The organism is Kribbella sp. NPDC004875, from assembly GCF_042873375.1.
GTDB lineage: Bacteria > Actinomycetota > Actinomycetes > Propionibacteriales > Kribbellaceae > Kribbella.
In genome coordinates this window covers 1-54,371 of the sequence record NZ_JBIALI010000005.1, presented here as the reverse complement: position 1 = coordinate 54,371, position 54,371 = coordinate 1, and the positions used below count along the sequence as shown (strand labels likewise).

55 protein-coding genes and 1 riboswitch (1 of these 56 running past the window's edge) are annotated in these 54,371 nt (G+C 69.7%); of the genes, 20 read left to right on the top strand and 35 right to left on the bottom strand.

What is annotated here, in order from left to right; all coding sequences use genetic code 11:
- A protein-coding gene (locus ACFYRH_RS26695) for a DUF2252 domain-containing protein (protein ID WP_387780846.1) crosses the window boundary here: on the bottom strand, positions 1–728 show its 5' portion. 739 nt of this gene lie to the left of the window's left edge; only the first 728 of its 1,467 coding nucleotides appear in the window; the start codon lies at positions 726–728; the stop codon falls past the left edge of the window.
- Positions 729–953: 225 nt separating this feature from the next.
- Between ACFYRH_RS26695 and ACFYRH_RS26690 the strand changes: the two genes are divergently transcribed.
- From ACFYRH_RS26690 to ACFYRH_RS26675, 4 genes are all read left to right on the top strand, one after another.
- A complete protein-coding gene (locus tag ACFYRH_RS26690) occupies positions 954–1,862 on the top strand; it encodes an NAD-dependent epimerase/dehydratase family protein (protein ID WP_387780843.1) in 909 nt (302 codons plus the stop codon).
- Positions 1,852–2,571 carry a DUF2993 domain-containing protein gene (locus tag ACFYRH_RS26685; protein ID WP_387780840.1) on the top strand — a complete coding sequence of 240 codons (720 nt, stop codon included), beginning with the start codon at positions 1,852–1,854 and terminating at the stop codon, positions 2,569–2,571. The genes ACFYRH_RS26690 and ACFYRH_RS26685 overlap by 11 nt, the downstream gene beginning before the upstream one ends.
- A gap of 76 nt (positions 2,572–2,647) precedes the next feature.
- Entirely contained in the window at positions 2,648–3,340 is a 693-nt protein-coding gene (locus tag ACFYRH_RS26680; RefSeq protein ID WP_387780837.1) for a PadR family transcriptional regulator, read from the top strand.
- On the top strand, positions 3,337–4,122 hold the full coding sequence (locus ACFYRH_RS26675; protein WP_387780835.1) for a DUF1707 domain-containing protein: 786 nt from the start codon (positions 3,337–3,339) through the stop codon (positions 4,120–4,122). Before ACFYRH_RS26680 ends, ACFYRH_RS26675 begins: the two co-directional genes overlap by 4 nt.
- 10 nt (positions 4,123–4,132) lie before the next feature.
- Here the strand turns inward: ACFYRH_RS26675 and ACFYRH_RS26670 are convergent, their stop codons facing one another.
- Complete coding sequence (locus tag ACFYRH_RS26670) at positions 4,133–4,516, bottom strand: VOC family protein (protein ID WP_387780832.1); 384 nt, start codon at positions 4,514–4,516, stop codon at positions 4,133–4,135.
- Between the two features lie 37 nt (positions 4,517–4,553).
- Between ACFYRH_RS26670 and ACFYRH_RS26665 the strand changes: the two genes are divergently transcribed.
- The gene (locus ACFYRH_RS26665; RefSeq protein WP_387780829.1) at positions 4,554–4,913 is read left to right on the top strand and encodes a hypothetical protein; all 360 of its coding nucleotides are present in this window, start codon (positions 4,554–4,556) and stop codon (positions 4,911–4,913) included.
- A 30-nt stretch (positions 4,914–4,943) separates the two neighbouring features.
- Positions 4,944–5,774 (top strand): PhzF family phenazine biosynthesis protein, encoded by an 831-nt coding sequence (locus ACFYRH_RS26660; protein WP_387780826.1) that lies wholly within the window; start codon positions 4,944–4,946, stop codon positions 5,772–5,774.
- A gap of 11 nt (positions 5,775–5,785) precedes the next feature.
- On the opposite strand, the gene ACFYRH_RS26655 is transcribed toward ACFYRH_RS26660, so the two are convergent.
- Positions 5,786–6,835: a biotin/lipoate A/B protein ligase family protein gene (locus tag ACFYRH_RS26655; RefSeq protein WP_387780823.1), complete on the bottom strand. Its 1,050-nt coding sequence runs from the start codon at positions 6,833–6,835 to the stop codon at positions 5,786–5,788.
- 56 nt (positions 6,836–6,891) lie between these two features.
- Between ACFYRH_RS26655 and ACFYRH_RS26650 the strand changes: the two genes are divergently transcribed.
- Positions 6,892–7,524, top strand: coding sequence for a hemerythrin domain-containing protein (locus ACFYRH_RS26650; protein WP_387780820.1), 633 nt, complete (start codon positions 6,892–6,894; stop codon positions 7,522–7,524).
- Between the two features lie 39 nt (positions 7,525–7,563).
- On the opposite strand, the gene ACFYRH_RS26645 is transcribed toward ACFYRH_RS26650, so the two are convergent.
- The 3 genes from ACFYRH_RS26645 to ACFYRH_RS26635 form a co-directional block, all read right to left on the bottom strand.
- Positions 7,564–8,145 (bottom strand): adenylate kinase, encoded by a 582-nt coding sequence (locus ACFYRH_RS26645; RefSeq protein WP_387780817.1) that lies wholly within the window; start codon positions 8,143–8,145, stop codon positions 7,564–7,566.
- 124 nt (positions 8,146–8,269) lie between these two features.
- Positions 8,270–8,650, bottom strand: a complete 381-nt coding sequence (locus ACFYRH_RS26640; protein WP_387780814.1) for a VOC family protein — start codon at positions 8,648–8,650, stop codon at positions 8,270–8,272.
- A 1-nt stretch (position 8,651) separates the two neighbouring features.
- Positions 8,652–9,029, bottom strand: a complete 378-nt coding sequence (locus tag ACFYRH_RS26635) for a YciI family protein (RefSeq protein ID WP_387780811.1) — start codon at positions 9,027–9,029, stop codon at positions 8,652–8,654.
- Positions 9,030–9,227: 198 nt separating this feature from the next.
- On the opposite strand from ACFYRH_RS26635, the gene ACFYRH_RS26630 reads away from it, so the two are divergent.
- The gene (locus tag ACFYRH_RS26630; protein ID WP_387780808.1) at positions 9,228–9,983 is read left to right on the top strand and encodes an SDR family oxidoreductase; all 756 of its coding nucleotides are present in this window, start codon (positions 9,228–9,230) and stop codon (positions 9,981–9,983) included.
- On the opposite strand, the gene ACFYRH_RS26625 is transcribed toward ACFYRH_RS26630, so the two are convergent.
- Together ACFYRH_RS26625 and ACFYRH_RS26620 are read right to left on the bottom strand one after the other, a co-directional pair.
- Complete coding sequence (locus ACFYRH_RS26625) at positions 9,947–10,828, bottom strand: DUF3800 domain-containing protein (RefSeq protein ID WP_387780807.1); 882 nt, start codon at positions 10,826–10,828, stop codon at positions 9,947–9,949. The two genes, ACFYRH_RS26630 and ACFYRH_RS26625, sit on opposite strands and share 37 nt — an antisense overlap.
- A gap of 172 nt (positions 10,829–11,000) precedes the next feature.
- Complete coding sequence (locus ACFYRH_RS26620; protein ID WP_387780805.1) at positions 11,001–11,837, bottom strand: SAM-dependent methyltransferase; 837 nt, start codon at positions 11,835–11,837, stop codon at positions 11,001–11,003.
- Between the two features lie 145 nt (positions 11,838–11,982).
- Between ACFYRH_RS26620 and ACFYRH_RS26615 the strand changes: the two genes are divergently transcribed.
- Positions 11,983–12,528: a dihydrofolate reductase family protein gene (locus ACFYRH_RS26615; RefSeq protein ID WP_387780802.1), complete on the top strand. Its 546-nt coding sequence runs from the start codon at positions 11,983–11,985 to the stop codon at positions 12,526–12,528.
- A gap of 75 nt (positions 12,529–12,603) precedes the next feature.
- On the opposite strand, the gene ACFYRH_RS26610 is transcribed toward ACFYRH_RS26615, so the two are convergent.
- The gene (locus ACFYRH_RS26610; protein WP_387780799.1) at positions 12,604–12,942 is read right to left on the bottom strand and encodes a hypothetical protein; all 339 of its coding nucleotides are present in this window, start codon (positions 12,940–12,942) and stop codon (positions 12,604–12,606) included.
- A gap of 60 nt (positions 12,943–13,002) precedes the next feature.
- On the opposite strand from ACFYRH_RS26610, the gene ACFYRH_RS26605 reads away from it, so the two are divergent.
- Positions 13,003–13,572 (top strand): GNAT family N-acetyltransferase, encoded by a 570-nt coding sequence (locus tag ACFYRH_RS26605; protein ID WP_387780796.1) that lies wholly within the window; start codon positions 13,003–13,005, stop codon positions 13,570–13,572.
- Here ACFYRH_RS26605 and ACFYRH_RS26600 read toward each other — a convergent pair.
- A complete protein-coding gene (locus tag ACFYRH_RS26600; protein ID WP_387780793.1) occupies positions 13,535–14,308 on the bottom strand; it encodes a class I SAM-dependent methyltransferase in 774 nt (257 codons plus the stop codon). The genes ACFYRH_RS26605 and ACFYRH_RS26600 overlap by 38 nt on opposite strands.
- Positions 14,305–15,237, bottom strand: a complete 933-nt coding sequence (locus ACFYRH_RS26595) for an SDR family oxidoreductase (RefSeq protein WP_387780790.1) — start codon at positions 15,235–15,237, stop codon at positions 14,305–14,307. The genes ACFYRH_RS26600 and ACFYRH_RS26595 overlap by 4 nt, the downstream gene beginning before the upstream one ends.
- Before the next feature lie 97 nt (positions 15,238–15,334).
- On the opposite strand from ACFYRH_RS26595, the gene ACFYRH_RS26590 reads away from it, so the two are divergent.
- Positions 15,335–16,006 (top strand): TetR family transcriptional regulator, encoded by a 672-nt coding sequence (locus ACFYRH_RS26590; protein WP_387780787.1) that lies wholly within the window; start codon positions 15,335–15,337, stop codon positions 16,004–16,006.
- Between the two features lie 36 nt (positions 16,007–16,042).
- Here ACFYRH_RS26590 and ACFYRH_RS26585 read toward each other — a convergent pair whose 3' ends face one another.
- The 4 genes from ACFYRH_RS26585 to sigJ form a co-directional block, all read right to left on the bottom strand.
- Positions 16,043–16,894 carry an HAD family acid phosphatase gene (locus ACFYRH_RS26585; RefSeq protein ID WP_387780784.1) on the bottom strand — a complete coding sequence of 284 codons (852 nt, stop codon included), beginning with the start codon at positions 16,892–16,894 and terminating at the stop codon, positions 16,043–16,045.
- Between the two features lie 100 nt (positions 16,895–16,994).
- The gene (locus tag ACFYRH_RS26580) at positions 16,995–17,465 is read right to left on the bottom strand and encodes a GNAT family N-acetyltransferase (RefSeq protein WP_387780781.1); all 471 of its coding nucleotides are present in this window, start codon (positions 17,463–17,465) and stop codon (positions 16,995–16,997) included.
- Positions 17,462–17,821, bottom strand: a complete 360-nt coding sequence (locus ACFYRH_RS26575; protein WP_387780779.1) for a DoxX family protein — start codon at positions 17,819–17,821, stop codon at positions 17,462–17,464. Before ACFYRH_RS26575 ends, ACFYRH_RS26580 begins: the two co-directional genes overlap by 4 nt.
- Before the next feature lies 1 nt (position 17,822).
- Positions 17,823–18,674: an RNA polymerase sigma factor SigJ gene (gene sigJ / locus ACFYRH_RS26570; RefSeq protein WP_387780777.1), complete on the bottom strand. Its 852-nt coding sequence runs from the start codon at positions 18,672–18,674 to the stop codon at positions 17,823–17,825.
- 139 nt (positions 18,675–18,813) lie between these two features.
- On the opposite strand from sigJ, the gene ACFYRH_RS26565 reads away from it, so the two are divergent.
- On the top strand, positions 18,814–19,812 hold the full coding sequence (locus tag ACFYRH_RS26565; protein ID WP_387780775.1) for a hypothetical protein: 999 nt from the start codon (positions 18,814–18,816) through the stop codon (positions 19,810–19,812).
- Positions 19,813–19,858: 46 nt separating this feature from the next.
- On the opposite strand, the gene metH is transcribed toward ACFYRH_RS26565, so the two are convergent.
- The 3 genes from metH to ACFYRH_RS26550 form a co-directional block, all read right to left on the bottom strand.
- A complete protein-coding gene (metH, locus tag ACFYRH_RS26560) occupies positions 19,859–23,473 on the bottom strand; it encodes a methionine synthase (protein WP_387780772.1) in 3,615 nt (1,204 codons plus the stop codon).
- A gap of 21 nt (positions 23,474–23,494) precedes the next feature.
- Positions 23,495–23,572, bottom strand: a riboswitch (S-adenosyl-L-homocysteine riboswitch).
- Positions 23,573–23,637: 65 nt separating this feature from the next.
- Positions 23,638–24,174 (bottom strand): TetR family transcriptional regulator, encoded by a 537-nt coding sequence (locus ACFYRH_RS26555; RefSeq protein WP_387780769.1) that lies wholly within the window; start codon positions 24,172–24,174, stop codon positions 23,638–23,640.
- Positions 24,171–25,592 carry an MFS transporter gene (locus ACFYRH_RS26550; RefSeq protein ID WP_387780766.1) on the bottom strand — a complete coding sequence of 474 codons (1,422 nt, stop codon included), beginning with the start codon at positions 25,590–25,592 and terminating at the stop codon, positions 24,171–24,173. The genes ACFYRH_RS26555 and ACFYRH_RS26550 overlap by 4 nt, the downstream gene beginning before the upstream one ends.
- A gap of 144 nt (positions 25,593–25,736) precedes the next feature.
- On the opposite strand from ACFYRH_RS26550, the gene ACFYRH_RS26545 reads away from it, so the two are divergent.
- Entirely contained in the window at positions 25,737–26,633 is an 897-nt protein-coding gene (locus ACFYRH_RS26545; protein WP_387780763.1) for an NAD-dependent epimerase/dehydratase family protein, read from the top strand.
- A gap of 1,079 nt (positions 26,634–27,712) precedes the next feature.
- On the opposite strand, the gene ACFYRH_RS26540 is transcribed toward ACFYRH_RS26545, so the two are convergent.
- The gene (locus tag ACFYRH_RS26540; protein ID WP_387780760.1) at positions 27,713–29,713 is read right to left on the bottom strand and encodes a S1C family serine protease; all 2,001 of its coding nucleotides are present in this window, start codon (positions 29,711–29,713) and stop codon (positions 27,713–27,715) included.
- Between the two features lie 83 nt (positions 29,714–29,796).
- Entirely contained in the window at positions 29,797–30,354 is a 558-nt protein-coding gene (locus ACFYRH_RS26535) for a TetR family transcriptional regulator (protein ID WP_387780757.1), read from the bottom strand.
- Between the two features lie 95 nt (positions 30,355–30,449).
- Between ACFYRH_RS26535 and ACFYRH_RS26530 the strand changes: the two genes are divergently transcribed.
- Positions 30,450–31,280 (top strand): oxidoreductase, encoded by an 831-nt coding sequence (locus ACFYRH_RS26530; RefSeq protein ID WP_387780754.1) that lies wholly within the window; start codon positions 30,450–30,452, stop codon positions 31,278–31,280.
- A gap of 164 nt (positions 31,281–31,444) precedes the next feature.
- On the opposite strand, the gene ACFYRH_RS26525 is transcribed toward ACFYRH_RS26530, so the two are convergent.
- Positions 31,445–32,584, bottom strand: a complete 1,140-nt coding sequence (locus ACFYRH_RS26525) for an epoxide hydrolase family protein (RefSeq protein ID WP_387780752.1) — start codon at positions 32,582–32,584, stop codon at positions 31,445–31,447.
- Between the two features lie 62 nt (positions 32,585–32,646).
- On the opposite strand from ACFYRH_RS26525, the gene ACFYRH_RS26520 reads away from it, so the two are divergent.
- Positions 32,647–33,591: a helix-turn-helix transcriptional regulator gene (locus tag ACFYRH_RS26520; protein ID WP_387780749.1), complete on the top strand. Its 945-nt coding sequence runs from the start codon at positions 32,647–32,649 to the stop codon at positions 33,589–33,591.
- Positions 33,592–33,607: 16 nt separating this feature from the next.
- The gene (locus tag ACFYRH_RS26515; protein ID WP_387780746.1) at positions 33,608–34,426 is read left to right on the top strand and encodes an alpha/beta fold hydrolase; all 819 of its coding nucleotides are present in this window, start codon (positions 33,608–33,610) and stop codon (positions 34,424–34,426) included.
- Here the strand turns inward: ACFYRH_RS26515 and ACFYRH_RS26510 are convergent.
- From ACFYRH_RS26510 to ACFYRH_RS26480, 7 genes are all read right to left on the bottom strand, one after another.
- The gene (locus tag ACFYRH_RS26510; protein ID WP_387780743.1) at positions 34,423–36,060 is read right to left on the bottom strand and encodes a phospholipase C; all 1,638 of its coding nucleotides are present in this window, start codon (positions 36,058–36,060) and stop codon (positions 34,423–34,425) included. The two genes, ACFYRH_RS26515 and ACFYRH_RS26510, sit on opposite strands and share 4 nt — an antisense overlap.
- A gap of 20 nt (positions 36,061–36,080) precedes the next feature.
- A complete protein-coding gene (efeB, locus tag ACFYRH_RS26505) occupies positions 36,081–37,283 on the bottom strand; it encodes an iron uptake transporter deferrochelatase/peroxidase subunit (RefSeq protein ID WP_387780740.1) in 1,203 nt (400 codons plus the stop codon).
- Positions 37,283–38,404, bottom strand: coding sequence for an EfeM/EfeO family lipoprotein (locus ACFYRH_RS26500; protein WP_387780737.1), 1,122 nt, complete (start codon positions 38,402–38,404; stop codon positions 37,283–37,285). Before ACFYRH_RS26500 ends, efeB begins: the two co-directional genes overlap by 1 nt.
- 113 nt (positions 38,405–38,517) lie before the next feature.
- Entirely contained in the window at positions 38,518–39,426 is a 909-nt protein-coding gene (locus ACFYRH_RS26495) for a ribonuclease Z (protein ID WP_387780735.1), read from the bottom strand.
- A 10-nt stretch (positions 39,427–39,436) separates the two neighbouring features.
- Positions 39,437–40,552 carry a pyridoxal-phosphate dependent enzyme gene (locus ACFYRH_RS26490; RefSeq protein ID WP_387780732.1) on the bottom strand — a complete coding sequence of 372 codons (1,116 nt, stop codon included), beginning with the start codon at positions 40,550–40,552 and terminating at the stop codon, positions 39,437–39,439.
- Entirely contained in the window at positions 40,549–43,536 is a 2,988-nt protein-coding gene (locus tag ACFYRH_RS26485) for a glycine--tRNA ligase (protein WP_387782529.1), read from the bottom strand. The genes ACFYRH_RS26490 and ACFYRH_RS26485 overlap by 4 nt, the downstream gene beginning before the upstream one ends.
- A 53-nt stretch (positions 43,537–43,589) precedes the next feature.
- Positions 43,590–44,123 carry a TetR/AcrR family transcriptional regulator gene (locus ACFYRH_RS26480; protein WP_387780729.1) on the bottom strand — a complete coding sequence of 178 codons (534 nt, stop codon included), beginning with the start codon at positions 44,121–44,123 and terminating at the stop codon, positions 43,590–43,592.
- 88 nt (positions 44,124–44,211) lie between these two features.
- On the opposite strand from ACFYRH_RS26480, the gene ACFYRH_RS26475 reads away from it, so the two are divergent.
- The gene (locus ACFYRH_RS26475; protein ID WP_387780726.1) at positions 44,212–45,111 is read left to right on the top strand and encodes a TIGR03564 family F420-dependent LLM class oxidoreductase; all 900 of its coding nucleotides are present in this window, start codon (positions 44,212–44,214) and stop codon (positions 45,109–45,111) included.
- A 245-nt stretch (positions 45,112–45,356) separates the two neighbouring features.
- Positions 45,357–46,613, top strand: coding sequence for an RNA polymerase sigma factor (locus ACFYRH_RS26470; RefSeq protein WP_387780723.1), 1,257 nt, complete (start codon positions 45,357–45,359; stop codon positions 46,611–46,613).
- A 4-nt stretch (positions 46,614–46,617) separates the two neighbouring features.
- On the opposite strand, the gene ACFYRH_RS26465 is transcribed toward ACFYRH_RS26470, so the two are convergent.
- Both ACFYRH_RS26465 and ACFYRH_RS26460 read right to left on the bottom strand, forming a co-directional pair.
- A complete protein-coding gene (locus ACFYRH_RS26465; RefSeq protein ID WP_387780720.1) occupies positions 46,618–46,968 on the bottom strand; it encodes a DUF3618 domain-containing protein in 351 nt (116 codons plus the stop codon).
- Positions 46,965–47,411: a phage holin family protein gene (locus ACFYRH_RS26460; protein WP_387780717.1), complete on the bottom strand. Its 447-nt coding sequence runs from the start codon at positions 47,409–47,411 to the stop codon at positions 46,965–46,967. Before ACFYRH_RS26460 ends, ACFYRH_RS26465 begins: the two co-directional genes overlap by 4 nt.
- A gap of 144 nt (positions 47,412–47,555) precedes the next feature.
- Between ACFYRH_RS26460 and ACFYRH_RS26455 the strand changes: the two genes are divergently transcribed.
- On the top strand, positions 47,556–48,338 hold the full coding sequence (locus ACFYRH_RS26455; protein WP_387780714.1) for an alpha/beta fold hydrolase: 783 nt from the start codon (positions 47,556–47,558) through the stop codon (positions 48,336–48,338).
- A gap of 94 nt (positions 48,339–48,432) precedes the next feature.
- Here the strand turns inward: ACFYRH_RS26455 and ACFYRH_RS26450 are convergent, their stop codons facing one another.
- The 4 genes from ACFYRH_RS26450 to ACFYRH_RS26435 form a co-directional block, all read right to left on the bottom strand.
- The gene (locus ACFYRH_RS26450) at positions 48,433–49,059 is read right to left on the bottom strand and encodes a superoxide dismutase (RefSeq protein ID WP_387780711.1); all 627 of its coding nucleotides are present in this window, start codon (positions 49,057–49,059) and stop codon (positions 48,433–48,435) included.
- 213 nt (positions 49,060–49,272) lie between these two features.
- Positions 49,273–50,082, bottom strand: coding sequence for an alpha/beta fold hydrolase (locus ACFYRH_RS26445; RefSeq protein ID WP_387780708.1), 810 nt, complete (start codon positions 50,080–50,082; stop codon positions 49,273–49,275).
- Between the two features lie 37 nt (positions 50,083–50,119).
- Positions 50,120–50,497 (bottom strand): YciI family protein, encoded by a 378-nt coding sequence (locus ACFYRH_RS26440; protein WP_387780705.1) that lies wholly within the window; start codon positions 50,495–50,497, stop codon positions 50,120–50,122.
- A 195-nt stretch (positions 50,498–50,692) separates the two neighbouring features.
- A complete protein-coding gene (locus tag ACFYRH_RS26435) occupies positions 50,693–52,222 on the bottom strand; it encodes an LCP family protein (protein WP_387780702.1) in 1,530 nt (509 codons plus the stop codon).
- A 157-nt stretch (positions 52,223–52,379) separates the two neighbouring features.
- Between ACFYRH_RS26435 and ACFYRH_RS26430 the strand changes: the two genes are divergently transcribed.
- On the top strand, positions 52,380–53,333 hold the full coding sequence (locus ACFYRH_RS26430; protein ID WP_387780699.1) for an NAD-dependent epimerase/dehydratase family protein: 954 nt from the start codon (positions 52,380–52,382) through the stop codon (positions 53,331–53,333).
- On the opposite strand, the gene ACFYRH_RS26425 is transcribed toward ACFYRH_RS26430, so the two are convergent.
- On the bottom strand, positions 53,322–54,197 hold the full coding sequence (locus tag ACFYRH_RS26425) for a hypothetical protein (protein ID WP_387780696.1): 876 nt from the start codon (positions 54,195–54,197) through the stop codon (positions 53,322–53,324). The genes ACFYRH_RS26430 and ACFYRH_RS26425 overlap by 12 nt on opposite strands.
- Positions 54,198–54,371: the final 174 nt, after the last annotated feature.

The following is a 54,371-nucleotide window of genomic DNA, read 5'->3' as shown; positions in this document are numbered from 1 at the left end:
AGCACCTGCGCGCTGTCGTGGGTGTGGGCCTTGGCGAGCATCTTCTCGGTCGCGGCGAACTGCCTCGGCTTCATCTCGGACCGCAGGTCGCGCAGGGCCTGCTCGATGTCCAGGTGCGTGTACCAGACGTCCAGGAACTCCTCGTGCGCGAACTCGCGCATCGCCTTCCGGTAGCCCTTGACCGCGGCGAGCACGATCTCGCGGCGGTGCTTGCGCCCGTACCCGTTGGTTCGTCCGGCCACCGCGAGGCTGGCCGCCAGCCGTTTGACGTCCCATTCGAACGGCCCGGGCAACGTCTCGTCGAAGTCGTTGACGTCGAAGACCAGCTGCCGCTCCGGCGAGGCGAACGCGCCGAAGTTGGCCAGGTGCGCGTCACCGCAGAGCTGCACCCGCAGCCGCGACGTCGGCGTCGTGGCGAGGTCGGCCGCCATCGGCAGCGCAGCGCCCCGGTAGAACGAGAACGGCGACGCCAGCATCCGCCCGTGCCGGATCGGCACCAGTTCCGGTACCCGCGTCGTGGCCTGTTCCAGCAGCAGCCCGATCGGATCCCGCGAGGCGGTGGGCCGGAACTCCGCGTGCGACTCCCGTGGAGTGGCTCGTCGGGCGTCCTTCCCCAGTGCGGCTCGATCCGCCCGGCTCAACCGGGTGGTGTCCTTGTCCTGCTCCAGGTCTCTGCGCGCGGACGGCGTGGCGGGGCTCGCCGTCTTACCCCGGGTCGTCACAGTCATAGCTCCCCCTTCCAGCCACACCATCGAGAAGTGCATCGGGCAGTACCGCGACAGGAGGGCTGGGGGCCGGGAGAACGACGCCGTTCCCTCGACCATGCTCCCTACCCTGGTACGGACGTCCCCGGCCCGGCATCACCCCTGCCGGGTGACGAAAGCCAGTACCGATCGCGCTGCGTGGTCGTGGCGATCGGTACTGTGTGAGCCGTCCGAACGGAGAGGGATCGCGTGCGCGTCGTTGTCGGAGCTGGAGCGGTGGGGAGTGCGGTCGCGCAGCTGTTGGCGGCACGCGGCGAACAGGTCCGGGTGATCACCCGGTCCGGGAGTGGGCCGGACGGGGTGGAGCGCGTCGCCGCGGATGCCAAGGCCGGGTTGACGCAGTACGTCGACGGCGCGTCCGCGATCTACTCGTGCGCGGGACCGGCGTACAACAAGTGGACGACCGAGTGGCCGCCGCTGAATGCTGCGTTGGTCGCGGCCGCGGAGGCCAGCGGTGCGGTGCTGGTGACCACCGGGAACCTCTACGGGTACGGCGCGGTCGACGGTGTGATGACCGAGGAGCTGCCGCTGCTGCCCAACACTGTGAAGGGCCAGGTACGGGCGCAGCTCTGGTCCGACGCGCTGGCAGCGCACAAGGCCGGGCGGATCCGGACCGCGGAGGTGCGCGGCTCCGACTACCTCGGTGCGGGCGCGGTGTCACCGTTCAGCGTCAGCGTGTTGCCGAAGGTGATCGCCGGCAAGCGCGGCCTGATGCCGGGCAACCTCGACGTACCCCACAGCTGGACGTACGTCGGTGACGTCGCGCGGACCCTGATCGCGGTCGGCGACGACGAGAGCGCCTGGGGACGCGCCTGGCACGTACCGACTCCGGCGCCGCTGTCGGTGCGCGAACTGGCCCGCCACGCCGCCGACCTGGCGGGTGCGCCGCCCGCGCGGGTCGCGGCGATGCCGTCCGCGATACTCCGGCTAGCCGGGTTGGTGGACCCGGCCGCCCGGGAGATGGTGGAGATGCAGTACCAGTGGCAGCGGCCGTTCGTCGTCGACTCCACCGCCGCGACTGTTGCCTTCGGCCTCAAACCGACGGCCACCGACGACGCGCTCCGGGAAATGATCGGGAAGGGCAGGAATGAGCTCTAAGAGACCAGGCGGGTGGCTCCGCCGCCTCGTCGTCACGCTGGTGGTGCTGGCGATACTGGCGGTCGTCGTGGACCGGATCGCGGTGGTGGTCGCCCAGAACCACCTCGCGGCGATGGCCGACACGCAGGCCCGCAAGTACGACGTCCGCTCGTCCGACACCTCGGTCAAGATCAACGGCTTCGGGTTCCTGCCGCAGCTGTACAACGAGAAGTTCTCCAGCGTCACTCTGACGATGCTGAAGCCGAAGTTCTCCGGGGTTCCGGCCGAGACCCTGAAAGTCGACATGCACGACGTGCACGTGCCGCGGTCGCTGGTGGTCAACCAGAAGGGCACGGTGACCGTCGACACGACGGATCTCCAGCTGAAGCTGTCGCCGCGTGAGCTCAGCCGGCTCGCGGTCAAGAGCACCGGGCTCGAGGGCCTGCAGATGCCGGTCGTCGACGGCAAGCTGCATGCCCAGGCGACGGTCCAGGGCGTCAAGATCGACGTACCGATCCTGCCGCAGATCCAGAACGGCAAGATCGCGATGGACGTCTCCCAGCTGTCGACCACGCTCCCGTCGGTCCTGCGGAACGCCCTGCGGAACCGGCTCGCGCAGGGGATCACGATTCCCCCGCTGCCGTTCGGCGCCCAGCTCACCGGGGTCACCGTGGTGGGTGGCGCGGTGGTGCTGACGGCGACCGCGTCCGGGCTGAACTTCAACGCCTGACGTCCCTTGGGTTGCGATGGTTCGCGATATATCGTCGAACTATCGCAATCACTTTCGTGAGGGACGGGTGGTCGAGATGACCGGATCGGCGTACGCCGCGGGCTGGCCCTGGCAGCAGCTCGCACGGCATTGTTCGAACTTCGACGACATCGTGGACGAGCTGCGCGCGGCGATGACCGGCAGCCGGCGCAGCACGAAGGGACACCACCAGCAGCACTTCGGGCCGCAGTGGGGGATGTTCGGCGGCGGGCAGATGTTCGGTCCGCCGTGGGGACCACCGCAGCGCTGGCGCGGGCCCAAGGCGCGCCGCGGCGACGTGCGCGCGGCGATCCTGGCCGTGCTCGCGGAGCAGCCGATGAACGGCTACCAGATCATTCAGGAGATCGCCGAGCGCAGCGGCGGTGTGTGGAAGCCGAGCCCCGGCTCGATCTACCCGACACTGCAGCAGCTCGAGGACGAGGGTCTGGTGACGGCGGACGCGGAGGTCGGGCGGCGGACGTTCCGGCTGACCGACGAGGGCCGGGCGTACGTCGGCGAGCACCAGGACGAGGTGTCCGCGCCATGGGAGGCGATGAGCGCACCCCAGGGTGACGACGAGAACGGGTTCCGCCCGCTGCTCGGGCAGGTCGCCACCGCGATGTGGCAGATCCTCGCGAGCGGTACGCCGGACCAGCAGGCGCGGGCGCGGGACGCGGTCGCGGACCTGCGGCGCAAGCTGTACGGGATTCTCGCCGAGGACGACGAGAGCACCGAACAGGACCGCTCATGAGCTCGCCCGACCGCGACCGCCCGCGGCGAGGCGGTCCCGGCGCCGGCCGCCGGCGCGACGGGCAGAGCTGGCACGGCCAGGGCTGGAGTGCCCAGGGCTGGAACGGGCCCCGGTGGTACGACGAGTCCGCCGGCGACCGTGACGGGCAGGGTCGCGGCGACTGGCACCAGCACGGCTGGGGCGGTCGCTGGGGCGGCGCCGCCTGGGTCGGCGACTGGCGCGCAACGAGCTGGGCCGAGCCGCGTGACGACGCACCGGCGGCAGCGGCACGGGACGGCCGGCGCAGCGACGTACCGCAGGATGCGGGACAGGACGGCCGGAGCAGCGACGTACCGCAGGATGCGGGACGGGACGGCCGGCGGAGCGACGTGGCGCGGGATTCGGGACGGGACGGTAGGGGTGGCGACGTGCCTGGGAAGCGGGTGCGGATCGGGGACGCCGAGCGAGACCAGGCGGTTTCCCAGCTGAGTGAGCATTTCGTGGCCGGCCGGTTGACGCAGACCGAGTTCGAGGAGCGCAGCGAGCAGGCGACGCGGTCGCGGTACTCCGACGAGCTCGGCCCGCTCTTCGACGACCTGCCGACGACGACGGAGCTCGTACCCCGCACCACGGCCGGACCACGTCGGCGGCCCGCTCCACCGCCCGCGTTCATGATGATCGCGCCGTTCCTGATGGTCGGCCTGGTGATCAGCTCGATCGCCCTCACCGCACCGTGGTTGCTGTGGGGCCTGTTCTGGATCGTGATGATCAGCGGCATCTCCCGGCGCCGCTGGCAGCACTAGAACCGTTGATCTACCGCCGCTGACGGACCCGCGGGATCTCTTCCGCGAACTCGACCACGAACCCGTCCGGGTCGGCGACATGGACCGTCCGATGCCCCCACGGACGGTCCGCCGGCCCGCTCAGCAGCGGCACGCCGGCCGCGCGCAACCGCTCGGCGTACGCATCGACGTCGTCCACCGCCACGACCACTTCGCCACCCGCGCCCGGCGTCACCGCCCCCTCGGTCAGCCACTCGGCCCGCCGCCGCTCGTACAACGCGAACCGCACCCCACCCGCGTCGAACTCCGCATAGCCCGCATCGGTGAACTTGTACGCCAGCCCCACCACGTCCCGGTAGAACCCCACGGACGCCTGCAGATCCCCGACATACAAGATCACATACCCGATCTCCATCCCGCCATTGTCGGTGGCGCCGCATAGCGTTGCCGGCGTGTATTCCGGAGTGTTGATTGTCGAGAGTCTGGTGGTTGGGGCCGAGCTGGACGGCATCCCGTTGACCGTCCGGAAGGTCAGCCGGATCGCCGTCGGTGGTACGTCGGCGGCCCAGCCTGATGTCTGGTCGCTGCTCGAGTTCGACGTCGAGCGTGGGACGGAGCTGGCCGAGGTGTTGTCGCGATCGCTGGCGAGTCCGGGGTGGTACGCCGACTTTCACGACGAGCACGAGAGCTTCGTGATCTTCCCGGGGCGGGTCTTCCGGTACCGGCGTGGCGACGACGCGGCGCGGGAGGAGGCCAAGGAGTTCGGGCGCGGGCTGGCGATTCCGGAGCAGCAGCTCGACTGGACGCGATAACCGCTGGTGGGCGGTGATTGGATGGCTGGTATGACGACCGTTCTTCGCTACACCGCCTTCACGTCCGACCCGTCCGGTGGTAATCCGGCCGGCGTGGTTCTGGATGCGCGCGGGCTCGACGACGCCACCATGCTGTCGATCGCCGCCGACCTGGGGTACTCCGAGACCGCGTTCCTCACCGAAGGTCCGGACGGATCCGGTGCCGTCCCGGTGCGGTACTTCTCCCCCAAGGCCGAGGTTCCGTTCTGCGGGCACGCGACGGTCGCGACCGCTGTCGCGCTGGCGGAGCGCCGCGGTCCGGGTGAGATCGTCTTCTCCGCACAACCCGGCCTCGTCCCGGTGACCGTCGACGACGACCTGCGGGCGACTCTGACCAGCGTCGAGCCGTCCGTCGAACCGGCCGGCGACATCACCGAGGTCCTCGACATCCTGCGCTGGTCCGCCGACGACCTCGACCCGGCCCTGCCCCCGCGGATCGGGTACGCCGGGGCGCGCCACCTGATCCTGGGTACGGCGACCCGGCAACGACTCGCCACGCTGGACTACGACTTCGACCGCCTGCTCGCGTACATGCTCGCCCTCGACCTCACCACCCTGCAGCTCGTCTGGCGCGAGTCGCCGACCGTCTTCCACGTCCGCGACCCGTTCCCGGTCGGCGGCGTGGTCGAGGACCCGGCGACCGGTGCCGCGGCGGCCGCGTTCGGCGCGTACCTCCGCGAGCTCGGGCTCGGGCAGCCGACGATCACGCTCCACCAGGGCGACGACCTCGGCCGGCCGAGCCTGATCACGGTCGAGCTCCGCCCGGACGACAACCGCGTCCGCGTGAGCGGCAACGCCGTACCCCTCACGCACCCCGCCTGAGCCACTCGAACTTACGGAACCCGCTTGAGCCACTCCTCGGTGCCGAACTTCGCGGCCACCCGTTCCGCGGCCAGCTCAACGGTGGCGGCGTCGATGGCGCCGGCTTCGAGGCCGTAGCGGCCGCGGAACGTGCCGACCATCCGCTCGATCACGTCCGCGCGGTCGAGCCCGGTCTGGCTGCGCAACGGATCGACACGCTTGTTGGCGCTCGTGGTGCCCTTGTCGGACAGCTTCTCGCGACCGATCCGCAGTACCTCGAGCATCTTGCCGGCGTCCATGTCGTAGGCCATCGTCACGTGGTGCAGCACGGCGCCGCCCGCGAACCGTTTCTGGGCGGCGCCCGCGATCTTGCCGGCCGGCGAGGTGATGTCGTTGATCGGCTGGTACGTCGCCGCGATACCGAGATCGTTGAGTGCACCAATGACCCAGTCGTCCAGGAACGCGTACGACTCGACGAACGAGAGCCCGGACACCAGCGATTCCGGCACGTACAGCGAGTACGTGATCGTGTTCCCCGGTTCGACGAACATCGCGCCGCCGCCGCTGATCCGCCGTACGACGGTCACGTCGTTGCGGGACGCGCCGTCGAGGTCGACCTCGTTGCGCACGGACTGGAAGCTGCCGATGATGACCGCGTTCGACGCCCACTCCCAGACGCGGAGTGTCGGCGGCCGCTCACCCGCGCCGACCTGCTCGGTCAGCACCTCGTCGAGCGCCATCTGCAGCGCCGGTTCCCGCGGTACGTCGTGCACGAACTGCCACTCGTGATCCCGCCATCCGGTCGCGCCGGTCACCGCCCGGCGTACCGCGACCGCGACCGCCTCGGGCGAGAACCCGAGCATCTCGACCCCGTCGCCCAGCGCGCCCCGCACCCGGGCCGCGATCTGCGCGGCCGCGGTGTCCACCGGCAACCCCGCCAGGGCACCGTTGATCCGCTCCAGTGCGTCGTCGGGCTCGAGGAAGAAGTCCCCGGAGATCTGCGCGCTCCGCACGTGTTCGTCGACGACATCCAGATCGGCGACCACGAGCTTGCCGCCCGGCACCTTGTACTCACCATGCATATTCAGCACCAACTTGCTCTGGTCAACGGTTGTTCCCGGGCGGAATACTCCGGTTCATGGGGGAAATGAGCATGAACCGCGCGATCCACGCCGCCGTACGCCGGGACCTGGATCGCTTCATCGACGCACTCGGAGAGTTCCCGGCCGGGGACCGGCAACGAGCCGAGCAGTTGGCGACGGCGTGGAGGAACTTCGACGCACAGCTCACCCGGCACCACCAGGGTGAGCACGACATCGCCTGGCCCGCTTTGCAGAAGGTCGGCGTGAGCCCGGAGGTGCTGACGGAGCTGGACGCCGAGCACGACACCATGGCCGCGGCCCTGGCCACCACGCGGACCGCGATGGCCGCGCTGCAGAGGTCGGCGAGTACGGCGGACGCGGAGGCCGCACTGACCGCGATGCGCGGGCTGCAGCGGGTCACCGTCCAGCACCTCGATCACGAGGAGGCGGAGATCGAGCCCGTCTACCTGGAGAAGGCGGGTACGCCGGAGATGCGCGCGATGGGCCGCGAGTTCGCCAAGGTCGGCCCGGCCGAAGGCGGCACGTTCTTCGCCTGGGCCCTCGACGGCGCGACACCGGCCGAGTCCGACGCCATCACCGGCACCGTCCCGAAGCCCGTGCTCACCGTCATCGTCGGTCTCTTCGGCCGCGGCTACCGCAAGTCGGTCGCGCCCGTCTGGCGCGCCTGACGGTCTGCCCGCCGCGGTTGCCAACAGCAACGGCTGCGGTCAGGCGGCCGGCTTGAGTTCGACGGCTACCTGCCAGACGCTGGCGCGGACGGTGTCGACGTCGGGGGACGCGTCGACCTCGTAGTGGATGCCGCGTTCGGCGTAGAAGTCGACCAGCGGTGCGGTCTGGTCGTGGTAGACCTCGAAGCGGCGGCGGATGACGTCCTCGGTGTCGTCCGAGCGGTGCTCGATCTCGGCGCGCCGGAGCAGCCGGGCCACCAGCGCGTCCACCTCGACCCGCAGGACCAGGGCGGCGTCGAGCGAACGTCCTTGCGCACCGAGGATCTCGTCCAGGACCTTGGCCTGGTGGAGGGTGCGCGGGTACCCGTCGAGGACGAATCCCGGGCGGGCGTCGGGGGCCGCGAGGCGGTCACGGACCATGTCGTTCGTGACCTCGTCGGGCACGTACTCCCCCGCGTCGAGGTAGGCCTGCGCCGTCCGGCCGAGCTCGGTCTGCTCCGCGATGTTGCGGCGGAACAGGTCACCGGTGGAGATGACGGGCACCCCGAGATGTCCGGCCAGATGACCCGCGTGTGTCCCTTTACCGGCCCCCGGTGGCCCCATCAGCAAGACAGTCGTCACGGCAGCACCCCTCCTGACGCTCGATAAGTCATTCAGGGTAGGGGAGCTTTCGCCGCCGCGGTACGGCGTACGTCACTCCGGATCACGGACTATGTCACACACCGCGCGTTACTGTCCGCAACTGCTACTTCGTGAGCAAGTCCCACGTCGAGAGGCAGAACGGGTGCCCGGCCGGGTCGGCGAACACCAGACAGTGATCGGCGTTCGGCTGATGGTCGTACCGTGCCGCTCCAGCGGCGACCACGTGCTCGGCGGCCGCCGCGAGATCCTCGACGAAGAAATCGATGTGGAACTGGATCGGCACGGCGGGATCCGGCCAGGTCGGTGGCGTGTGCGCCGGGTCGGTCTGGAAGTCGATCCGGCCGCCCGGGCCGTCGACCGTCGCCCAGACCGGGTCGGTGTACACGATCTCACCGCCGGTGATCGCCGCGTAGAACCGCGCCAGCGCGACCGCGTCGGGGCAGTTGATCGTCGGCGAGCTCAGCCGGATCCCGGTGCCGGTCACGTCAGAACTCCCACTCCGGGCGGAGCTCGATGGTGTCGCCGGGGCCGGCGAACTTGGTCGCCAGTTCCTCGGCCCGTTCCCGGGTCGCGCAGTCGAGCACGAAGAAGCCGGCCAGCTGTTCCTTCGTCTCGGCGTAGGGGCCGTCGGTGCTGACCGGCTTCTTGCCGTCGTGCCGGTAGACCCGGCTGGTCGACGGGGCGTCCAGCGCCAGCCCGGTGACCAGCTCACCGGAAGCGGACAGCTCGGTGAGCATCGCGTCGAACTCCTTACCCATCGCCTCCCGCTCGTCGGCCGGGACCGACCGGCCCACCTCGGTGAAGTCGATCGTCGGGTGTCCCCACGGCTGCATGTTCGAGTGGATCAGTACCACGTACTTCATCTCCGGACCTCCTGGTCGCTCACTGCCGGTACGCCGTACTGCGCCCGGCACCCCCTACGTCGGAGGCATCGGCAGACCCTCGACATTTTGCCTGGATGTATTCCAGCTCACATCCGGTCACACTCCCACCACCCCGCTCCGTCAGCGCTGCAGAACCCCGAGGAACCCTCGAGAACCCCCGAGAACGGAGCGCTCACCATGACCACGATCCTCGTCACCGGCGGTACCGGAACAATCGGCCGGCAGGTGGTCCCACTGCTGCAAGCGGCCGGCGGCAAGGTCCGCGTCCTGAGTCGGCACGCGCACGACCGCGGCGACGGCGTCGAGTACCTGGCCGTCGACCTGCTGGATGGCGACGGTCTCGCGGCGGCCGTGGACGGCGTGGACGTCGTCCTGCACCTCGCCGGCGGTCCGAAGGGCGACGACATCGGCACCCGCAACCTGGTGCAGGCGGCCGAGCAGGCCGGCGTCGGCCACCTGGTGCACATCTCGGTCACCGCGGTCGACCAGCTGCCGCTGACCTACTTCAAGTCCAAGCTCGGCGCCGAACAGGCGGTCCGCGGCTCCACCGTGCCGTCGACGGTACTGCGGGTCGCCCAGCTACACGATTTCGCCTGGAACACCGCACGCGCAATGGCGAAACTGCCGGTCCTGCCCACACCTGGTGGCGTCCGCTTCCAGCCGGTCGACAGCCGGGACGTGGCCCAGCGGCTGGCCGAACTGACGCTCGGCGAACCGCAGGGTCTCGTCCCCGACCTGGTCGGCCCGAAGGTCTACAGCCTGTCGGAGCTTGCTCGCGACTACCTGAAGGCCACTGGCAAGCGCCGGCTCTCGCTGCCGATCCGCGTCCCCGGCAAGGCGGGCAAGGTGTACCGCGCGGGCGGCAACCTCAGCCTGACCGGCGCGACGGTCGGCACTCACACCTGGGAGGACTTCGTCGCGGCGCAGGTGTAGGGCGCCAGCAGTTCCACCAGGTCCGGCCTGCGGCGCCGGGCGATCCCGGCCAGGAAGTCGGCCACCTGCACCCGCGGATCGTGTTTCGAGTCCACCTGCTCGAACGACCGCAGCGGCGCCGGTTCGAACCGCTGAGCGAGGTACTCGCCCAACCTGGCCACGCGTCCCGGGGTCAGCGCACTCTGCTCGTCGTGCACGACGGCAACCGAACGGCCGCCGGCGCTCCAGTACAGCACCGTCTCGGCGAGCGCCGGCACCAGTGGCTCCAGCGGCGGTGGAAGCGCCGGATCCTCGTCGATCAGCCGCTGCATCACCACCTCGACCCGGGCCCGGGTCACCGCCCGCAACGCGGGTACGTCGGCCGGCATCGTCGCGAAGAACCGGTCCAGCGCAGCGTGATCCAGTAACCGCACCCGCTTCGTCCGGGTCAGGTCCACGAAGGCCGCGAGGAACCCGGTCCGGTGGCGCAGCGCCGCGACCACCTCCGAGTGATCGACGCCGAGGCTGGTGCCCGCGCCGTACGACGGCTCCTCGGTGAACAGTTCGAGCACCCGCGCGGCGACGTACGCGCTCTTGTCGATGCTGTGGACGTGCGCATGACCGCGCAGGCTGCTGAGCAACCACTCCAGCGCGGGTCGTTGCTCCGGGCGCAGCAGTTGGTTGGACTTGTACTCCGTGCGGCGGCGCAGGCGGGTCCGCAGTACGTCGATCAGTTCGGCGGCCGCGGTCTCGGGAAGGTCGACGCTGGCGTGGGTGATGACGGGTGAGGCGGGGTCGAGCAGGTTGGTTCCGGAGAACCCCGACTCGTCGCACGCGACCTCGACCCAGGGCGACTGGGTGGTCATGGGATGACTGGCTCCAAGGCTGAAGGACTGCACGCTACGGGGCCCGTCGGCGGGACGGGCTTGATCGGACGCGCCGGCATTCATCGGGGCGCGCCGGCGATCAGTGAGCGGCAGCAGCCTTGGCAGACATGCGACCCATCATGGTCCGGGCTGGTCGCCGGACACCAGCGAATTACGCCACTTTGCGGCCGAGCGCGACCAGCAGGAGCCGTGCCGCGCCGGCGGAGCTGAGCTTCCGCTCGTCGTCCGGCCACCAGGAGGCCAGATCGACCAGCCCGGGCTCGACCAGCTCCAGCCCGTCGAGGAGCGCCGCGACCTCGTCCCGGGTGCGGAACCGGATGTGCGGGAACGTGTCCCGCAGCTTGCCCTCGATCGCGGTCGAGAACTGGGCCAGCCGACCGCCGTCGCGCGGGTTGATCGGGTGCGTGAGCGCCAGATACGAGCCGACCGGCACGGCGGCCAGATAGTCCGCGACAACCGCGGCGGGATCGGCGGTCGAGTGCAGGACCAGGCCGAGCAGGATCCCGACCGGGCGGGTCAGGTCGAGCGCGCCGGTCACGGCCGGGTGCGTGAGGACGGCGCCCGCGTCGGTCAGGTCCACGCCCGCGAAGAAGCTGCTGTGCTCGTCGGCGAGCAAAGCCTGGCCGTGCGCGATCGCGGTCAGGTCGTGGTCGACGTACACGACCTTCGCGGCGGCGTCGGTCCGGAGCGCGACGTCATGCGTGTTGTCCGCGGTCGGGAGTCCGGCGCCGAGATCGAGGAACTGGTCGATCCGGCCGCCGGTCGCCATCCGGGTGACCGCTTCAGCCATCCAGCGGCGGTTCTGCCTGGTCAGCTCGGGCAGCTCCGGGGCGATCTTGAGCAGTTCCTGGACGAACTGCCGGTCGACCTCGAACGCGTTCTTGCCGCCGAGCAGTACGTCGTACACCCGTGCCTGCGACGCCCGTTCGAGATCGATCGGAGCGGGCTGGGTGGCGGCCGGCGGGCGTACCTCGTACGTTCCGGGCATGGTTCGCTGCACCTCGCTCCGCTGTCTGGAAACCAAGTTGCGGGAAGGCTATCGAGACCTGGGCCGACCGGCTGCATCGGGGCGCGATGAGTTTTCCGGCGTTCACTCGTCCCAACGAGAACCAACCCATGATCAGGAGGAACGTATGGCGAAGGTCTTGTACTCGGTGACGATGTCGGTGGACGGCTTCATCACCGGATCGGGCGGGGACATGCAGTGGATGCGCCCGTACCTCGGGCCCAACCCGGAGGTCGACGAACTGGTGCCGCGGATCGGCTCGTTGCTGGTCGGCCGGCGATCGCACGACGGCGACGATCCACACAAGGGCGAGCCCGGCGAGGGCGAGGCGTTCGGCGGCGGCTGGAGCGGACCGGCGTACGTCGTCACACACCGACCACCGTCCGCGCCGGAGTCCGATGTCACGTACGTCGACGATTTCGCCAAGGCGCTCGCGCAGGCAAAGGCGGCTGCCGGTGAGCGGTACGTCAACGTCATCGGGGCCAACATCGCCAAGCAGTGCCTCGAGGCCGGCGAACTCGACGAGGTCCTGCTGCTGTTCGCCCCGGTGATGCTCGGCGACGGCACCCGTCTCTTCGACCACCCGGGCGGCCGAACCGTCCGGCTGGAACGGAAGAGCGTCACCGAGACCCCGCTCGCGACCAGCCTCTGGTTCGAGGTCGTGAAGGACTAGCGAACCCCTCGGCTCGCGGCGATCATCCGGCTGCGGAGGCCGCCGCGAGCCCTCCGTAGGTTTCGGTGGTGTCGCCTAGAGGTCGGTGACGGTGGTCTGCATCAGGGCACGGATCTCGACCGAGCGGCCGGTGGCCCGGGTGTCGGGAAGGAGGCGGGCGAGTTCGATCGCGCGATCGCGGGTGTCGACGTCGATGACGTAGTACCCGTCGATCTGGCTGGGTTCGCAGTCGGGCCGGCCGGGCGGTTTTCCGGGCAGTTTTCCGGGCAGTTTTCCGGGCAGTTGGATGGCGAGTTGGGGGTCGGCGAGCAGCGCGCCGCCGACCAGTTCACCGGCGTCGTGGGCGACTTCCTCGAACTCGTCACGCCGCAGCCGTGCCTGGGCGGCACCCTGCAGGATCAGTAGGAATTTCATCGGCGCTCTCCTCTCACAGGAAGGACGGAGTCGAGCACGCGGTTTTGACATGATGGGCCGATGTTCGTGCGGACCGAGCGGCTGACCTTGCGCCGCTTCACATCGGCCGATGCGGAACCGTTCGCGGCGTACCGCTCGGATCCGGCGGTGGCGCGGTTCCAGTCCTGGGATCCGCCGCTGCCGTTGGACGCGGCGCGGGAGACCGTCGAGCGGTTCGCGGAAGGTGACCCCGAGGCGCCGGGCTGGTTCCAGTACGCCGTCGACCTGGACGGCGTACTGATCGGCGATCTGGGGCTGAAGTTGCACGAGAACCTGATGCAGGCCGATCTCGGGTACACGCTCGCGGCGCGGTACCAAGGCCGGGGGTACGCGTCCGAGGCCGTGCGGGGGTTGCTCGAGCACCTGTTCGTCGAGCGGGAGCTGCACCGGGTCTCGGCCGAGGCCGACGCCCGCAACCTCGCGTCGGCCCGGCTGCTGGAGCGCATCGGCTTCACGCATGAGGGTCTGCGGCTGTCGAACACGTGGTTCAAGGGCGAGTGGACCGACGACCTGCTGTTCGGCCTGCTGCGTGACGACTACCTCGCCCGGCGGCTCAGCCGGCCGCCGCCCACGCCCGCGCCGTCAGCTTGATCGACCCGTCCGCCTCGATCGGCAGCCGCGCCCGCACCGCGTCGCGCAACGCGACCTGATCCGGCTCGGCGAGACTCCGCAGGTACGCCGGCGCGACCCCCTGCCCACCGAGGAACGGCTGCCAGTAGTCGTCGAACGACGCGAACACCGTGGGTACGACGATCTCGCGCGTCCGCACCGCATCGAACCCGGCGGCGGTGAACAGTTCCTCGAGGCCCTCCGGGGTGCAGAACGTGAACCGGCGGCCCTCGTCCTGCTCACGATCCTGCGGACGCACTTCGGCCATCGCATCGAAGAAGTACCGCATCAGCTGCATGCCACCGGCGTAGTCCCAGACGTAGACGGCGACCGCTGCGCCGATCTCGCGCATCCGGCGCAGCGCCTCGACCCGCTCCGGGACGAAGTTGAGCACCAGGCCCGCGACCACCACGTCGAACGGACCGTCAGGCAGCTCGGCCGCCGACCGGACGTCGAAGCTCGCCCGTTCGTCGTGGACCTGCTGCCTGGCGTACTCGACGAAGCCGGCCGACGGGTCGACCCCGAGCACCGACGCGGGGTCCGCTGTCCGGAGGATCGTGCTGGTCAGCGCACCGGTCCCACAGCCGACGTCGAGCCAGCGCTGGGCGGCTGGTCGATCGAGCCAGTCGATGAACTCGGTCGCGACGAGCCGGCTCCAGCGACCGACGTACGACTCGTAGATTCCGCCGCTCGACCACTCGCCCGGCTGTGCACTCATCTGCGCAGGATAGAGGGCAGGGCGACGCCCGTCAGTCCTTCCGAGACCTCCCACAGCTTCGCGTTGAGCTCGGCGTTGGTGGCGCGCTTCGGGTTCCGGACGAGGGTCGTCTTGCCGACCAGGCCGAACAGACCATCGGGTCCGTAATACTCCCCCGACCTGGCGGCCGGGTCCGCCGCGGCGAACAGCAGCGGCTCGGTCCCGATCTCCACGTCCTGCTTGGGAAGCGGGTTATGGCCCATCAAGAGCCGGCTCATGAACGACGGCCGCTCGCGGCCCAGGCTGGCGCCGGCGGACTGCAGGTTGGTGCGCGTGTAGCCGGGGTGCGCGGCGACGCTGACCAGACCCCAGTCGCGCTCGACCGACAGCCTGGCGAGGTGGTTGCTCAGGATCAGGTCAGCCAGTTTCGACTGCGCGTACGCCGCCGCCCGCCGGTAGCGCCGCTCCCACTGCAGGTCGTCGAAGTCGATCTTGCCCTGGTACGCCGCTCCGCTCGACATCGTCACGACCCGCGGCGCCGGCGCGGCGAGGATCAACGGGAGCAGCCGGACCGTGAGCGCGAACGGACCGAGGTAGTTCGAGCCGAACTGCAGCTCGAAGCCGTCCTTGGTGGTCATCCGGGCCGGCGGGACCATGACGCCGGCGTTGTTCACCAGCACATCCAGATGTGATTCGCCGGCGGCGAACTGGTCGGCGAACTCCTGGACCGAGGCGAGGTCGGCGAGATCGATCCGCCGTACTTCCAGCTGGGCGTCGGGGTGCGCGGCCAGGATTTCGGCCTTCGCGGCCTCGCCCTTGGCCAGGGTCCGGACCGCCATCACCACGCGGGCGCCGGCGGCCGCGAGGCGCTTGGTGGCCTCCTTGCCGGTGCCGCTGTTGGCGCCGGTGACGACAACGAGCTTGCCGGTCTGATCGGGGACGTCGTACATGATCCACTCTCCATAAAAGACTGGTGGTCTGTTATGGATCGACGCTATCAGACCATTGGTACGATAACAACAGACCAACGGTCTGTAGAATGGCGGGATGAGTTTTCAGCGCGCGCGCAGCGCAGAGCAGCGGGCCGAGCGGCGGCGGGCGATCCTCGCGACGGCGGCCACGATGCTGACCGAGATGCCGGTCGCGGATCTCAGCCTGAACGAGCTGAGTCGCCGCGTCGGGCTCGCGAAGTCGAACGTGCTGAACTACTTCGACTCCCGCGAGGCGGTCCTGCTCGAGCTGTCGAGCAGCGAGCTCACGGCGTGGGTGCGGGATCTGGAGTCGACGGTCGGTGACGCGCTCCCCGAGCTGTCGGTCACCGATCGCGGGGAGCAGTTGATCGGCGCCGTGGTCGGCACTCTGGCGGAGCGGCCGGTGCTCTGCGACCTGATCAGTGCGCAGGCGGCGGTGCTCGAGCGGAACATCACGACCGAGACCGCGCTGACCTTCAAGCGCGCGGCGGCGGTCGCCTACCAGCAGATGATCTCGGTGGTCGTCGACGTCCTCCCCGAGCTCGGCCGCGACGGCGCGGGCCAGTTCATCGCCACCGCGAGCCTGCTGGCCGGCGCGATCTGGTCCCACTCCCACCCGGTCCCCGCCATCCTCGCCGCCTACGAGGCCGACCCCACACTCGAAGCCATCCGCATGCAGTTCGAGCCCGCCCTCAGCGAGGCCCTCCGCACCCTCCTCTACGGCGCCCTCCCCCGCCCCACCCCCTGAACCGGAAGAGGTGGGGCGGGGGGCTGAGGTGTGGGGTCAGGGGAGGTAGTAGTTGGGGTTGGGGAGTTTGAAGGTTCGGTCGGCGTAGCCGCCCTTGAGGTCGGAGTACTGGTCGCCGAAGTTCGCGACGATCTCGTAGCCGAGGGACTCGATGTGGGCGCGGGTGGCGGACTTGTAGTGGATCGTCGTACACGAGCCGTTCGGGTCGCCTGCGCAGGCCTGCTTCAGGTAGTCCGGGTAGGCAGCGACGGCGGGCTTGGTGAACAGGCCGTCCTCGCCGTTGCTGAGCGCGGTCGGCTTCGGGTAGCCGGCGTCGACGCCGACACCGTCCGCGGTCAGGTTGCCCAGCGTCGCCTGCTCCTGCGCGGCACCACGGCCGGTCAGGAAGAAGATCGCGTACCCCTCACGCTCGGCCGTCTTCACCAGGTCCACCATGCCCGGAACGGCCGGGAACTTCTGGTTCAGCACGTAGTCGGCGTTCGTGGTCGGGTTGTACGCCCAGTTGCTGAAGATCTCGTAGTTCCACGTCGCCAGCGCGGTGTCGTCGACGTCCAGCAGGATCGCCTTGGTCTTGCGGGTGTGGTGCGGCACCGAGATCCAGCGGGTACCGGCGGAAGCCACCGAGCGGGCTTCCTTGGCGTAGTAGCTGTCGTCCGCGAACGTGCCGGTGCCGAGCGGGTCGCCGTAGTAGTTGCGCAACTGCTGACGCAGTACGTCGATGTTGGTGACCTGCTTCTCGCTGTGCGGCGTCGACGTCTGGATCGCCGGCTGCTGCGTCGCGGCGCCGGCGGAGTACGCGACCCCGCCGACCACCGATGCCATCGCGACTGCGGCGACGCCGGTCAGAACCACCCGACGGGACGGCCGGCGCCAGGAACGAAATGCCATGGTGACCTCTTCAGAACGGGAATGCTTGCCGCAGCAAACTAACCCCGCTCCGGGCCCGCCGGCGGCGCGACAACCGGAAGACCAGGGGAAACCTGCGCGGTCAGACCGCCTTCACGTACCGATGGCACGGCACCGGCAGCGTCCCGTCACCGACCGTGGCGGGGTAGTCGAAGGCACCCGCGTCCGTCCATCCGCTGCGCTCGTAGAAGCGTCGCGCCCGCGCGTTCCCGGTCGCCACGGCCAGCCAGGCCTGCTTGTGCCCGTTGGCCTTCACCTGCCGCTCGGCCTCGGCCAGGAGCACACCCGCCACTCCCGAGCCGCGGTGGTCCTGCGCGACGTACACCTGCTCCACCTCGTCGCCCACCACCATCACGAACCCCGCGATCTCGCCGCCGACGACCGCGACGGTGGTGTCCGCGACCCGTTCGGCCGCACGCGCCCAGAACGATTCCTCGGTCCGGGCCGCGACGAGCTCCTCCGGCACATGTCCGAGATGCCCGTCCCGCCAGCCGGCGTACCAGATCCCGGCCACGACATCGGCATCCCCAGCAACAGCAGGCCGCACAGTCATGCCGCCAGGGTAAGCACCAACGAGGCACAAGCCATCCCGAGGAAGAACACCGCGAGCGCGAACTGGGCGGTGTAATCCGCGGCGCGCACGTGGGTGTACAACGCACACACGAAGAACAGCACCAGCCCGATCGCGGCCGCGGCCACCAGTACCGGGAGCTGCCCCAACAGCCCGGCGAGCAGCCCGATCGCACCAGCGGTCTTCAATGTCCCGATCGGGAACGACAACCAGGACTCCGGTACGCCGGCCTTCGCCATCCCCGGCAGAATCGGCTGCCAGTGCAGCAGCGCGGCGACCCCGGAGAAGGCGTTGATCGCAACCGTCGCGGCGACCACGACGACAGCGAGCGTGGTCATCTCAGTCCACCACCAGATGCGCGAGCTTGTCCGGGTTCGTGATCGCGTAGATCCCGGTCACCTGCTCGCCCTCGACCTCCAGCACGATCACGGCGTACGGCGTGTCTCCGGTGAGGAGCAACGCCGACGGATCACCGTTCACGGTCCGGTACTCGACGCCGAGCGACGGCACCGGCCGGCGCACCCGATCGCCGATGATCAGGGGCGCTATCCGGTCCCGGCCCAGGATCGGATGCAGGCCGGCCGCGCGTGCCTTGCCGCCACCATCGGCCCACAACGTCACGTCGGGCGCCAGTACCTCCATCAGCGCGTTGAGATCCCCACCGACGATCGCGTCGATGAACCGCTGCGTCACGTCCAGCCGAACCCGTGGATCGGCGGTGAACCGCGGCCGCCGCGCCTGGACATGCTCCCGCGCCCGATGCGCCAGCTGCCGAACCGCAGCCGGCGTACGCCCGAGAATCTCCGCGATCTCGGCCAGCCGGTACCCGAATACCTCGTGCAGCACGAACACCGCCCGCTCCAACGGTGTCAGGGTCTCCAGTACGACGAGCATCGCGAGCGAGACCGCCTCGGTCCGCTCCACCGGGTCGATCGGGGTGAGCACGGGCTCCGGCAGCCACGGACCGACGTACTCCTCCTTGCGCCGGTTGATCGAGGCGCGCCGGGCCAGCGCGGCGTTCACCGCCACCCGGACGAGATAGGCCCGCGGGTTCTCCACGTCGGTCCGCCCGGACCACGCCAGCCAGGTCTCCTGCAGGACGTCCTCGGTGTCCGCGACGCTGCCGAGCACGTTGTAGACGATCGAGAACAGCAGCTCGCGATGCCCGAGGAAGATGTCGGTCGAACTCATGGTGTTCATGCCCTCTGGGAGTCGTTCGCGATCGAAAGTGTGACATCGGCGTGGTGAACCCGCCGCGCCCCTACGCTGGATCGGGCGCGCTCGTCGGCGCCGGCAGACCGAAAGGCCCGGACGGCACGACAGGAGAACGATGCCCAGACAACTGCGCCTCGGCCCGGAGTACTTCTGGGCGGCCTCGGTCGCCGAAAGCATCGGCCCGATCGGTGGACGGTACGCCGCCGAGCGCTGGGACGGACAGGTTCTGATCGCCGACCAAGAGCCCAGTCTCGACTATTTCGAAGCCGCGATGAGCTCGCCCGACCGTCCGTTGATCATTCCGCGGCGGCACCTCGAAACGGTCCGCGCGGCGATCGGCCGCAAGGACGGGGACACCGGCAAGAAGGCACCGACCGCGAAACAACTGCAGGATCGCTGGACGGCACTCGTCGAGGCCACCGCCTACACGACGACGCAGGTCGTGGAGATCATGAGCCCGCTGCCGGACCTCCAGGGGAACCCGGAATCGCACCCGGAGGCCCGGCTGAACGCCGCGTTGGCCGACCTCGTGACCCAGGATCAGCTGGCCGCCGTGTGGCAGGAGAGCGAGTCCGCTGAGCTGATCCGGTCCGAGGATGTCCCGTCGCCGCACTTCTCCTGGTCCGACCGAGGTCCGGCCACCCCGGCGGCGCGCGAGATGCTCGCCGAAGTCATCCGGCACCAAGGCCGGGAGCCGGGTCCCCAGGAGATCGCCGCGGTCGCCGGCGCGCTCATCGGCGTACCGCCGGATCGGCGCTGGGCGGCGATGGCCGGCATGATTCGCGGCGCCGACGAGTCCGGACTGATCGATCTGCGAGAACTCGCCGGCGGTGGGCTGCGCCGCGGCTTCGAGGCCGCGGTCGAGCACCCCGAGACCGGCGCTGCCGACCCGGCCGTAGCGGCCGAGGCGGTGCGCACCGTGGGGGCCGACCCGAAGAGCGCCGCGCGAAAGACGGCTCTCGAGGTGCTCGACTCCGGTCAACCGCTGTTCGGTCTCGACCCCGCCCAGCGTTCGCCGCGGGACGCGGTCAGGACCGGCGGCGCGACCACCGGACCCCGCGGCTGGCTCGGTCGGTGGGGCTCGAAACACGCCGAAGGCCGCGGCGGGCGCTGACCCGAAGCACTCACTCCGGGTCGCAGGAGAACGCGGGCCGCCGCGCTCACTCCGGGTCGTAGGCGAGGTTCGGGCGCAGCCAGCGCTCGACCTCGTCGACGGCGAGCCCACGCCGTACGGCGTAGTCCTCGATCTGATCGCGACCCACCCGGCCCACGCTGAAGTAGCGCGCCGCGGGGTGGGCGAAGATCAGACCGGAGACGGCCGCGGCCGGGGTCATCGCGAACGATTCGGTCAGCCCGAGACCGAGCTTGTCCGCCTCGAGCAGCTCGAACAGGTCCCGCTTCTCGGTGTGGTCCGGGCTCGCCGGGTAACCCAGCGCCGGGCGGATGCCGCGGAACCGCTCGGCGTGCAGGTCCTCCAGCACCGGCTGCGCGTCCGGCTCGAACCACGCCCGCCGGGCCTCCAGGTGGATCCACTCCGCGAACGCCTCGGCCAACCGGTCGGCCAGCGCCTTCACCATGATCGCCCGGTAGTCGTCGTTGCGGTCCTCGTACGACTTCGCCAGCGTCTCCGCGCCGTGGATCGCGACCCCGAAGCCACCGAGGTGGTCACCGGCCGGCGCGATGTAGTCGGCCAGGCAGCGGTTGTGCCGCCCCGCGGGCTTCTCGGTCTGTTGCCGCAGCATCGGGAACGACGCGTCGAGACCGTCGAGGACGATGTCGTCACCCTCGCTGTGCGCCGGCCAGAACCCGTACACGCCCTCGGCGGTGAAGGACCCGTTGGCGATGATCTCGTCCAGCAACGTGTTCGCGTCGTCGAACAGCTCCCGCGCCACCGGCTGATCGAGAATCGCCGGGTATTTCCCCTTCAGCTCCCAGGCCAGGAACAGGAACTGCCAGTCGATCATCGCGCGCAGCGTCTCGATGCTCGGTGAGACGCGCCTGAGCCCGGTGAACGCCGGCACGGGCAGCTCGCCGTACTCGACCGGCTCCTTGTTCGCCCGGGCCTGGTCGAGTGTCAGCAGCGGACTGCGCTGCTTGTTCGCGTGCTGCTCCCGCAGCCGCTCCTGCTCCAGACTGTTGCTCTTGGCAAGCGCCTCGGCACGGTCGGGGTCGAGCAGATCGGAGACCACACCGACCACCCGCGACGCGTCCAGCACGTGCACGGTCGTCTTCTCGTACGCCGGTGCGATGCGGACCGCGGTGTGCTGCTTCGACGTGGTCGCACCACCGATCAGCAGCGGGAGCTTCAGCCCACGCCGCTGCATCTCGGTCGCCACCGAGACCATCTCGTCCAGCGACGGCGTGATCAGCCCGGACAGCCCGACCGCGTCCGCGCCCTCGGCCACCGCGGTGTCGAGAATCCTTGCCGCCGGCACCATCACGCCGAGGTCGATCACCTCGTAGTTGTTACAGCCGAGCACCACGCCGACGATGTTCTTGCCGATGTCGTGGACGTCGCCCTTCACGGTCGCGAGTACGACCTTGCCCTGACCGCGGACCATCTCCGCGCGACCCTCGCGCCGGGCCTGCTCCTTCTCCTCCTCCATGAACGGCTCGAGGTACGCGACCGACCGCTTCATCACGCGCGCGCTCTTCACCACCTGCGGAAGGAACATCTTGCCCGCGCCGAACAGGTCACCGACGATCTTCATCCCGGCCATCAACGGGCCCTCGATCACCTCGAGCGGACGGGGCAGCTGCTGCCGCGCCTCCTCGGTGTCGGCCTCGATGTAGTCGACGATGCCGTGCACCAGCGCGTGCGACAGCCGCTCCTCGACCGGGCCCTCGCGCCAGCTCAGGTCGACCTCGCGCTGCTTGCCCTTGCCCTTCACGTTCTCCGCGAACGCGACCAGCCGGTCGGTGGCGTCCTCGCGGCGGTCGAAGAGCACGTCCTCGACCAGCTCCAGCAGGTCCTTCGGGATGTCCTCGTAGACCGCGAGCTGGCCGGCGTTCACGATGCCCATGTCCAGCCCGGCCTTGCCGGCGTGGAACAGGAACGCCGAGTGCATCGCCTCGCGGACGATGTCGTTACCGCGGAACGAGAACGACAGATTCGAGATACCGCCACTGATGTGGACCCCGGGGCAGCGCTCCTTGATCAAGGGCAGCGCCTCGAGGAAGTTCTTCGCGTAGCTGTTGTGTTCCGCGATCCCGGTCGCGACGGCCAGCACGTTCGGATCGAAGATGATGTCCTCGGCCGGGAAGCCGATCCCGGTGAGCAGTTCGTACGCGCGCTCGCAGATCGCCACCTTGCGCTCGGTGGTGTCCGCCTGGCCCTGCTCGTCGAACGCCATCACGACGGCACCCGCGCCGTAGTCGCGGATCTTCCGGGCGTGCTCGAGGAACTGCTCCTCGCCCTCCTTCAGGCTGATCGAGTTGACCACGCCCTTGCCCTGCACGTGTTTCAGCCCGGTCTCCAGCACCGACCACTTCGAGCTGTCGACCATGATCGGGATCCGGGCCACCTCGGGCTCGGTCGCGATCAGGTTCAGGAACGTGGTCATCGCCTGCTCGCTGTCCAGCAGGTCGGCGTCCATGTTCACGTCCAGCAGGTTCGCGCCACCGCGCACCTGCTCCAGTGCCACGTCGACCGCGGCCTGGTGGTCGTCACCTTCGATCAGCCGGCGGAACCGCGCCGACCCGGTCACGTTGGTCCGCTCGCCGATCATCACGAACCCGGTGTCCGCGCCGATCTTGAACGGCTCGAGCCCGGAGAACCGCGTCGTGTGATCCGGCTGTACGACGGTGCGCGGCTCGAGATCCCGGACGACGTGGGCGATCTGCTCGATGTGGGCGGGAGTCGTCCCGCAACAGCCGCCGACGATGTTGACGAGACCGGACTGCGCGAACTCCTCCAGCATCGCGGCGGTCTGCTCGGGCGTCTCGTCGTACCCACCGAAGGCGTTCGGGAGACCGGCGTTCGGGTGCGAGGCGACGTACGTGTCGGCGAAGCGCGCGAGGTCGGCCACGTGCGGGCGCATCTCGGCGGCACCGAGCGAACAGTTGACGCCGACGACGAGCGGCCTGGCGTGCTCGACCGAGCTCCAGAACGCCTCGACCGTCTGGCCCGACAGCGTCCGGCCGCTCAGGTCGACGATCGTCACCGAGATCCACAACGGCAGCTGCGGCGCGACCTCGCGGGCGGCCGCGACGGCGGCCTTGGCGTTCAGCGTGTCGAAGATCGTCTCGATCAGGAGCAGGTCGACGCCACCCTCGGCGAGCGCGGCGATCTGCTCGGCGTACGCGTCCCTCACCTGCTCGAAGGACACCGCGCGGTACGACGGGTCCTCGACGCGCGGGGACAGCGACAGCGTCACGTTCAGCGGGCCGATCGAACCGGCGACGAACCTGGGATTGCCTGGTACGGCGAACTCGTCCGCCGCCTGGCGGGCCAGGCGCGCGCCGGCGACGTTCATCTCGCGCACGTACTCCTGCAGACCGTAGTCGGCCTGGCCGATGCTGGTCGCGGTGAACGTGTTCGTCGTGGTGATGTCCGCACCGGCCGCCAGGTACTGGCGATGGACGTCGAGGATCACGTCCGGACGCGTCAGGTTCAGGAGGTCCGGGTCGCCGGTGACGTCGTGCGTGTGGTCGCCGAACCGGTCGCCCTGGTAGTCGGCGGGCTGCAACCTCGCCCCCTGCAGCATCGTGCCCCACGCACCGTCGAGGACCGCGACCCGCTGATCCAGCAGGTCCCGCAGCGCGGCTTCACTCATCTGCTTACCCCTCCAGAAATGATTCCGGAGGCGCCCTTGCAGTCAATGACCCAGGTCGAGCGTGGCGGACCTGGGTCCGTTGCAGCGCCTCTCGGCCTGGATCGCCATGCTAGCGGCGTCACACCCTGCAATCAGCACCCCGGATCACATTCTAAGACGATGTATCAAGGGGTGATCAGGGCCTGGATTCCCGGTGCGTAGAGCTCGACGACGGCATCCGGGTCGGCGGTGGCGATCGGGCCGGTCTTGTCGATCGCCATCGCGGCACCGAGCCCGAGCAGCTGCCCGGTGACGAGCGCGGCCCGCAGTTCGGCGTCCGGGCCGGTCAGCCGGGCCACGAAGGCGCGGACGACCTGGTCTCGAAAGTGCTCGCGGATCTGCGCCCGCTCGTCACCCTTGCCCGCCGCGAACACCACTCTGACCAGGAGATCCGCGCCGTTGTCCCGGCGGTACTGGACCATGGTTCGCACCGCGTGTTCACCGAGCCGCTCGTTCGGCGCGGCCAGCAACAGCTGGGCCGCCTCGCTGAAGTCGGCGACCTTCTCGAAGAGCGCTTCCTTGCTGCCGTAGTGCTTGACGATCAGGGCTGCGCTGACTCCCGCGTCAGCAGCGACCCCGCGGAGCGTCACCGCGTCGTACGACTCCCGCGCGAACGCCTTCCGCGCCGCACGCAGGATCGCGGTCCGCCCCGGATCGGTCACGTCCGCGCCGCCCGCACCGGCGCCACCTCGTCGGCGGGCGCGGAACGCCGTACCGGGATCAGCAGCACGAGCCCGGCGGCCACCGCGGCCGCGATCCCCGCGATCACGAACACGATCAGGTACGCCGACAGCGCCGGCGCGACCTTGCCGGCCTGGGAGATCGTGACGTTGGCCAGCACCGTGGCGACGATCGTGCTGCAGATCGCCTGCCCGATCGTGCGCATCAACGTGTTCAGCCCGTTGGCCGCGGCGGTTTCCGTCACGGGCACAGCATGCATGATCAGCGCGGGCAGCGCCGAGTACGCCACGGCGGTTCCGGCCGAGACGACGGTCGCGCCGACCACGATCCCGGCGACGTTCGCGCTGGTGAAGAGGCGGACGACGTACCCGGCCGCCATGATCACGGACGCGATCATCAACGTGAACCGTGGGCCGCGGGCGCTCGAGATCCGCGCGGACACCGGCGAGAGCAGCACCATCGCGACCCCACCGGGCAGCAGACAGAGTCCACTGACGACGATCGACTCGCCCAGTCCGTAGCCGGTCCACTTCGGCTCCTGCACGAGCTGCGCGGTCGACAGCGAGTTGGCGTAGAACGCGAACCCGATCAGCAGTGCGCTGAGGTTGGTGAAGAGTACGGCGGGTCGCGCCGAGACGCGGAGGTCGACGAGCGGGCTCTTGGTGCGCAGCTCGTACCAGCCCCAGAGCGGGACGAGCAGGACGGCAACGGCGTACAGGACTGTCAGCCGCCCGGCGCTCCACGCGTTGCTCTTCGACACGGCGAGCAGCAGACAGACCAGGAAGGCGCTCAGGCCGAGCGCGCCGAGGACATCGAAGCGGCCGCTGGTCCGGACCGCCGACTCGGGGACGATCAGCAGGACCAGGACGACGTCCAGCAGTCCGAGACCGAGGTTGATCCAGAACATCGTGTGCCAGTTGGCGTATTCGACGACCAGCGTCGCGGCCGGGATCCCGAACGCGGCGCCGATCCCGAGCGTCGAGCTCATGATCGCGATCGACGGGATCACGCGAGCCGGCGGCAACTCGTCGCGCAGGATGCTGATGCCGAGCGGTACGACGGCGACCGCGGCACCCTGGAACGCGCGACCGGTGATCAGGACGGACAGGTTCGAGCTCGTGGCGCAGAGCAGCGAACCGATCACCATCGACGAGAGCGCGATCAGCAGCACGCGGCGTTTGCCGTACATGTCGCCGGCGCGACCGAGCAGCGGGGTGAACACCGCACCGGTCAGCAGCGTGACGGTGATCAGCCAGCTGACGTCCGACACCGGACTGTGGGTGATGGCCGGCAGCGACGGCAGCAGCGGCACGACGATGGTCTGGCTGATCGAGACCAGGACGCCGCAGAACGCGAGCGCGGCCAGGATCAGACGTGGGTGAGCGGCAGGGCGGACCATCAAGCGGAGTGTCCTCACGAAGCGGGGTGAACAGCTGTTTACTCAGCAATCGTAAACGGTTGTTCACCCCGGCCGGAAGTGGACCCGGAAACCGCTCACCGATTGGACCAGGAACGCCTGCACCGGTTTGCCTTCGGTGGGTTCATGAGGATCTTCGTCGCCGGCGCCACCGGCGTGATCGGCCGCCGACTCGTCCCCCTGCTGCTCGCCGACGGTCACGAGGTCAGCGCTCTCAGTCGGCGCCCGAACGCGAGCGTTCCGGCCGGTGTGCGGGTGGTCGTTGGCGATGTGTACGACGCTGATCATCTGCGCGACGTGGTTGCCGCGGCGCGACCTGATGTGGTCATGCACCAACTGACGGATCTCACTGCTCGCGACTTCGCCGCCAACACCCGGATCCGCCGCGAAGGCACTCGCAATCTCGTCGACGCCGCCCTCGCAGCCGGCGTACCGCGGGTCATCTCGCAGAGCATCGCCTGGGCCTACGAGCCCGGGTCCACTCCCGCGACCGAGTCCACGCCGCTGGACCTCCAGGCCGCGGACGAAGCCCGCCGTACGACGGTGGAGGCAGTCGCCACGCTCGAGGAGATCACCGCGGAAGCACCCGAGTGGGTCGTCCTCCGCTACGGCATGCTCTACGGTCCCGGCACCTGGTACACGAAAGGCGGCCTGATGGCCGACCTGGCTCTGGCAGGCCAACTCTCCCTCAGCCCCGACATCACCAGCTTCCTCCACATCGACGACGCCGCCACCGCCGCCGCCGGAGCCCTCACCTGGCCCAACGGCCCCGTCAACATCGTCGACAACACCCCCGCCCCCGCGACCGAGTGGCTCCCCACCTTCACCCAGTCCGTTGGCGCCCCCACCTTGACCCAGTCCGTGGGCGCCCCCACCTTGACCCAGTCCGTGGGCGCCCCCACACCACCCCCGCCGACGAGCCCCTCCCGCACTCCGTGGGCCCGCGGCGCCGCCAACGCCCACGCCCATTCCCTCGGCTGGACCCCTACCCACCCCACCTGGCACACCGGCTTCTTCGCCTGACCACCACCGCCCCGCGGCCTCATCCCCGCGTCGTGACTCCCGGCACACGCCACCTCCTCCGAGTCATGGCATCCGGCGGCCCCCAAATTCGCCGAGTCGTGGCAATTGGCGGAAGCCCGACTCGCCGAGTCGTGGACCGGGGCAGCCAATCCCCAACCATCTCGCACGACTCGACGAAGGACACCAGCCGGCAGCACCGGAGTACGACGAGCCGTGGCAACTGGCGCAAGCCCCATTCGCCGAGTCGTGGACCGGGGCAGCCAATCCCCAACCATCTCGCACGACTCGACGAAGCTCACCAACCACGAGCACCGAGATACGACGAGCCGTGGCAACTGGCGCAAGCCCGACTCGCCGAGTCGTGGACCGAGGCAGCCAATCCCCAACCATCTCGCACGACTCGACGAAGCTCACCAGCCAGGAGCACCGAGGTACGACGAGCCGTGGCAACTGGCGCAAGCCCCATTCGCCGAGTCGTGGACCCGGGCAGCCAATCCCCAACCATCTCGCACGACTCGACCAAGGACACCAGCCGGCAGCACCGGAGTACGACGAGCCGTGGCAACTGGCGGAAGCCCCATTCGCCGAGTCGTGGACCCGGGCAGCCAATCCCCAACCATCTCGCACGACTCGACGAAGCTCACCAGCCAGGAGCACCGAGATACGACGAGCCGTGGCAACTGGCGCAAGCCCGACTCGCCGAGTCGTGGACCGGGGCAGCCAATCCCCAACCATCTCGCACGACTCGACGAAGCTCACCAGCCAGGAGCACCGAGGTACGACGAGTCGTGGCAACTGGCGCATGCCCGACTCGCCGAGTCGTGGACCGGGGCAGCCAATCGCTGACGATCTCGCACGACTCGACGAAGGACACCCGCTGGGAGCGCCGGGGTCCGGCGAGTCGTGGTAACTGGCGGGTGCCCCGATTCGCCGAGTCGTGGACTGGGGCTGCGGATCTCGAAGCGTTTTTCACGACTCGGCGGGCGCGGGGGGTGGGGAAAGGAGTGGGCCCGGTGCTCCGAGGGGGGAGGAGCACCGGGCCCGATTTCGGTCCGCTGTAGCGAGGGGAGGCGCTACGGTCAGCGGACCGGGCCAGTGATGAGTTCGATGGTGGCCTTGTGGGTCTGGCCGGACTGGTCGGTCCAGCCGACCTCGACCTTGTCGCCGGGGTGCTGCTTGTTGAGCAGCGCGGACAGGCTGTCCGGAGACTCGACGCTGTGCCCGGCGAACGAGGTGATCACGTCACCGGCCTCGATGCCGGCCTCGTCCGCGTGACCGTTGGCGACCACGTCGCCGACGACCGCGCCGGTGGTACCGTCGCTGCTCACGACCGAGATGCCGAGCATCGCGGAGTCACCGATGTGCACGGCGTCCGACGACTTCCCGTTCTCGATCTGCTGGGCGATGTCGAGCGCCTGGTTGATCGGGATCGCGTACCCCGAGGTCGCCGTACCGGACCCGTTCCCGGAGCCGCCCTGACCGTCGCCGAACCCGTTGCCCTGGCCCTGGCCCTGGCCGCTGCCGTCACCGAAGCCGCTGCCGTCGCCGTTGCCGTTACCCAGCCCGCTGCCGTTGCCGTCGCCCCAGCTGCCCGGGCCGTTGTCGCCGAACGGGAAGCCGGTGCCGTCACCGGAACCGTCGCCGTTGCCCGTGCCGTCGCCGTACCCGTTGCCGGATCCGCTGGCGGCCAGCGTCGCGGTGACGGTGTTGCCGGTGGTCGCGGCGGTCTGGCCCGGGCCACCCTGGCCGCCGTGGTTGCCGCCGTTGCCGGCGACGTCCACGCCGATCACCTTGCCGCCGGCGTTCACCAGCGGGCCGCCGGAGTCACCGGCCTGGATGTCGGCGTCGGTGCCGATCAGGTTCGTCAGGTTCTCCGGGTCCTGCCCGTTCTCGTCCGTCGCGGTGATCGCCTGGTTCAGCGCAGTCACCTTGCCGGCCGCGTAGCTCGGCGTACCGCCGACTCCGCCCGCGTTCCCGACGCCGACGACCTGGTCGCCGACCTTCACCTGGTCGGAGTTCCCGGTGTCCGCGGTCTGCAGGCCGGACGCGTCCTTCAGCTTCAGTACGGCGATGTCGTGCTGGTCGTCGTACCCGACCACACTCGCCTTGTACGTCTTGCCGTTGCCGATGTCCGTCACGGTGATCGACGTCGCGCCCTGGATCACGTGGTGGTTGGTGAGGACCTCGCCGTCGGAGGTCAGCACGATCCCGGTACCCGCCGCTCGTGCTCCCTGGTACCCGAGCACGGTGTTGACGTCGACCAGGCCCGGCGAGACCTTCGAGGCCACCGAGGCGGCGTCGAACGCCTTCTGGGAGAGCTCCGAGGTGTTACCCGCACTGTGCTGGTTGATGCCCCAGGCAACCGAACCGGCAACCAGCGCCGCAGCGAGCCCGAGCACGCCGGCGCCCAGCAGCCGGCGGCCACGCTTCTTCGGCGGCCGCTGCGGCGGGTACGGAAACGGCATCTGCCCGAACGGCGGATACGGCGCGTGCTGCCCCTGCTGGTACTGCGCGTGCTGGTACGGCGCCTGCTGATACGCACCCGCCTGCTGATACTGATACCCAGCCTGCCCCGGCATCCCCTGCGCCTGCGGCGACTGCCCCTGCCACTGCGCCGCCTGCTGCGGTTGCGGCTGCGGCTGCGCCGGCTGCTGCGCCGCCTGCTCCGGCTGCGGCTGTGCCGACTGTTGCGCCGCCTGCTGCGGTTGCGACTGCGGCTGTGCCGGCTGGCGCTGCCACTGAGCGGACTGCGGCGCCTGCGGCATCTGTTGCCCGCGCGGCGTTTGCGCCTGCGGCTGCTGCGGCTGTGCCGGCTGGCCCTGCCACTGAGCGGACTGCGGTGCCTGCGGCATCTGTTGCCCGCGCGGCGTTTGCGCCTGCGGCTGCTGAGCCTGCGGCTGCTGCGGCTGCTGAGCCGGCTGCTGCTGAGCCTGCGGCTGCTGCGGCTGCTGTGCTTGCGGCTGCTGTGCTTGCGGCTGGTGTGGTTGTGTGGGGTTGTGTTGCGGGGTGCCGTTGGTTGGCTGTCCGCCGTCCGGCGACTGATTGCCGTTCTGCGGTCCCGGTCCAGCGGTCTCGTTCATTGGTGTTGCCCTCCTCGGCCCAGTTCCCTCTGCTTTCGAGTAGAGCTCGCGAGACTGAGAACTCCATCGGGCCAGCCAATGAATCAGCTGAGAATCTGCTGCACCGCCATCACCACCGCGCGTCGCCGGACGATCGCGTCCGGCAACTCGGTGCCGAGCTCGGGGTTCATCGAGGACCAACTCGTCGCGATCGCCTGGATCAACGACAACAGGCTGACCGCCGTGAACCGCCGCGGCACCACGCGCCGCCGCATCCCCCGCTGCAGCTCCTCCAGCCGGCTCTGATTGACCGCGACGATCGCCTCCAGCGGCTTCCCGTCGGGCCGCTCCAGCCGGTACCAGACCGACAGCCGAAGCCGGTCCGGATGTGCTTCGAAGTAGTCGAACACCCGCCCCGCATACGCCGGCAGGTCGTCGGCATCGAACCCGACCTCGTCGAGGTACTTCTCCAGCGACGCACTGAAGACCGCGTCGAACAGGTCGTCCTTGTTCCCGAAGTACGCGTAGAGCATCGCCTTGTTACACCCGGCGACCTCGGCGATCCGGCTCACCCGCGCGCCGCCGATCCCACGGGCGGCGAACTCCTCGGTGGCCGCCTCCAGGATGCGCGCCCGGGTCCGGTCTGCGTTCCGTTGCTGCATACCGCGAGCTTACCAACCAACCGGTTAGTTGATTTACAACCAACCGGTTGGTTAGATTGAGTCGTATCCAACCGTTTGGTTAGTTAGGAACGACAATGAGCAAGATCTGGTTGATCACCGGCAGCTCGCGCGGCCTGGGCCGCGCCTTGACCGAGGCCGTGCTCGCGGCCGGCGACCGCGTCGTCGCGACCGCCCGCAAGCCCGAGCAGCTCGGCGACCTGGTAACGCAGTACGGCGACCAGCTGCGTGCCGTCGCGCTGGACGTGACGGACGCCGACGCCGCACGTGCCGCGGTGCGGACGGCGGTCGAGGAGTTCGGCGGGCTGGATGTGGTGGCGAACAACGCCGGGTACGCGAACAGCGCGCCGATCGAGCAGATGGCCGACGACGACTTCCGCGCGCAGGTGGAGACGAACCTGTTCGGCGTGGTGAACGTGACGAAGGCGGCACTGCCGGTGTTCCGCGAGCAGCGCAGCGGGCACTTCCTGCAGTTCTCGTCGATCGGCGGACGGGCCGGCGGAACACCTGGGATGGGCGCCTACCAGACCGCGAAGTTCGCCGTCGAGGGGTTCTCCGAGGTGCTGAACAACGAGGTGCGGCCCTTCGGCGTCAAGGTGACGATCGTCGAGCCCGGTGGTTTCCGCACCGACTGGGGCGGCTCCTCGATGCAGCTGCACGACGTGCACCCGGACTACGAGGCCACCGTCGGCGAGATGCACCAGCGTCGCGTGGACACCGACGGCAAGCAGCCCGGCGATCCGGCCAAGGCCGCGACCGCGATTCTCCAGATCGTCGACCTCGAGAACCCGCCGCTCCGCCTCCTGCTCGGCTCGGACGCCCTCAAGCTCGCCGAGACCTCGTCAGCCTCCCGCGCCGAGGAAGCCGCTACCTGGGCCCACCTGACCACCTCGACCGACTTCGACTGACCCGATCCCGACCATCGGCGCCGGGGATGTCGCGGTGGAAACGACCAGCCGCAGTCGCAAGCCCGCGCCTACCGATCCCAGCTATAACCTGCTCGCCGAAGCGGCCGCCGGCGCTACCACCTGCGACCACTTCGGACCAGGTCCGCACGCCATGATCGACGGATTCACCGCAGCGAGCTGAAGAACTCCCGAACGTCCTCGACCAGCAGCTCGGGCTCTTCCAGCGCCGCGAAGTGCCCGCCGTGATCGACGTCCGTCCACCGCGTGATCGTGTTCGACGTCTCGCAGTACCGCCGGATCGCCACGTCGTGCGCGAGCGCCAGCACCGCCGTCGGTACGCCGGAGTTCGGTCGCGGAGCCCACGAGCGCGGCTGCGCATACCCGATGTACGCCGCCGACCCACCCGTCCCGGTGAGCCAGTACATCATCACGTTCGTCAGCAACCGGTCCTTGCTGATAATTGCCTCAGGCAAAGTATCCGCCGGCCAGGTCCACGACCGGAACTTGTCCATGATCCACGCCAGCTGCGCAACCGGTGAATCGACCAGTCCGTACGCGAGCGTCTGCGGCCGTGTCGACTGGATCGAGATGTACCCGAACTCGTCCTTCATGAACTGCCCGATCCGCGCCATCTTGTCCTGCTCCAACGGCGTCAGGGTCTTCAGCTCGTCGTCGGACATCTGCAGCGGCGGCAGGTTCGTCCCACCGTTCGTGTGGACGCCGACCACCTGCTCCGGCGCCGCCCGCCCGACCTCGGGTGACACCGACCCGCCGAGGTCGCCACCCTGTACGCCGTACCGCTCGTACCCGAGCCGGCTCATCAGCTCCGCCCATACGCGCCCAATCCGCGGGAACGTCCAGTCGCCGTCCGCCGTCGGCCCCGAGAACCCGAAGCCGGGCAGGGCCGGGATCACCACGTCGAACGCATCCGACGCCTGCCCACCCCAAGCGACCGGGTCCGTCAGCGGCCCGATCAGGTCGAGGAACTCGACGATCGACCCCGGCCACCCGTGCGTCAGCAGCAACGGCAACGCGTCCGGCTCGGCCGACCGCACGTGGATGAAGTGGATCCGCTGTCCCTCGATCTCGGTCGTGAACTGCGGGTACGAGTTCAGCTCCTTCTCGGCCGCACGCCAGTCGTAGGAAGTCCGCCAGTACTCCACCAGCGAGGACAGCCAGGACACGGGTACGCCGGTGCTCCAGTCGTCACCGGGCAACGGGGCAGGGAACCGGGCACTCGCCAGCTTGGCGGCGAGGTCGTCGAGCGTGCTCTGCGGGATGTCGATCGTGAAGGACTTGATCATGGCTCCAGCCTGACACCCAGTTAGGACAGCTTCAGTCCTAACCAAGTGGCACACTGAACAGCATGCTGGAAACCTCCGCACGCCTGCTCAAACTGCTCTCGCTCCTGCAGCAACCCAAGGAGTGGAGCGGCGCTGCCCTGGCCGGCGAGCTCGGCGTCGGCGTCCGCACGGTACGGCGGGACGTCGACAAGCTCCGCAACCTCGGCTACCCGGTCGACGCCGCACCCGGGATCTCCGGCTACCGCCTCGGCTCCGGGGCCGCCCTCCCACCGCTGCTGCTCGACGACGAGGAAGCCGTCGCCGTCGCGGTCGGCCTGCGCGCCGCCGCCACCGGCACCGTGGCCGGGACCGAGGAGTCGTCGGTCCGCGCACTCACCAAACTCGAGCAGGTCCTGCCCTCCCGCCTGCGGCACCGGATCGAACTGCTCCAGCAGATCGCGGTCACACCGGCGGGCGGGCCGTCGGTCCAACCCGACGTACTGCTCGCTGTTGCGGCTGCCTGTCGCGACCGGCACCGGCTGCGCTTCGACTACCGCAACCACGACGGTACGGCGACCACTCGGACGACAGAGCCGCATCGACTCGTGCACACCGGCCGCCGCTGGTACCTGGTCGCGTGGGACCTCGACCGCGCCGACTGGCGCACGTTCCGCCTCGACCGCGTCGAGCCGCGCATCCCGACCGGCCCGCGCTTCACCCCACGCGAGGTCCCCGATCTGCAGACCACGACCCGCGGCGTCGCGTCCGGGGCGTACCGCTATCAGGCCCGCGTCCTCGTCCACGCGCCGGCCGAACAGGTCGCCGATCGCTACGGCCCGCATGTCGCGTCCGTGACGCCGGTCGACGAGACGACGACCCTCGTCGAGACCGGCGCGAACTCGCTCGAGCAGATCGCCCTGTACCTCGGGATCCTCGGCCTCCCGTTCGAGGTCCAGTCACCGCCGGAGCTGATCGACTGCATCCGCGAACTCACGACGCGCCTGGCAGCCGCGATCCCGGCACACTGACCGGTACCGTTCGGACATGCAGGATCGGTACGTCGAGACCGTGCTGGGCCGGATCCGGTTGCGCATCAGCGGGTCAGGGCCCGCGATGCTGTTCTGGCCGAGCCTGTTGATGGACGGCACCCTCTGGTCGGCCCAGGCCGCGCACTTCGCGGACCGCTTCCAGGTGCTCCTCGTCGATCCACCCGGACACGGCGGCAGCGAACCCTTGACCGAGCCGTTCACGTTCGAGCAGTGCGCGCAGGTGATCGTCGAGATCCTCGACGATCTCGGCATCGACCGGGTCCACCTGATCGGCAACAGCTGGGGCGGCATGATCGGCGGCACCTTCGCGGCGCTGCATCCCGGGCGGATCGGCATCGCGGTCCTGATGAACGCCACAGCCTCCCCCGCGGGCCGGCGGCAACGCTTCGAGTACGGCGTACTCACCCGCTCGGCGCAGCTACTCAAAGGAATCCGCGGGCCGCTGGCCGGACCGGTGCGCGACGCCTTCCTCGGTCCGACCGCGAAACGTGAGAAGCCCGAAGTCGTTGCCACGGTCAACGAGCTGGCGCGGAAGGTCGACGTTCGTTCGGGGATGCACGCCGTGACCAGCGTGGTCCCGAACCGGCCAGACCAACGCGAGCTCCTAGGCCGGATCAGCACGCCCGTGCTAGTGGTCGCGGGCGCCGAGGACACGACCTTCCCGGTCGCGGAGACCGAGGAGATGGCCGACTGCATCCCGGGCGCGCGGTTCGTCGTACTCGAGCAGTCGGCGCATCTCGCGGCGTTGGAGTCCCCGCAAGAGGTGAACGCCCTGATCGACGATTTTCTCGCCGATCAGGGCGTCCGCGGTTAGCGAGTGACGGCGCCCGTCTTCGGGTCCAGGATGAGCGGCCGGGTGTTCGGGTGCGCGCGGAAGCTGAACATGCTGTTCAGGCTGCCGGCCCGCTCGTCGAACGAGTGGTCACCGATCTGGCCGGTCCGCCAGTTGTCCTCGATGAACTTCAGGACCGAGGTCTGGTCGGTCACCGCGTGGTCGACGTGATTCGTCTTCGCGTACGGCGAGACCACGAGCAGCGGCAGCCGCGGACCGTAGCCGCAGCGGTCGGCGTACCCACCGGCGACCGGCTTCTTGCCGCACAGCGCGGCCTGGTCGAGCGCGGCGTCCTTGGAGCCGTTCACGCTCGGCGGCGTGACGTGGTCGTACCAGCCGTCGGAGTCGTCGTACGCGAGCACGACCGCGGTCGACGCCCATTCCTTGGACTTCTGCAGCTGGTTGATCTCCTTGACGATGAACGCCTGCTCGTCCAGCGGGTCGGAGTACCCGGCGTGGCCGTCCTGGTACTGACCGGCCTTCAGGAAGCTGACCGCCGGCAGGTTGTTCGCGGCCAGGGCCGCGTCGAAGTCCGACGTGTCGTACTGGTGGTTGGCCTGGTCGGTGCGACCGATCGCGGCCACCGACGACGGCGGCAGGTGCTTCGGGTTCGCGGTCGACTTGTAGTACATGAACGGCTCGTGGTGCGGGCTGTAGTCGGTCGCCGTGTTGCCGCCGACGTTGGTGTGCGTCGAGCCGCAGACCGCCTTGCCGTTCGCCGACGAGGTCGGCTTGAAGCCGCCCTGGAACCAGCCCCAGGTGACGTGCTGTGCGTTGAGCAGGTCGCCGATGTTCTGGCCGTGCATCACGGCCAGGTTGTTCGAGGACTTGCCGTTGTTGTTCGAGCAGTCGTCGTAGTACGGGTCGGGGTCGTTGGTCATGGTGCCGATCCCGTTCGCGTCCGGCGACTGGACGGCGTACGCGTCCGTGGTCGGTTGGCCGGTCTTCGGGTCGATCGCCTGGACGCCGTGGGTCTGCCCGGAGATCAGGTTCACCGCGCCCGGCGAGGACGGCCCGTACACGGTGTCGAACGAGTTGTCGCTCAGCGCGTAGTGCTGGGCGTAGTTCCACATCGCGGTGACGGTGTTGCCGTCGAAGTAGTCCATCACCAGGCCCGGCTCACCGAACAGAACCGGCTGGCCGGTGCACTTGTCGGTCTCGGTGTTCTCGACGAACTTGTCGTCCTTGCCACCGTTGACGGCCTTCTGCTCCGCGCTGTAGCCGTGGTTCTGGTCGCAGGTCAGCGCCTGCGACGGCGCCAGCCGCTTCGGGTTGTAGGCGTTGGGGTTGTTGGTCAGCAGTTGCTGCGAGAGGCCGTTGACCTTCGGCGTGTGCGGCGCCGCCGTGAACGGGGTGCCGTTCTCGTTGGTCGCGTTGGGGTACGTGCCGAAGTAGTGGTCGAACGAGATGTTCTCGCCGAAGATCACCACCACGTGCTTGATCGGTGTCGCGGTCTGCACCGGCCGGCTCCAGTTCGCTGCCTCGGCGTTGGCCGGGGGCTGGAAGGTCGCGGCGGTATTGGTCAGCTGGTGAGTGTCGCCGGCACAGCCGGCGGCAAGCAACAAGCCTGTCGTGGCCGCGGCGGCGGTGGCCGCGACCCGGAGTCTTGCGCGCATGCCTTCTCCTCCTGAGTAACTCATCCGAGCAACGACCTCCCGAAATGGTCGTTGCCGTCCCGAACACCGGGAAGCACGAAGAAATAACCGCCGCCGACGGGCCGGATGTAGTCGACGAGCGGCTCGTCGGCCAGCCGGGTCTGGACGGCTTCGAACTGCCGGGCGATGTCCTGCTGGTAGCAGCAGAACAGCAGCCCCATGTCCAGGTCACCGACCGCGTCGGTGCCCTTGTCGTAGTTGTAGCCGCGGCGCAGGAACTGGCTGGCCGCGGTCTCCGCGGTCCGCGGGTTCGCCCGGCGGATGTGGCTGGTCAGCGGGATCGCCGTACCGGTGGGGTCGGCCGCGTAGTCCGGCGTGTCGGTCTCGCGGTTGCCGTCCAGCGGAGCGCCCGAGTCGCGGCGGCGGCCGAACATGTTCTCCTGCTCGCCGACCGGCACCCGGTCCCAGAACTCGACCAGCATCCGGATCTGCCGCAGCACCTGGTAGCTGCCACCCGCCGTCCAGGCCGGCTCACCGTTGCCGTTGCGCACCCACACGAGCTTGTCGTGGTCGGACTGCGCCGGCTGCACGATGCCGTCCTTGAAGCCCATCAGGTTGCGCTGCGTACCGGACGGCCGCGGCGGGCTCTGGAAGCCGTCGACCCGCCAGCGCAGTTGCATCGCGCCCCGCGTGTGCCGAGCGATGTCCCGCAGCGCGTGCAGTACGACGTCGGTCTCCGACGCGCACAACTGCAGGCTCAGGTCCCCGTGACACAGGCTCTCGTCCAGGCTGTCGTTCGGGAACTCCTTCATCGCGGTCAACCTCGCCGGCTTGCGGTCCGTCAGCCCGTACCGCGTGTCGAACAGCGAGGCCCCGACGCCAATGGTGACCGTCAGGTCGTCCCCCGGCATGTCCGGACCGAGTACGCCGGAATCCGCCGGCGGTGCCGTGATCCCCAGCGGCGGCAGCGCACCGCCCGCGGTCAGTAGCCGGGCCCGCTCGGTCAGCGTCTTGAACAGCTCGGCGAGCTCGCCCTTGTTCGCGGCGATCACGTCGAACGACGCGAAGATCGCCTGCTTCTGCTGGGCGGTCGTGATGCCGGCCTGGTGATCGCCGTGGAACGGCACCGGCCCCGAGGTGGTCGCCGAAGCAGGCGTCTCGGTGACCGCCACGGCCGTGACCGCGGCCGCACCAGCCCCGGCCAGCGCGCCACGCAGGAAGGATCGACGACCGACGTCGCTCATCAGCCCCTCCGCACTTCGCAGATCGCAGCGACCGGGGCGAGCTTCTCCAGGAGCTCACCCACCGCGCCGTTGAGTTGCTCCCGCGTGCCCCGGTCCAGTTGGGCGACCGGCGTGCTCTGGTGCGCGGTCAGCAGCGCTCGTGTCCGGTCCTCCCACTTCTGCACCTCAGGCAGTGCGGGGTACCGCGGCTCGAGCACCGGTTTCAGGATGGCCAGCACGTTCGCCGTGCCGTTCAAGTTCGCCAGCGCGGTGTTCAGCGACGTACCGCTGCCTTGGTCGTTCTCGCCGGTGAGTTCGAACTGCAGGGCGTTCTCCATGATCTCGTGAGCGCGCAGGCCGAGGTCGTTCGGATCGACCTGCTGGTTGGGCAGGTCGGCCTGCAGACCGTGGACGTCGGCGGCGAGCTTGGTGGCGATCGGCTTCAGCGCAGCGGCTGTCGCGTTGTGCCAGAGGCCCTTCTCCAGCGGGTGGAAGCCGGCGTCGGCGCCGTCGATCTTGTCGGCGAAGTCGCCGAACGCGCCGTACGCAGCGCCGAGCGAGTTGTACGCCAGGTGGGCGGACAGCCAGTCGGACCGGGCGGCAACCAGGTTGCCCGCGTCGACATCGCCACGGAGCTTGTCCGTCTTGGCTGCCAGCTGGGCCACACCGGTCGCGACCGCTGCCTCGTACTGCTTGACCAGCGGCAGCATGTCGTTCTTGGTGACCGCCACCGCGGCCGGGCCGCCCTTCGCGTCACCCGTCAGCGTGACACTCGGACCGGTGATCGGGTCGGTGTCCTCGATCAGGCAGCGGATCGCGTACTGACCGGCGCCGAGTTGCACGTCCATCGGCGCTGCCGTGTTCGGTCCGAGGCCTTCGACCTCGCCGAACACCTTGTTGCTGGTGACCTCGACCAGGTCCACCTCGGCCGAGGCATCGCCGGTGTTGTGCAGCATCAGCGTCTGCCGACCGGTCCTGGCGTCGGTCCAGCCCTGGCCGCACTGGCTGCGGGACACGCTGATCTCGGGCGGACCGCCGACTGCCTCGGCCGAGTCCTCCCAGGGCCGCCACAACGCCACCGCCACCAAGGCGCCGACGGCGACAACTGCGATCGCGGCCGGCAGCGGGCGGGGAGGGCGCACGGAACGTTGCTCCTGGGGTCGGGCGGATTTACATTTGCGGGCAATGCTAATCCCGGTCCACCCTGCCGTGACCCGGGTTCCGGCGTGTTCGCGCGCTCGTCACGAACTGTTCGCTAGCGACGGGTTGGAACTGAGATTCTGCTGAGATCCGAGGCCACCACGACCTCGCCGGAGAACTCCGCCGCAGCCTCTTCAAAGAAACGCTCAGGTTCCAGATACCGCTGCGAGAAGTGCGTCAGGACCAGTTTCCGTACGCCGCACTCGGCCGCGACCCGCGCCGCCTGGCGGGCGGTGAGATGACCGAAACGCCGCGCCAGCTCGGTCTCGGACGAGAGGTACGTCGACTCGATCACGAGCAGATCGGCGTCTTCGGCCAACCGCAGGACGTTCGGGCACAACCGCGTGTCCATGACGAACGCGAACCGTTGCCCCGGGCGCGGTTCACTGACGTCCTCGAGATGGATGGTGCGACCATCGATCTCGAGCGAACCCGCCCGCTGCAACCGGCCGATGGCCGGCCCGGTGACGCCCGCCGCGGCGAGCTTGTCCGGCAGCATCCGGCGACCGTCCGGCTCGATCAGCTGGTAGCCGAAAGAGTCGATCGAATGCTCCAGCCGGCGCGCCCACAGCTGCCCGAACGAGCCGACCGACAGCAGCCCGTCCTCCTCCACCGGCTCCTCGAGCAACTCGGCCCGCTCGAAGAACGAAGCGGCGTACCGCAGCCGCGTGAAGTACGTCTGCCCCGACGCCGGGTAGTGCGCGCGGACCGCGTGCGGTACGTCGTCCAGCGACAATCGCTGCACGATTCCAGGCAACCCGAGACAGTGGTCGCCGTGGAAGTGGGTCACGCACAGCCGCGTGATCGCGCCGGCCGCGACCCCGGCGTACAGCATCTGCCGCTGCGTACCCTCGCCCGGATCGAACAGGAACCCCTCGTCGTCCCAGCGCAGGAAGTACCCGTTCTGCGTGCGTTCCCGGGACGGCACCTGACTGCCGGTCCCGAGCACCACGAGCTCACGCAAGCGCCGCCACCTAGAGGTCGCGCTCGGAGGTGGAGCCGTCGCGAGCGTCGTCCCGCGGTGTGCTGGGCAAGGCGGAGGAGGGAGGCAGGACGGAGTCCTGATGACCGACGACAACGCCGCCCAGCGCGCCGTGGGGCGGCGCGTAGCAGGCTCCACCTCCGAGCGCGACCTCTAACGTGGACGACGACATGTTGCCGCCGCAGGACACCACCGCGACCCGCTTCCCGGCCAACTCGGTACGCCGTTCGCGCGCCGCCGCGAACGCCAGCGCCGCGCTCCCCTCGATCAACTGGTGCTCGGTGTCGATCACCATCCGCAGCGCGTCCCGGATCGCGTCCTCCTCGACGAGCACCCAGTCGTCGACCAGTGCACGGCACAGGTCGAAAGTGATGCTGCCCGGCTCGACGCTGCCCGCCGTACCGTCGGACAACGTCTGCGCGGCGTCGACCTGGACGATCGCGCCGGCCCGTACCGACGCCGCCATCGCGTCGTCGACCGCCGGCTGCGCACCATAGACCGTGATGCCTGGCAGGTGCTTCTTCAGCACCGCCGCGACCCCGCTGATCAGCCCGCCGCCACCGACCGACACCACCACGGCGTCCAGCGAGGCGTCGCCCAGTTGCTCGATGATCTCCACCGCGAGCGTCCCCTGCCCGGCGACGATGTCAGGATCGTTGTACGGCGGAACGTACGTGAGCCCGTGCTCCGCGGCGTACGCCCGGGCCTTGAGCTCGAGAGCACCGGTGTCGTTGCCCTCGGCCCGTAGTTCGAGACCGAGCCGACGGAGCGCGGCGACCTTGCCCGGCGCGGCATTCTCGGGCAGGTACACGATGCCGTGACCGCCGAGCGTGGCCAGCGCGTTGCCGACCCCCAGCCCGTGGTTGCCGGTGGACGCCGTGATCACGCCCGCCGCCCGCTCAGCCTCGGTCAGCGTGCGGATCTTCGCCAGCGCACCACGAGCCTTGAACGAGCCCGTGCGCTGCTGGTGCTCGCATTTCACGAGCACCTCGGCGCCGAGCTCCGCACTGAACGCGTCGTACCGGACGAACGGCGTCAGACGCAGGTGGTCCCGCAGGGCCGGCGCGATCCGCTCGGCCCTGTCGGCAACCTCTGCGGCGGTGATCATTCCGACGGGTTGAGGCTGGTGCCCAGCGCCTGCCAGTCGAGCACCGGCGCGGCCAGCTTGCTGATCGTTGCCAGCAGCCCCAACCGGGCGGCGCGGATCTCCGGCTCTTTCGCCATCACCAGGATCTCGTCGAAGAACGCGTTCACCGGCTCGACCAGCACCGACGCGGTGGAGACGAAGTCGCCGAGCCCGGTCGGCGCGGGACCGATCTTCTGCACCGCCTCGTGCAGCACGATCTCGGCCGGCTCGGTGAGCTTGCCGGCGTCGTACTCCGCCTCGGTGCCCTCGGGAACGATCCGGCGTACCCGCTGGAGAACCGCGACCAGGTCGGCGAAGTCGCTGTTGCCGACCAGGCCCTGCAGCGTCTCCAGCGTCTCGTCCGCGACCACCGGAGCGGTTGCCAGCGGCAACACCGCGGCCACCTGGAGGTGGTCGTCGCCCCGGTCGAGGAGCTGCTGCTCGTACCGCCGGACGGTGAACTCGGCGACCTCGTCGAGCGACTCCGCCGGAACGTCGATGCCCTGGGCACCGATCTCCGCGGCGGCGGCCCGGAGACCGACCGGCAGCGTGATCGCCCGCAGCTCCGGGTGCTCGCGGAGGATCGCGACCACACCGGCGGCCGCGCGGCGCAGCGCGAACGGGTCCGAGCTACCGGTCGGCTTCGCGCCAATACCGAACAGGCCGGCCAGCAGGTCGAAGCGATCCGCCAGCGCCAGCAGCGCACCCGGAGTCGTCGACGGGACCGGGTCACCGGCCGAACGCGGCAGCTCCATGTCGAACAGCGCCTGCGCGACCGCCTCGGTCTCCCCCGCGCGCTTCGCGTACTCGCGGGCCATCGTGCCGGCCAGGCTGGTCAGCTCGACCACCATCTGCGAGCCGAGGTCGAACTTCGCCAGCTCGGCCGCGCGCTGCAGCGTGGTCAGGTCGTCGCCGTCGAGGTCCACCGCGCCGGCCAGGGCCAGCGCGATCCGGCCGATCCGCCGGGCGCGGTCGGCCATCGAGCCGAGCCGCTCCTCGAACGCCAGCTTCTCGAGCTCGCTCTTCATCGACTCCAGCGGCGTCTCGAGGTCGGCGCGCCAGAAGAACGCGGCGTCCTCGTAACGGGCCCGCAGGACCGCCTCGTTCCCGGCCCGGACCCGGTCCTCGTCGACCGAACCGTTGGCCACGGCAACGAAGTGCGGCAGCAGCTTGCCGTCGCCGTCGCGCACCGGCAGGTACCGCTGGTGCTTGCGCATCACGGTGGTCAGGATCTCGCTCGGCAGCTCCAGGTAGTCGGCGGAGAAGCCACCGAGGACCGGCGTCGGTTCCTCGACCAGGTTGACGATCTGGTCGACCAGCGCGGCCTCGCCCTCGACGTCGACGGTGCCCTGTACCTTGGCCGACAACGTCTCGGCCGCCTCGACGATCGTGGCCCGCCGACGCGCCGGGTCGGCCTCGATGCCGTGGATCCGGAGCAGGTCCAGGTAGCCCTCCGCGGAAGCGATCTCGACCTTCGGCGGCGCGGCCGTCCGGTGCACCCGCGTCGTCCGGCCGGCGGCCAGCGACGAGACCGACACCGGCACGATCTCGTCACCGAGCAGCGCGACCAGCCAGCGGATCGGGCGGGTGAAGGACAGCTTGGCGTCGTTCCACCGCATGTTCTTGTCCGAGCGCAGTCCGGCGACGATCTCGCTCAGGACGCCGCTCAGCACCTCGGCCGCACCGCGACCCGGGTCCGGCTTGGTGACCGCGACGTACTCGACGCCGTCCACGTCCAGGTCATGCAGCTCGTCGGTGCCGACGCCCTGACCGCGGGCGAACCCGGCCGCGGCCTTGGTGACGTTGCCGTCGGCGTCGTACGCGGCCTGCTTCTTCGGACCGCGCACCACCCGCTCGGCATCCGGCTCACCGGCCTGGACCGAGGCGACGAAGGCGACCACCCGGCGAGGCGTCGCGTACGTCGTGATCGCGCCGTGCCCGAGCCGGGTCGCGGCCAGCTTCTCCTCCAGCGCCACCCGCACCGCCTCGGCGGTCTTGGTGACCTCCGACGGCGGCATCTCCTCGGTGCCGATCTCGAAGGTCAACTGCCGGGTCCCGGTACTCGCCGGGAACTCGGTCGGCACAGCCGCGGCCGGTGGGAGCTCCGCGATCCCCAGCGGGTGCTCCAGCTCCTCGCGGCGTTCCGCCCACAGCCGCGAGACCTCGCGCGCCAGCGTCCGCATCCGGCCGAAGGCCTTCGCGCGTTCCGTCGTACTGACGGCGCCACGCGCGTCCAGCACGTTGAACGTGTGCGAGCAGCGCAGTACCTGGATGTGCGCCGGCACCGGGAGGCGGTCGTCGATCATCCGGCGGGCCTCGTTCGCGTACTCCTCGAACAGCCGCTTCTGCGACTCCACGTCCGCGTCGTCGAGGTAGTACCGGCTCATCTCGTACTCCGCCTGGCCGAACGCCTCGCCGTACGAGATGCCCGGCGCGTAGGCGATGTCCTTGAAGTGCGAGACACCCTGCAACGCCATCATGATCCGCTCGATGCCGTAGGTGATCTCCACCGACACCGGGTCCAGCGTCATGCCGCCGGCCTGCTGGAAGTAGGTGAACTGGGTGATCTCCAGGCCGTCCAGCCAGACCTCCCAGCCCAGGCCCCAGGACCCGGTCGCCGGGTTCGCCCAGTTGTCCTCGACGAACCGTACGTCGTGCGCGTCGATGTCGATCCCGAGCGCGCTCAGGCTGTCCAGGAACAGCTCCTGCGGGTTGCCCGGGTCCGGCTTGAGCACCACTTGGAACTGGGTGTGGGTCTGCAGGCGGTTCGGGTTCTCGCCGTAGCGGCTGTCGTCGGGCCGGACACTCGGCTCGACGTACGCGACCCGCCACGGCTCGGGACCGAGCACCCGCAGGATGGTCGCGGGGTTCAGCGTCCCGGCGCCGACCTCGGTGTTGAACGGCTGCACGATCATGCAGCCCCGGTCGGTCCAGTACTTCGTCAGCGCCAGCAGCGCGTCCTGCATGGTCAGCACAGCAAACCTCGAGCCATCTTCGGGGGTGTTCGGAGCGAAGTCTATTAGGCGAGCGCCGGAGCGATGCCACGGAGCGCGAGGGTGAGCAGACGGTCGGCCTGCGCGGCATCCTCGCCGCTGGCCAGCGAGATGCCGTTGACGAGCTTCAACAGGTCCTCGATCCGGACATCCGCCGGTACGGCGCCGTCGCGCTGAGCACGCTCGACCAGCCGTCCGCCGGCCGCCAGGATGCGCCGGTGACAGTCCGACCCACGCTCCGCGCTCAGTTTCAGGGCCGGGCCGAGACCACGGCTCGCGGTGCTGTGCGCGACCATGCCGCGCAGCCAGATCGTCAACGCACGCAGGGGTTCCGGATGATCCGCGAGCTGCTCCGCCTGGTCGCACACCGCGTCGATCCCGCTCTGGAAAACGGCCTCCAGGAGCGCGACCCGGCCGCCGAAGTGCCGGTGCAGGGTCGCGGACCCGACGCCGGCCCGGCGCGCGATCTCCTCGAGCGACGCGTCGGCACCCTGCTCCGCGACCACCTCGGCCGCGACCGCGACCAGCCGGTCACGGTTCCGCTGGGCATCAGCTCGCATCGCAGTCCCTTGCTCAAGTGGGGTGGTCCCCCATATCGTACCGGGAGATAAACGGGGGGTCACCCCACTTAACTCGAGGAGACAGTAGATGCGTATCGGTATGGCCTTCGGGGACGTTCGCGGGCAGCTCCCGCTGCCGGAGATCGCGAGCCAGGTACGGGCGGCGGCCGGGGCGGGTATCGGGACCGCGTGGATCTCCGACGGCATCGGGTGGGACGCGCTCACCACGCTCGCGGCCGTCGGACCCGGGGCGCCCGGGATCGAGCTCGGGACCGCCGTGGTGCCGTTCCCGCAGCGGCACCCGTTGATCCTCGCGAGGCAGGCCCTGACGGTGCAGAGCGCGGTCGGGAACCGCCTGACGCTCGGCATCGGCGCCGGGATCTCCCGCATGGTCGGCGCGATGTACGGACTGCCGACCGAGCGGCCGGCGCGGCGAGTTCGCGAGTACCTCGAGATCCTGCGGCCGCTGCTCCGGGGCGAGTCGGTCGATCATCACGGTGAGACGTTCACGGCGGTCGGCTCGGCCGTGCTGCCTGGGGTCGAGGCGCCGTCGGTGCTCGTGGCGGCGCTCGGGCCGGCGATGCTCAAGGTCGCGGGCGAGCTCGCTGACGGCACAGTCACCTGGATGACCGGACCCCGGACACTCGGCGAGCACATCGTCCCGTCGATCACCCGAGCCTCCGGGAGCCGCCGTCCGCGGATCGTGGCGGGCCTTGCCGTGTGTCTCACGTCCGACGAGGACGCGGTGCGGGCGCGCTTCGCGGAAGAGTTCGCGCCGGCGGGTCACGTTCCGGAGTACCGCGCGATGTTCGACCGCGAAGGAGCCGCCGGGCCGGCCGACGTACTGCTCGTGGGAGACGAGACCGCGATCACGAAGCAACTCGACCGGATCCGCGACACTGGCGTCACCGATGCCATGCTCGCCCCGGTCGGCACCCCCACCGAACAAACCCGCACAACCGAGTTCCTGTCTACCGTGACCGCCTGACGGCGAGCGGCTGATCCCGCTTCGCGAGTTGCTGGGTGCCATCGGCGCGCATCTGCTCCGGCTCCGGGGCGTGTACATACCCGCCCCGGCGAGTGACCCGGACCTGCAGCACTCACCAACGTGCCTCGCTCAGCTCTGTCCGCGCCCGGCTGAGCGGGGCCGGCCGGGGTTCGCCGGGGTTGATGAGTGCTGCAGGTCCGCCGCGACAGTTGCCGCCGGACGGGGCTGTGTTGTTCTATCGGCGGGTGACGATAACGGATGCGCACGGGGCGGTCGACGCGGTCTGGAGGATCGAGTCGGCGCGGATCATCGCGGGCGTCGCGCGGATCGTGCGGGACGTCGGGCTGGCGGAGGAGCTGGCGCAGGACGCGCTGGTGGCCGCGCTGGAGCAGTGGCCGGAGTCCGGCGTACCGAACAATCCTGGCGCCTGGCTGATGGCGATCGCCAAGCGCCGCGCGATCGACCTGATCCGGCGCAAGGAGACATACCAGCGCAAGCTCGCCGAGATGGGCCACGAGCTCGAGATCGACGGCGACAGCGTCGAGGATGACGTCGAGGCGATCCTCGAGGACCACATCGAGGACGACCTGCTCCGGCTGGTGTTCACCGCCTGCCACCCGGTACTCACCATGGACGCCCGGGTGACGCTGACGCTGAAGCTGCTCGGTGGCCTGAAGACCGACGAGATCGCCCGCGCGTTCCTCGCCCCGGAGACGACGATCGCCCAGCGGGTCGTGCGCGCCAAGAAGAACCTCGCCAAGGCGGGCGTCGAGTTCGAGGTCCCCGCCGGGCCGGACCTGCTCGACCGGTTGTCGTCGGTCCTCGAGGTCGTCTACCTGATCTACAACGAGGGGTATTCCGCGACCGCGGGCGACGACTGGATGCGGCCGGCACTGTGCAACGAGGCGATGCGGCTCGGCCGGCTCCTCACGGAACTGATGCCGACCGAACCCGAAGTACTCGGCCTGCTGGCGCTGATGGAGCTGCAGTCGTCCCGGGCGAACGCGCGCACCGGCCCGGACGGCGAACCGGTGCTGCTGCTCGAACAGGACCGTCGCCGCTGGGACCGGCTGCTGATCCGCCGCGGCCTCGAAGGCATCGACCGCGCCTGGGCGCTGGAGAAGCCGCCCGGCCCGTACCTCCTGCAGGCCGCGATCGCCGCCTGCCACGCCCGCGCCGCCGACCCCGAGGACACTGACTGGGCCCGGATCGCCGGCCTGTACGCCGTTCTCGCGCAGGTCACGCCGTCACCGGTCGTGGAGCTGAACCAGGCGGTCGCGATCTCGATGGCGTTCGGGCCCGAGCGCGGGCTCCAGGCGGTGGACCTGCTCGCGGACGACCCGTCGCTGAAGGACTATCACCTGCTGCCGAGCGTGCGCGGGGACCTGCTGTTCAAGCTCGGCCGGCTCGACGAGGCGCGCGCCGAGTTCGAGAAGGCCGCCGCGCTGACCCGCAACGAACGCGAGCGGAAACTTCTCCTGGAACGCGCGGCGGCCTGCTGAAGGGCTAGTGGTGCCGGCGGGCCATCCACGCGGCGCCGACCCCGACGGCGACCGCGGCGCCACCGATGGCCGCGGCGGCCTTCGGGTGCCGCCTGCCCATCGCCGGCAGCTCCTTCATCGCGCCGGGGACGTCCTTCATCTTCTGCCCCGCCTGCCCGGCGGCACCCGAGACGCGCTGCCCCGCGCTGCCCGCGGTGTCCTTCACGCGCTGCGGCACGTTCAGCCTGCGGCTGAGTTCCTGGACGGTGTCGGCGAGGTGCTGCCTGGTGTGCTCGAGATCGATCCGGACCGTCTCGGCCTCGGACATCGGCTCGCGGTGCGAGGCGTTCCTGGAGTTGGTCGAAGTCGTGCTCATCGTGTGCTGTTCCCTTCCGGCTGGTGTCCCTTGAGTGCTTCGAGGTCCTCGTGCACGCCGCTGACGGCACGCTGCGGAACGGGCGGATTGGCACGCGACACGTGCCGTTTGCCGAGCAGTGCCGCGACGGCCGCGATGAGGAACAGCACCGCCGCGACGATCAACGCCGACAACCACGCCGGCAGTGCGGTCGCGAGCCCGAGGATCGCGGCCGCGATCAGGACACCGAGCCCGTACAGCGCGACCGCACCGGCCCCGCCGAACAGCCCGGCCCCGACACCGGCTTCCTTTCCTTTCACCTTCAGCTCGGCCTTGGCCAGCTCCACCTCGTCGCGGACCAGCCGGCTGAGGTCGCTGGTCACATCGCTGACCAGCGCACCGACGCCTTCGCGGTGACCATTCGGCCCGGCCTCGTACCGGACCACTTCTGGACGTGTCGTCATGACCGCCTCCCGTGCTCAGCTGCCGGTCCGGTACCCACCTCACCCAGCGTCACACGTCGTTCTGTGATCTGAGTCACAGATGGTCGATCGGGCCTGCGAGTCCTCGACGCACGGGTGAAGACTCACTCACCCAGGAGGAACGACATGCACACGGTGGAATCCAAGGACGGTACGACGATCGCGTACGACCGGCGTGGGACCGGGCCGGCGCTGGTCCTGGTCGACGGCGCACTCTGCAGCCGCGCCCAGGGACCGATGCCCGATCTCGCCGAGACGCTCGCGGACCGGTTCACCGTCCACAACTACGACCGGCGGGGCCGCGGCGACTCCGGCGACACAGCCGAGTACGCGGTCGACCGCGAGATCGAGGACCTGGCCGCGGTGATCGAGGCGGCCGGCGGATCGGCGCACGTCTACGGCTCGTCGTCCGGCGCGGCGCTGGCACTGCGGGCCGCGGCAGCCGGGCTGGCGATCGACAAACTGGTGGCGTTCGAGCCGCCGTACGTCGTCGACGACAGCCGCAAGCAGATCCCGCGCAGCTGGGTCGGCGACCTGCAGCGCCTCGCGGCGGACGACGCGATCAAGTACTTCTTCACGAAGGGCATCGGACTGCCCGGAATCTTCGTGACGATGATGAAGCTGATGCCGGGCTGGAAGCAGATGAGGGCGATCGCGCACACCCTGCCGTACGACGCCCAGGTGCTCGGCGGCAACTGTTTCGGTGAGCCGATGGACGCCGCGCAGTGGGCGGGCATCGACCAGCCGGTGCTGGTGGTGAGCGGCGGGAAGAGCCCGGCGTGGATGAAGACGTCGACTCGGGCGCTCGCCGCGGCGGTCCCCGGGGCCGGGCACACCGAGGTGCCGGGTCAGAACCACATGATCAAGGCGGCCGCGATCGCCCCGGTGATCGCGGAGTTCTGCCGGTGAACCGCCAGGCCGTCACAAGCGCGCCCGCCCGTCCCCGCCGAGGCGGAGGACGGGCGGGCGCGGCGACTTGCGATGGCCTGGAGGTCCAGGACGATCAGGCGCCGGTGATCAGCTTGCCGGCGCCGGAGCGGGCCGCGTCGAAGCGGGCCTGGGCGTCGGCCCAGTTCACGACGTTCCACCACGCCTTGACGTAGTCGGGCTTCACGTTCTTGTACTGCAGGTAGAACGCGTGCTCCCACATGTCCAGCATGGCGATCGGGATCTGCCCGGCCGGCAGGTTGCCCTGCTGGTCGTACAGCTGGTGGATCAGCAGCTTGCCGCCCAGCGCGTCCCAGCCGAGGATCGCCCAGCCGGAGCCCTGGATGGTGGTCGCGCTCGCGGTGAAGTTGGCCTGGAAGGCGTCGAACGAGCCGAAGAACTCGTCGATCGCCGCGCCCAGTTCGCCGTCCGGCTTGTCGCCGCCGTCCGGAGACAGGTTCTTCCAGAAGATCGAGTGGTTGACGTGCCCGCCGAGGTTGAAGGCGAGCGTCTTCTCCAGCCCGACGATCGCGCCGAAGTCACCCTTGTCGCGGGCCTCGGCCAGCTTGTCCAGGGTGTCGTTCAGACCCTTCACGTAGGTCGCGTGGTGCTTGTCGTGGTGCAGCTCCATGATCTCGCCGGCGATGCTCGGCGCCAGTGCACCGTAGTCGTAGGGGAGGTCGGGAAGCGTGTACGTGGTCAACTCTGCTCCTTCGTCGGGGCCCTCGGGGCCGATATCTCCGATGTCCTGTTTCAGCGGCACCAGCTTGAAACTTCAACCACGGTTGAGGTCAAGACGCCACGCGGGCGACGCGGCACCTCCGACCAGTGCCCGGTTCGACCGCGATCACACCCCCGCGCACGGACCGGACACCACCAGCTTCACATACTCCGCCCGAGGACCCACGCAGGAGTCTCACCTGGACTGGTGCAGGACCTTCAGCTCGGCCCGCAGCGCCTCCGCGAACACCTCCGGCGCGTCCGCGAACCCGGTGTGACCGCCCGGGAAACGGGTCGGCTCGACACCGAGCCGGTCGGCGAGCGCGGTCGACGTACGGTCGCAGAGCTGGCCGCTGGACTCCTCGCCGATCCCGACCACGACGTCGGCCTCGCGCAGCCGGTCGAGGTCCGGGAGCCAGGTGATCGTCTCGCGCATCTCGTGCGCGAACCAGAACTGCTCCGCGGCCACCTGCTGCGGGTCGCGCTCGCCGCCGAACATCATCTCGACGACGTCGTCCGGCAGCTGGATGTTCGCGACCGCGAAGAACTGCTTCCAGGCGCCGGTGACGTCACCGGCCAGGTAGTCGGCCATCAGCTTCTCGGATTTCGCCATCAGGTCGTCCGCGTCCGGGACCAGCCGGTTCAGCGGCGGCTCGTGCGCGATCACCGACCGGACCAGCTCCGGGTGGTACTGCGCGAGCGCCAGCGCGCTGACCGCCCCACCACTCGACCCCAGTACGACGGCCGGCCCCGCGTCGAGGTGCCGGATCAAGCGGGCCAGGTCGTCGGCCCGCTGCTCGGGGCGCGACGTACCGCCGGGGTTCAGCGTGCTCCGTTTCACCCCGCGCGGGTCGAGCGTCAGGACGGTGTAGTCCGGCGCCAGTAGATCGGCCAGCGGCGCGAACGCGTCCGCGTCCATGGGTGCGCCGACCAGGAGCACCAACGGTCCGGTACCGCGCACTTCGTAGTACAACTCTGCCTCGGGAACCACCAATGTGCTGTTCATGCCCCTTCCACGAACGGAAGGGGCGCGAATGGACAGCTCAGTTCGGGTAAACGTCGGAGCCCGGCTCGAAGTCGGCCTCCTCGACGACCCGGCGGACCTCGACCTCGGAGCCGAGGGCCTCGGCCAGGCGCGCGGCCCACTCGATCGCCTCGTCACGGTTGCGGACCTCGACGACGAGCATGCCACCGATCAGCTCCTTGGTCTCCGCGAACGGCCCGTCGGTGACGGTACGCCGCCCGTCCTCGACCTTGACCCGCGCGCCGAGCGCGCTGCGGTGCACACCCTCCGCGAACAGCAGTACGCCGGCCTTCGACAGGTCCTCGACGACCTTGCCGACCGCCTCGCCTACCTCCGGCGCCGGGAACCCCCCGGCCTCGCTCTCCGCGTCGGCCTTGTTGATGATCATGTAGCGCATGCGACTGCTCCTCGTGGTTTCGGTCGATCACTTACTCCCACGTCGAGCAGCCCGCCCTCAAATCGACACGCAACCTCAGACCAGTTCGCGACTCAGTTCGTCCAAGCGCTTCGCGTCGAGTGAGCCGCTCGCTGGCGGCTTATGTGCCCGCTGGCGCGTTGTAGCGCGTCAGCGGTGAAACAACTCGCCAGTGGACTAGTTCGGCTGGTCGCCGGAGGGGTTGTAGGCGCAGGCGTCGGCGAGGTTCTGGGTGGGGCCCGGGGGTGGGGTGGTGGTCGTGGTCGTCGGCGTGGCCGGCTTGCGGGTGGTGGCGGGGGTGGTCGGCGTGACCGAGGTGGTCGGTGGCGTGGTGGCCGGGACCGGGTCGGACTCCAGGGCCTTCTCGACGGTGTCGCGCAGCGCCTGGTAGTCGGGGTGCAGGTACTTGAGGCGCAGCTTCTCCGGGTCCAGGGTCACGTTCGAGACCGTCGCCGACTTCACCTTCAGGGCCAGCTCGACCATGGCCGGCAGCAGCTCCTGCGGGATGTCGGTCCGCAGCAGGTGCTGACCGGCCTTCGCGATCGCCTTGTACTTCGTCACCAGCGTCTGCGGATCGGCCGCGTCGACGATGGCCTTGATCACGCACCGCTGCCGGATCTGCCGCTGGTCGTCGTCGGCGCCGTACCGCCCGCGGGCGAACCAGAGCGCGTGCCGGCCGTCCAGGTGCTGGCTCGGTCCGGGCTCGATCCATTCCTTCGGCGGGATGTGCGCGCTGCTGATGCCACCCATCGCGACCCGCTCGTTGACGTTCACCGTGATCCCGCCGAGCGCGTCGACGATCTCCGGGAAGCTCTGCAGGTTGACCTGCAGGTAGTAGTCCAGCTTCAGGCCGGTGGCCTCACCGACCGACTGCTTCAGCACGTCCGCCCCCTCGTTGTCCGACGGCCCGAGGATGCCGGGGTGCGCGTCCGGGATGTTCTGGTACATCGCCGTCAGCATCCACTCCAGCCGCCCGTCGAGGGTGAGCCCTTCCTTGCCGAACCCGTTCGGGTAGAACTTGTACAGCGGCGAGTCCTTCGGGAACGGCATGAACGTCAGGTTCCGCGGCAACGAGATCAGCGCGGTGTTCCCGGTCTTGGTGTCGATGCTCGCCACGATCACGGTGTCGGTCCGCACACCCTCGCGGCTCGGAGCGTCGTCGCCACCGAGCAGTAGCAGGTTCAGCCGCGGTTTGCCCTCCCACGGATCCTTCACGTTGACCGTCGAGGGCCTGGTCGCGCTCTTGCTCTGCTCCTGTGCCTGGAACACGTCCTGCACGAGCGTCCGCTGCGCCAGCACGGTCTGCACGCCGACCGCCGACGGCGCCGCGACCGCGAAGCACAGCACCCCGACGAACACCGCGCCGAGCACCCGTCCGCCGACGCCACCCGTTGCCGGACGCAACGACCTGTGGGAGGCCACGATCACCACGATCCAGAGCACCGCGACGACCCCGATCAGCACCGAGGTGATCAGCAGCCGGCTCGGTACGACGGCCGCCGCGATCACCTCGTCACGACGGGTCAGCCCGACGTACACGACCAGGCCGACCAGTGCGAGGAAGACCAGGAGCACGAACGTACCGATCCGCCGGCGCCCGCCGGCGATCAGTCCGGTGCCAGGGAGCAGTGCGCCGAGCAGCGTCAGCCCCAGCACCTTCGGCACCGAGCGTGGCCGCTCGGCCTCCGCGCGCGCACGACTCGCCATGCGTTCCCCTGTCACCCCGTCTGTCCCCCGGCTTCAAGTGTGCGTCAAACTCCCGCTCCTTACCTCTTCAGACGTGTTACAGGCTCGATCGGTTGTCGAACGGCAGGCCGGTTAATCGGGTCGCGGCGGTCGCGCACGGGGGCTAGGTTGGTCGGTTGTGCGAATTCTGGTGCTGGGTGGAAACGGATTTGTCGGGCGCGCGATCGTGGACGACGCGCTGGCGCACGGGGCCGAGGTCGCCTCGTTCAGTCGCGGGAAGAGCGGTACGCCGCTTCCCGCCGGAGTGACACAGTTGATCGGCGACCGGGAGGCGGGCGACTACTCGGCGCTGCGGACCGGCGAGTGGGACGCGGTCGTCGACCTGAGCGGTTTCCGGACCCGGGACGTCGACCAGGCGATGGATGTGCTCGGTGACCGCGTCGGACGGTACGTGTTCGTCTCGAGCCACGCGGTGTACGTCCGCGATCTGCCGGCCGGGACCGACGAGACCGCGCCGCGACGGGAGCCGCTGCGCGATGCCGACGTACTGACGAACGACACGTACGGCCCCTGCAAGGTCGCCTGCGAGGACGATGTCGTCGAGCGGTACGGCGACCGCGCAACCATCGTCCGCCCCGGCCGGGTGACCGGCCCCGGAGACTCATCGGGTACGGCGCTCTACTGGATCCGCCGTGGCGCGCGCGGTGGCCGCGTCGCACTGCCCACGAGTCCCGAGCAGCCGCTCCAACTCATCGACAGTCGCGACGTGGGGCGTCTGGTCCTGCAGCTCGTCACCGATGCGCGGGCGGGTGCGTTCAACGCGGTCGGTCCGGACTCCACGATCAGCGACCTCATCCAGGTGTCCGCCGAGCTGTCGGGCAGCGCCGTCGAGATCGTCCCGGTCCCGTTCGACGCCGTACCGCCGCGGTTCCCGCTCGTCGACCCGGTGTCCGAGTGGGGTGAGCGGCAGCGCAACCCGGCCAAGGCCCGCGCGGCCGGTATGCCGGTCACGCCGCTGCGGCAGACCGTGGCCGACGTACTCCGGTGGGACCAGGACCGCGGCGCGCCCACGCTCGAGATCGGGCTGACGGCAGAGCAGGAGGCCGGGCTACTGGCCGGGCTACTCCGGTAGCGCGAGGGTCCGGCCGGCGTCACGGGCCGCGTTGATCGACCGCGTGAGGGTGTCCTTGAGCGCGCTCGCCTCGTCACTGAAACCTTGGACGACCGACGTGTCGCCGACCGGTTCGGTACGGGCGAGCAGCTCGATGTAGCGATCGCCGTCCTCGAGGGCGGCCTCGGCCCGGAGCGCGGCGTCGGCGGCACGGACCCGGTCGGCGTACTTGCCGAGCAGGTCGACCTTGCGCTTGATCGCATCGGCCGAGAGCGTCAGGGCGCGACGCTGCGGGCCGAGGACGGCGTCCAGTTCGGCTGTCGACATGCCGCGGGCGATGTCCTTCTGGCGGGCCCGCAGTACGGTCTGTTCGCGCAGTACCTGGGCGATGTCCCAGAGTTGCTCGGGCAGCACGAGTTCGTTCTTCATCTCGTCGAGCAGGCCGCGCCGGGTAACTGTTGCCTCAAGCACCGTTTTGACCGCGCGCTGGGCGCGGCCGAGCAGCCGCGCGGCTTCCTCGTCGAAGTCCTCCGGCAGCAGGTACTTCCCGTGCTGCAGCCGGACCGCCTTGTGCCCGCGGTCCTCGACCATCGACTTGACCAGGACACCGCCGGTCGCGAGTACCGCGACCCCGGCCAGCGCCACCGCGGCCCACGCGGCGACCGCGGTCGGCAGCGTCGCCGCCATCACGATCAGCGCCAGGATCCACCCGCCGACACAGACCGCGAGCCAGACCAGCAACGTCCCGAACGTGTTCCCGGGCGCCACCGACCACGACGTCTCCCGCTTCGGCCGCCGCGCGCCGGCCGCCACGAACAACTCCGGCCGGTGCTCGTACAACCGCCGTACGCCCACAGGCACACCCGGCGCGAACACAGGCTCCATCGCCACCTCCGGAGAAGACGTCAGCACTCAGCGTAAGGGGTGTCTGATGTTCCCGCGCCGTAGCGAGCAGGTGCTCGGCGCGGTGGCTCGGTGCGCGGGAGCGAAGGTCTCGATGCGGAGCATCGTGGCCTTTGCTCACGTGCAGCGAGGTGCCGTGCCGAGTGCCGCGCAGTA

What these genes read in the sequence shown, in the direction of transcription:
- ACFYRH_RS26610 (WP_387780799.1), bottom strand. Translation starts at nt 12,942, where the DNA reads ATGAAATTCCTACTGATCCTGCAGGGTGCCGCCCAGGCACGGCTGCGG.
- efeB (WP_387780740.1), bottom strand. Translation starts at nt 37,283, where the DNA reads ATGAGCGACGTCGGTCGTCGATCCTTCCTGCGTGGCGCGCTGGCCGGG.
- ACFYRH_RS26620 (WP_387780805.1), bottom strand. Translation starts at nt 11,837, where the DNA reads ATGCCCGGAACGTACGAGGTACGCCCGCCGGCCGCCACCCAGCCCGCT.
- ACFYRH_RS26675 (WP_387780835.1), top strand. Translation starts at nt 3,337, where the DNA reads ATGAGCTCGCCCGACCGCGACCGCCCGCGGCGAGGCGGTCCCGGCGCC.
- ACFYRH_RS26460 (WP_387780717.1), bottom strand. Translation starts at nt 47,411, where the DNA reads ATGACGACACGTCCAGAAGTGGTCCGGTACGAGGCCGGGCCGAATGGT.
- ACFYRH_RS26425 (WP_387780696.1), bottom strand. Translation starts at nt 54,197, where the DNA reads ATGGAGCCTGTGTTCGCGCCGGGTGTGCCTGTGGGCGTACGGCGGTTG.
- ACFYRH_RS26550 (WP_387780766.1), bottom strand. Translation starts at nt 25,592, where the DNA reads ATGGTCCGCCCTGCCGCTCACCCACGTCTGATCCTGGCCGCGCTCGCG.
- ACFYRH_RS26475 (WP_387780726.1), top strand. Translation starts at nt 44,212, where the DNA reads ATGCGTATCGGTATGGCCTTCGGGGACGTTCGCGGGCAGCTCCCGCTG.
- ACFYRH_RS26530 (WP_387780754.1), top strand. Translation starts at nt 30,450, where the DNA reads ATGAGCAAGATCTGGTTGATCACCGGCAGCTCGCGCGGCCTGGGCCGC.
- ACFYRH_RS26485 (WP_387782529.1), bottom strand. Translation starts at nt 43,536, where the DNA reads ATGCAGGACGCGCTGCTGGCGCTGACGAAGTACTGGACCGACCGGGGC.
- ACFYRH_RS26520 (WP_387780749.1), top strand. Translation starts at nt 32,647, where the DNA reads ATGCTGGAAACCTCCGCACGCCTGCTCAAACTGCTCTCGCTCCTGCAG.
- ACFYRH_RS26650 (WP_387780820.1), top strand. Translation starts at nt 6,892, where the DNA reads ATGGGGGAAATGAGCATGAACCGCGCGATCCACGCCGCCGTACGCCGG.
- ACFYRH_RS26635 (WP_387780811.1), bottom strand. Translation starts at nt 9,029, where the DNA reads ATGAAGTACGTGGTACTGATCCACTCGAACATGCAGCCGTGGGGACAC.
- ACFYRH_RS26435 (WP_387780702.1), bottom strand. Translation starts at nt 52,222, where the DNA reads ATGGCGAGTCGTGCGCGCGCGGAGGCCGAGCGGCCACGCTCGGTGCCG.
- ACFYRH_RS26670 (WP_387780832.1), bottom strand. Translation starts at nt 4,516, where the DNA reads ATGGAGATCGGGTATGTGATCTTGTATGTCGGGGATCTGCAGGCGTCC.
- ACFYRH_RS26655 (WP_387780823.1), bottom strand. Translation starts at nt 6,835, where the DNA reads ATGCATGGTGAGTACAAGGTGCCGGGCGGCAAGCTCGTGGTCGCCGAT.
- ACFYRH_RS26490 (WP_387780732.1), bottom strand. Translation starts at nt 40,552, where the DNA reads ATGATCACCGCCGCAGAGGTTGCCGACAGGGCCGAGCGGATCGCGCCG.
- ACFYRH_RS26580 (WP_387780781.1), bottom strand. Translation starts at nt 17,465, where the DNA reads ATGACTGTGCGGCCTGCTGTTGCTGGGGATGCCGATGTCGTGGCCGGG.
- ACFYRH_RS26585 (WP_387780784.1), bottom strand. Translation starts at nt 16,894, where the DNA reads ATGGCATTTCGTTCCTGGCGCCGGCCGTCCCGTCGGGTGGTTCTGACC.
- ACFYRH_RS26660 (WP_387780826.1), top strand. Translation starts at nt 4,944, where the DNA reads ATGACGACCGTTCTTCGCTACACCGCCTTCACGTCCGACCCGTCCGGT.
- ACFYRH_RS26445 (WP_387780708.1), bottom strand. Translation starts at nt 50,082, where the DNA reads ATGAACAGCACATTGGTGGTTCCCGAGGCAGAGTTGTACTACGAAGTG.
- ACFYRH_RS26595 (WP_387780790.1), bottom strand. Translation starts at nt 15,237, where the DNA reads ATGTACGACGTCCCCGATCAGACCGGCAAGCTCGTTGTCGTCACCGGC.
- ACFYRH_RS26630 (WP_387780808.1), top strand. Translation starts at nt 9,228, where the DNA reads ATGACCACGATCCTCGTCACCGGCGGTACCGGAACAATCGGCCGGCAG.
- ACFYRH_RS26575 (WP_387780779.1), bottom strand. Translation starts at nt 17,821, where the DNA reads ATGACCACGCTCGCTGTCGTCGTGGTCGCCGCGACGGTTGCGATCAAC.
- ACFYRH_RS26685 (WP_387780840.1), top strand. Translation starts at nt 1,852, where the DNA reads ATGAGCTCTAAGAGACCAGGCGGGTGGCTCCGCCGCCTCGTCGTCACG.
- ACFYRH_RS26540 (WP_387780760.1), bottom strand. Translation starts at nt 29,713, where the DNA reads ATGAACGAGACCGCTGGACCGGGACCGCAGAACGGCAATCAGTCGCCG.
- ACFYRH_RS26615 (WP_387780802.1), top strand. Translation starts at nt 11,983, where the DNA reads ATGGCGAAGGTCTTGTACTCGGTGACGATGTCGGTGGACGGCTTCATC.
- ACFYRH_RS26590 (WP_387780787.1), top strand. Translation starts at nt 15,335, where the DNA reads ATGAGTTTTCAGCGCGCGCGCAGCGCAGAGCAGCGGGCCGAGCGGCGG.
- ACFYRH_RS26535 (WP_387780757.1), bottom strand. Translation starts at nt 30,354, where the DNA reads ATGCAGCAACGGAACGCAGACCGGACCCGGGCGCGCATCCTGGAGGCG.
- ACFYRH_RS26510 (WP_387780743.1), bottom strand. Translation starts at nt 36,060, where the DNA reads ATGCGCGCAAGACTCCGGGTCGCGGCCACCGCCGCCGCGGCCACGACA.
- ACFYRH_RS26440 (WP_387780705.1), bottom strand. Translation starts at nt 50,497, where the DNA reads ATGCGCTACATGATCATCAACAAGGCCGACGCGGAGAGCGAGGCCGGG.
- ACFYRH_RS26565 (WP_387780775.1), top strand. Translation starts at nt 18,814, where the DNA reads ATGCCCAGACAACTGCGCCTCGGCCCGGAGTACTTCTGGGCGGCCTCG.
- ACFYRH_RS26465 (WP_387780720.1), bottom strand. Translation starts at nt 46,968, where the DNA reads ATGAGCACGACTTCGACCAACTCCAGGAACGCCTCGCACCGCGAGCCG.
- ACFYRH_RS26545 (WP_387780763.1), top strand. Translation starts at nt 25,737, where the DNA reads ATGAGGATCTTCGTCGCCGGCGCCACCGGCGTGATCGGCCGCCGACTC.
- ACFYRH_RS26525 (WP_387780752.1), bottom strand. Translation starts at nt 32,584, where the DNA reads ATGATCAAGTCCTTCACGATCGACATCCCGCAGAGCACGCTCGACGAC.
- ACFYRH_RS26515 (WP_387780746.1), top strand. Translation starts at nt 33,608, where the DNA reads ATGCAGGATCGGTACGTCGAGACCGTGCTGGGCCGGATCCGGTTGCGC.
- ACFYRH_RS26600 (WP_387780793.1), bottom strand. Translation starts at nt 14,308, where the DNA reads ATGAGTGCACAGCCGGGCGAGTGGTCGAGCGGCGGAATCTACGAGTCG.
- metH (WP_387780772.1), bottom strand. Translation starts at nt 23,473, where the DNA reads ATGAGTGAAGCCGCGCTGCGGGACCTGCTGGATCAGCGGGTCGCGGTC.
- ACFYRH_RS26680 (WP_387780837.1), top strand. Translation starts at nt 2,648, where the DNA reads ATGACCGGATCGGCGTACGCCGCGGGCTGGCCCTGGCAGCAGCTCGCA.
- ACFYRH_RS26455 (WP_387780714.1), top strand. Translation starts at nt 47,556, where the DNA reads ATGCACACGGTGGAATCCAAGGACGGTACGACGATCGCGTACGACCGG.
- sigJ (WP_387780777.1), bottom strand. Translation starts at nt 18,674, where the DNA reads ATGAGTTCGACCGACATCTTCCTCGGGCATCGCGAGCTGCTGTTCTCG.
- ACFYRH_RS26625 (WP_387780807.1), bottom strand. Translation starts at nt 10,828, where the DNA reads ATGACCACCCAGTCGCCCTGGGTCGAGGTCGCGTGCGACGAGTCGGGG.
- ACFYRH_RS26605 (WP_387780796.1), top strand. Translation starts at nt 13,003, where the DNA reads ATGTTCGTGCGGACCGAGCGGCTGACCTTGCGCCGCTTCACATCGGCC.
- ACFYRH_RS26480 (WP_387780729.1), bottom strand. Translation starts at nt 44,123, where the DNA reads ATGCGAGCTGATGCCCAGCGGAACCGTGACCGGCTGGTCGCGGTCGCG.